This is a genomic window from Streptomyces sp. NPDC053069, from assembly GCF_044546895.1.
Lineage (GTDB): Bacteria > Actinomycetota > Actinomycetes > Streptomycetales > Streptomycetaceae > Streptomyces.
Genome location: NZ_JBITZN010000008.1, coordinates 400,503 through 455,298, shown reverse-complemented (window position 1 = coordinate 455,298; position 54,796 = coordinate 400,503). Strand labels below are relative to the sequence as shown.

At 72.2% G+C, this 54,796-nt stretch carries 57 protein-coding genes and 1 riboswitch (1 of these 58 running past the window's edge); of the genes, 27 read left to right on the top strand and 30 right to left on the bottom strand.

Annotation, left to right across the window (positions count from 1 at the left end; all coding sequences use genetic code 11):
- Nucleotides 1-89 precede the first annotated feature (89 nt).
- The 3 genes from ACIGXP_RS21620 to ACIGXP_RS21610 all read left to right on the top strand — a co-directional run bounded on the left by ACIGXP_RS21620 (nt 90) and on the right by ACIGXP_RS21610 (nt 2,924).
- A complete protein-coding gene (locus ACIGXP_RS21620; protein ID WP_399770479.1) occupies nt 90-785 on the top strand; it encodes an SDR family NAD(P)-dependent oxidoreductase in 696 nt (231 codons plus the stop codon).
- Nucleotides 782-1,858: an S-adenosylmethionine:tRNA ribosyltransferase-isomerase gene (locus ACIGXP_RS21615; protein ID WP_399770476.1), complete on the top strand. Its 1,077-nt coding sequence runs from the start codon at nt 782-784 to the stop codon at nt 1,856-1,858. Before ACIGXP_RS21620 ends, ACIGXP_RS21615 begins: the two co-directional genes overlap by 4 nt.
- Before the next feature lie 304 nt (nt 1,859-2,162).
- A complete protein-coding gene (locus tag ACIGXP_RS21610; RefSeq protein ID WP_399770473.1) occupies nt 2,163-2,924 on the top strand; it encodes a transglycosylase SLT domain-containing protein in 762 nt (253 codons plus the stop codon).
- 82 nt (nt 2,925-3,006) lie between these two features.
- On the opposite strand, the gene ACIGXP_RS21605 is transcribed toward ACIGXP_RS21610, so the two are convergent.
- Complete coding sequence (locus ACIGXP_RS21605) at nt 3,007-5,622, bottom strand: FHA domain-containing protein (RefSeq protein ID WP_399770471.1); 2,616 nt, start codon at nt 5,620-5,622, stop codon at nt 3,007-3,009.
- A 343-nt stretch (nt 5,623-5,965) separates the two neighbouring features.
- On the opposite strand from ACIGXP_RS21605, the gene ACIGXP_RS21600 reads away from it, so the two are divergent.
- Nucleotides 5,966-6,202: a hypothetical protein gene (locus ACIGXP_RS21600; protein ID WP_363220441.1), complete on the top strand. Its 237-nt coding sequence runs from the start codon at nt 5,966-5,968 to the stop codon at nt 6,200-6,202.
- A 194-nt stretch (nt 6,203-6,396) separates the two neighbouring features.
- Nucleotides 6,397-7,620: a phosphoserine phosphatase SerB gene (gene serB, locus ACIGXP_RS21595; RefSeq protein WP_363220440.1), complete on the top strand. Its 1,224-nt coding sequence runs from the start codon at nt 6,397-6,399 to the stop codon at nt 7,618-7,620.
- Nucleotides 7,621-7,692: 72 nt separating this feature from the next.
- Here serB and ACIGXP_RS21590 read toward each other — a convergent pair whose 3' ends face one another.
- The 4 genes from ACIGXP_RS21590 to ACIGXP_RS21575 form a co-directional block, all read right to left on the bottom strand.
- Nucleotides 7,693-8,211, bottom strand: coding sequence for a histidine phosphatase family protein (locus ACIGXP_RS21590; RefSeq protein ID WP_363220439.1), 519 nt, complete (start codon nt 8,209-8,211; stop codon nt 7,693-7,695).
- Nucleotides 8,212-8,289: 78 nt separating this feature from the next.
- Nucleotides 8,290-8,496: a hypothetical protein gene (locus ACIGXP_RS21585; protein WP_399770467.1), complete on the bottom strand. Its 207-nt coding sequence runs from the start codon at nt 8,494-8,496 to the stop codon at nt 8,290-8,292.
- A gap of 193 nt (nt 8,497-8,689) precedes the next feature.
- Nucleotides 8,690-8,809, bottom strand: coding sequence for an SGM_5486 family transporter-associated protein (locus ACIGXP_RS21580; RefSeq protein ID WP_363220437.1), 120 nt, complete (start codon nt 8,807-8,809; stop codon nt 8,690-8,692).
- Nucleotides 8,810-9,093: 284 nt separating this feature from the next.
- Nucleotides 9,094-10,410 carry a CynX/NimT family MFS transporter gene (locus ACIGXP_RS21575; RefSeq protein ID WP_399770464.1) on the bottom strand — a complete coding sequence of 439 codons (1,317 nt, stop codon included), beginning with the start codon at nt 10,408-10,410 and terminating at the stop codon, nt 9,094-9,096.
- 82 nt (nt 10,411-10,492) lie between these two features.
- Between ACIGXP_RS21575 and ACIGXP_RS21570 the strand changes: the two genes are divergently transcribed.
- Nucleotides 10,493-11,185: a FadR/GntR family transcriptional regulator gene (locus ACIGXP_RS21570; protein ID WP_399770462.1), complete on the top strand. Its 693-nt coding sequence runs from the start codon at nt 10,493-10,495 to the stop codon at nt 11,183-11,185.
- Here ACIGXP_RS21570 and ACIGXP_RS21565 read toward each other — a convergent pair.
- The 3 genes from ACIGXP_RS21565 to fabG form a co-directional block, all read right to left on the bottom strand.
- On the bottom strand, nt 11,163-11,513 hold the full coding sequence (locus tag ACIGXP_RS21565; RefSeq protein ID WP_363220434.1) for a hypothetical protein: 351 nt from the start codon (nt 11,511-11,513) through the stop codon (nt 11,163-11,165). The two genes, ACIGXP_RS21570 and ACIGXP_RS21565, sit on opposite strands and share 23 nt — an antisense overlap.
- A 195-nt stretch (nt 11,514-11,708) precedes the next feature.
- Nucleotides 11,709-12,476: an enoyl-ACP reductase FabI gene (fabI, locus tag ACIGXP_RS21560; protein ID WP_363218805.1), complete on the bottom strand. Its 768-nt coding sequence runs from the start codon at nt 12,474-12,476 to the stop codon at nt 11,709-11,711.
- 5 nt (nt 12,477-12,481) lie between these two features.
- On the bottom strand, nt 12,482-13,186 hold the full coding sequence (gene fabG, locus ACIGXP_RS21555) for a 3-oxoacyl-[acyl-carrier-protein] reductase (protein ID WP_360093361.1): 705 nt from the start codon (nt 13,184-13,186) through the stop codon (nt 12,482-12,484).
- Nucleotides 13,187-13,434: 248 nt separating this feature from the next.
- On the opposite strand from fabG, the gene ACIGXP_RS21550 reads away from it, so the two are divergent.
- The 3 genes from ACIGXP_RS21550 (at nt 13,435) to tyrS (ending at nt 17,683) form a co-directional block, all read left to right on the top strand.
- Nucleotides 13,435-14,958: a TldD/PmbA family protein gene (locus ACIGXP_RS21550; RefSeq protein ID WP_399770459.1), complete on the top strand. Its 1,524-nt coding sequence runs from the start codon at nt 13,435-13,437 to the stop codon at nt 14,956-14,958.
- Entirely contained in the window at nt 14,955-16,349 is a 1,395-nt protein-coding gene (locus ACIGXP_RS21545; RefSeq protein ID WP_399770457.1) for a metallopeptidase TldD-related protein, read from the top strand. The genes ACIGXP_RS21550 and ACIGXP_RS21545 overlap by 4 nt, the downstream gene beginning before the upstream one ends.
- 65 nt (nt 16,350-16,414) lie before the next feature.
- Nucleotides 16,415-17,683, top strand: a complete 1,269-nt coding sequence (tyrS, locus tag ACIGXP_RS21540) for a tyrosine--tRNA ligase (protein ID WP_363218802.1) — start codon at nt 16,415-16,417, stop codon at nt 17,681-17,683.
- 124 nt (nt 17,684-17,807) lie between these two features.
- Here the strand turns inward: tyrS and ACIGXP_RS21535 are convergent, their stop codons facing one another.
- Nucleotides 17,808-18,092: a GlsB/YeaQ/YmgE family stress response membrane protein gene (locus ACIGXP_RS21535; protein ID WP_399770454.1), complete on the bottom strand. Its 285-nt coding sequence runs from the start codon at nt 18,090-18,092 to the stop codon at nt 17,808-17,810.
- A gap of 200 nt (nt 18,093-18,292) precedes the next feature.
- Between ACIGXP_RS21535 and ACIGXP_RS21530 the strand changes: the two genes are divergently transcribed.
- Together ACIGXP_RS21530 and ACIGXP_RS21525 are read left to right on the top strand one after the other, a co-directional pair.
- The gene (locus ACIGXP_RS21530; RefSeq protein ID WP_399770451.1) at nt 18,293-18,688 is read left to right on the top strand and encodes a DUF3099 domain-containing protein; all 396 of its coding nucleotides are present in this window, start codon (nt 18,293-18,295) and stop codon (nt 18,686-18,688) included.
- 236 nt (nt 18,689-18,924) lie between these two features.
- Complete coding sequence (locus ACIGXP_RS21525) at nt 18,925-19,143, top strand: hypothetical protein (RefSeq protein WP_363218799.1); 219 nt, start codon at nt 18,925-18,927, stop codon at nt 19,141-19,143.
- A 47-nt stretch (nt 19,144-19,190) separates the two neighbouring features.
- Here the strand turns inward: ACIGXP_RS21525 and moaA are convergent, their stop codons facing one another.
- From moaA to ACIGXP_RS21510, 3 genes are all read right to left on the bottom strand, one after another.
- Nucleotides 19,191-20,180: a GTP 3',8-cyclase MoaA gene (gene moaA, locus ACIGXP_RS21520; RefSeq protein ID WP_399770448.1), complete on the bottom strand. Its 990-nt coding sequence runs from the start codon at nt 20,178-20,180 to the stop codon at nt 19,191-19,193.
- Between the two features lie 171 nt (nt 20,181-20,351).
- Nucleotides 20,352-21,977, bottom strand: coding sequence for a cation acetate symporter (locus ACIGXP_RS21515; protein ID WP_363218797.1), 1,626 nt, complete (start codon nt 21,975-21,977; stop codon nt 20,352-20,354).
- Nucleotides 21,974-22,330: a DUF485 domain-containing protein gene (locus ACIGXP_RS21510; RefSeq protein WP_399770446.1), complete on the bottom strand. Its 357-nt coding sequence runs from the start codon at nt 22,328-22,330 to the stop codon at nt 21,974-21,976. The genes ACIGXP_RS21515 and ACIGXP_RS21510 overlap by 4 nt, the downstream gene beginning before the upstream one ends.
- Before the next feature lie 261 nt (nt 22,331-22,591).
- Here ACIGXP_RS21510 and ACIGXP_RS21505 point away from each other — a divergent pair, with 261 nt between their 5' ends.
- The 4 genes from ACIGXP_RS21505 to ACIGXP_RS21490 all read left to right on the top strand — a co-directional run bounded on the left by ACIGXP_RS21505 (nt 22,592) and on the right by ACIGXP_RS21490 (nt 28,319).
- Nucleotides 22,592-24,121 (top strand): S8 family peptidase, encoded by a 1,530-nt coding sequence (locus ACIGXP_RS21505; protein WP_399770444.1) that lies wholly within the window; start codon nt 22,592-22,594, stop codon nt 24,119-24,121.
- A 78-nt stretch (nt 24,122-24,199) separates the two neighbouring features.
- Entirely contained in the window at nt 24,200-25,717 is a 1,518-nt protein-coding gene (locus ACIGXP_RS21500; protein WP_399770441.1) for a S8 family peptidase, read from the top strand.
- A 48-nt stretch (nt 25,718-25,765) separates the two neighbouring features.
- Nucleotides 25,766-27,142: a CoA transferase gene (locus ACIGXP_RS21495; RefSeq protein ID WP_399770438.1), complete on the top strand. Its 1,377-nt coding sequence runs from the start codon at nt 25,766-25,768 to the stop codon at nt 27,140-27,142.
- A 100-nt stretch (nt 27,143-27,242) separates the two neighbouring features.
- A complete protein-coding gene (locus ACIGXP_RS21490) occupies nt 27,243-28,319 on the top strand; it encodes a CopD family protein (RefSeq protein WP_399770436.1) in 1,077 nt (358 codons plus the stop codon).
- Here ACIGXP_RS21490 and ACIGXP_RS21485 read toward each other — a convergent pair.
- The 6 genes from ACIGXP_RS21485 to ACIGXP_RS21460 all read right to left on the bottom strand — a co-directional run bounded on the left by ACIGXP_RS21485 (nt 28,262) and on the right by ACIGXP_RS21460 (nt 34,386).
- Nucleotides 28,262-29,311 (bottom strand): zinc-dependent alcohol dehydrogenase family protein, encoded by a 1,050-nt coding sequence (locus ACIGXP_RS21485; protein WP_399770433.1) that lies wholly within the window; start codon nt 29,309-29,311, stop codon nt 28,262-28,264. The genes ACIGXP_RS21490 and ACIGXP_RS21485 overlap by 58 nt on opposite strands.
- A gap of 111 nt (nt 29,312-29,422) precedes the next feature.
- Complete coding sequence (locus ACIGXP_RS21480) at nt 29,423-30,133, bottom strand: VIT family protein (RefSeq protein ID WP_363218790.1); 711 nt, start codon at nt 30,131-30,133, stop codon at nt 29,423-29,425.
- A gap of 25 nt (nt 30,134-30,158) precedes the next feature.
- The gene (locus tag ACIGXP_RS21475; RefSeq protein ID WP_399770431.1) at nt 30,159-31,388 is read right to left on the bottom strand and encodes an amidohydrolase family protein; all 1,230 of its coding nucleotides are present in this window, start codon (nt 31,386-31,388) and stop codon (nt 30,159-30,161) included.
- The gene (locus tag ACIGXP_RS21470; protein WP_363218788.1) at nt 31,385-32,671 is read right to left on the bottom strand and encodes an amidohydrolase family protein; all 1,287 of its coding nucleotides are present in this window, start codon (nt 32,669-32,671) and stop codon (nt 31,385-31,387) included. Before ACIGXP_RS21470 ends, ACIGXP_RS21475 begins: the two co-directional genes overlap by 4 nt.
- Before the next feature lie 12 nt (nt 32,672-32,683).
- Entirely contained in the window at nt 32,684-33,568 is an 885-nt protein-coding gene (locus ACIGXP_RS21465; RefSeq protein ID WP_399770428.1) for an SDR family NAD(P)-dependent oxidoreductase, read from the bottom strand.
- Nucleotides 33,569-33,573: 5 nt separating this feature from the next.
- Nucleotides 33,574-34,386 (bottom strand): acetoacetate decarboxylase family protein, encoded by an 813-nt coding sequence (locus ACIGXP_RS21460; RefSeq protein ID WP_399770426.1) that lies wholly within the window; start codon nt 34,384-34,386, stop codon nt 33,574-33,576.
- Between the two features lie 149 nt (nt 34,387-34,535).
- On the opposite strand from ACIGXP_RS21460, the gene ACIGXP_RS21455 reads away from it, so the two are divergent.
- The 6 genes from ACIGXP_RS21455 to ACIGXP_RS21430 all read left to right on the top strand — a co-directional run bounded on the left by ACIGXP_RS21455 (nt 34,536) and on the right by ACIGXP_RS21430 (nt 40,227).
- Nucleotides 34,536-35,195, top strand: a complete 660-nt coding sequence (locus tag ACIGXP_RS21455) for a TetR/AcrR family transcriptional regulator (protein ID WP_399770424.1) — start codon at nt 34,536-34,538, stop codon at nt 35,193-35,195.
- A 254-nt stretch (nt 35,196-35,449) separates the two neighbouring features.
- Nucleotides 35,450-36,442 carry a DEDDh family exonuclease gene (locus ACIGXP_RS21450; RefSeq protein ID WP_363214887.1) on the top strand — a complete coding sequence of 331 codons (993 nt, stop codon included), beginning with the start codon at nt 35,450-35,452 and terminating at the stop codon, nt 36,440-36,442.
- 79 nt (nt 36,443-36,521) lie between these two features.
- Complete coding sequence (locus ACIGXP_RS21445; protein WP_363214888.1) at nt 36,522-36,755, top strand: hypothetical protein; 234 nt, start codon at nt 36,522-36,524, stop codon at nt 36,753-36,755.
- Between the two features lie 16 nt (nt 36,756-36,771).
- A complete protein-coding gene (locus ACIGXP_RS21440; protein WP_363214889.1) occupies nt 36,772-37,602 on the top strand; it encodes an SURF1 family protein in 831 nt (276 codons plus the stop codon).
- Nucleotides 37,603-37,681: 79 nt separating this feature from the next.
- The gene (locus tag ACIGXP_RS21435) at nt 37,682-39,466 is read left to right on the top strand and encodes a glycoside hydrolase family 15 protein (RefSeq protein ID WP_399770421.1); all 1,785 of its coding nucleotides are present in this window, start codon (nt 37,682-37,684) and stop codon (nt 39,464-39,466) included.
- A 5-nt stretch (nt 39,467-39,471) separates the two neighbouring features.
- A complete protein-coding gene (locus ACIGXP_RS21430) occupies nt 39,472-40,227 on the top strand; it encodes an SDR family oxidoreductase (RefSeq protein WP_399770419.1) in 756 nt (251 codons plus the stop codon).
- 69 nt (nt 40,228-40,296) lie between these two features.
- On the opposite strand, the gene amaP is transcribed toward ACIGXP_RS21430, so the two are convergent.
- From amaP to ACIGXP_RS21405, 5 genes are read right to left on the bottom strand one after another with little or no spacing between them, the layout of a single operon-like run.
- Nucleotides 40,297-40,878 (bottom strand): alkaline shock response membrane anchor protein AmaP, encoded by a 582-nt coding sequence (gene amaP, locus ACIGXP_RS21425; RefSeq protein WP_399770418.1) that lies wholly within the window; start codon nt 40,876-40,878, stop codon nt 40,297-40,299.
- Between the two features lie 5 nt (nt 40,879-40,883).
- Entirely contained in the window at nt 40,884-41,498 is a 615-nt protein-coding gene (locus ACIGXP_RS21420; protein ID WP_399770416.1) for a DUF6286 domain-containing protein, read from the bottom strand.
- A complete protein-coding gene (locus tag ACIGXP_RS21415; RefSeq protein ID WP_399770414.1) occupies nt 41,498-41,854 on the bottom strand; it encodes a hypothetical protein in 357 nt (118 codons plus the stop codon). Before ACIGXP_RS21415 ends, ACIGXP_RS21420 begins: the two co-directional genes overlap by 1 nt.
- 6 nt (nt 41,855-41,860) lie before the next feature.
- The gene (locus ACIGXP_RS21410; protein ID WP_399770412.1) at nt 41,861-42,055 is read right to left on the bottom strand and encodes a hypothetical protein; all 195 of its coding nucleotides are present in this window, start codon (nt 42,053-42,055) and stop codon (nt 41,861-41,863) included.
- Nucleotides 42,056-42,103: 48 nt separating this feature from the next.
- Nucleotides 42,104-42,577: an Asp23/Gls24 family envelope stress response protein gene (locus ACIGXP_RS21405; RefSeq protein ID WP_363214896.1), complete on the bottom strand. Its 474-nt coding sequence runs from the start codon at nt 42,575-42,577 to the stop codon at nt 42,104-42,106.
- A 99-nt stretch (nt 42,578-42,676) separates the two neighbouring features.
- Between ACIGXP_RS21405 and ACIGXP_RS21400 the strand changes: the two genes are divergently transcribed.
- Nucleotides 42,677-43,408, top strand: a complete 732-nt coding sequence (locus tag ACIGXP_RS21400; RefSeq protein ID WP_399770410.1) for a nucleopolyhedrovirus P10 family protein — start codon at nt 42,677-42,679, stop codon at nt 43,406-43,408.
- Between the two features lie 55 nt (nt 43,409-43,463).
- Here ACIGXP_RS21400 and ACIGXP_RS21395 read toward each other — a convergent pair whose 3' ends face one another.
- From ACIGXP_RS21395 to ACIGXP_RS21380, 4 genes are all read right to left on the bottom strand, one after another.
- Complete coding sequence (locus ACIGXP_RS21395; RefSeq protein ID WP_363214898.1) at nt 43,464-44,267, bottom strand: enoyl-CoA hydratase/isomerase family protein; 804 nt, start codon at nt 44,265-44,267, stop codon at nt 43,464-43,466.
- Between the two features lie 128 nt (nt 44,268-44,395).
- Nucleotides 44,396-44,617 (bottom strand): helix-turn-helix domain-containing protein, encoded by a 222-nt coding sequence (locus ACIGXP_RS21390; protein WP_004002281.1) that lies wholly within the window; start codon nt 44,615-44,617, stop codon nt 44,396-44,398.
- A gap of 323 nt (nt 44,618-44,940) precedes the next feature.
- On the bottom strand, nt 44,941-46,539 hold the full coding sequence (gene abc-f / locus ACIGXP_RS21385; protein ID WP_363214899.1) for a ribosomal protection-like ABC-F family protein: 1,599 nt from the start codon (nt 46,537-46,539) through the stop codon (nt 44,941-44,943).
- A 118-nt stretch (nt 46,540-46,657) separates the two neighbouring features.
- Nucleotides 46,658-47,224 carry a hypothetical protein gene (locus tag ACIGXP_RS21380; RefSeq protein ID WP_399770406.1) on the bottom strand — a complete coding sequence of 189 codons (567 nt, stop codon included), beginning with the start codon at nt 47,222-47,224 and terminating at the stop codon, nt 46,658-46,660.
- A 398-nt stretch (nt 47,225-47,622) separates the two neighbouring features.
- On the opposite strand from ACIGXP_RS21380, the gene ACIGXP_RS21375 reads away from it, so the two are divergent.
- Nucleotides 47,623-48,036 carry a VOC family protein gene (locus tag ACIGXP_RS21375; protein ID WP_363214901.1) on the top strand — a complete coding sequence of 138 codons (414 nt, stop codon included), beginning with the start codon at nt 47,623-47,625 and terminating at the stop codon, nt 48,034-48,036.
- Nucleotides 48,037-48,049: 13 nt separating this feature from the next.
- Here ACIGXP_RS21375 and ACIGXP_RS21370 read toward each other — a convergent pair whose 3' ends face one another.
- From ACIGXP_RS21370 to ACIGXP_RS21360, 3 genes are all read right to left on the bottom strand, one after another.
- Nucleotides 48,050-49,426: a hypothetical protein gene (locus ACIGXP_RS21370; protein ID WP_399770404.1), complete on the bottom strand. Its 1,377-nt coding sequence runs from the start codon at nt 49,424-49,426 to the stop codon at nt 48,050-48,052.
- Between the two features lie 353 nt (nt 49,427-49,779).
- Nucleotides 49,780-50,907 (bottom strand): alpha/beta fold hydrolase, encoded by a 1,128-nt coding sequence (locus ACIGXP_RS21365; RefSeq protein WP_363214903.1) that lies wholly within the window; start codon nt 50,905-50,907, stop codon nt 49,780-49,782.
- Nucleotides 50,908-51,088: 181 nt separating this feature from the next.
- Nucleotides 51,089-51,751, bottom strand: a complete 663-nt coding sequence (locus tag ACIGXP_RS21360) for a class II aldolase/adducin family protein (protein ID WP_399770402.1) — start codon at nt 51,749-51,751, stop codon at nt 51,089-51,091.
- A gap of 191 nt (nt 51,752-51,942) precedes the next feature.
- On the opposite strand from ACIGXP_RS21360, the gene ACIGXP_RS21355 reads away from it, so the two are divergent.
- From ACIGXP_RS21355 to ACIGXP_RS21340, 4 genes are all read left to right on the top strand, one after another.
- The gene (locus ACIGXP_RS21355) at nt 51,943-52,695 is read left to right on the top strand and encodes a lysozyme (protein WP_399770400.1); all 753 of its coding nucleotides are present in this window, start codon (nt 51,943-51,945) and stop codon (nt 52,693-52,695) included.
- A gap of 143 nt (nt 52,696-52,838) precedes the next feature.
- The gene (locus tag ACIGXP_RS21350) at nt 52,839-54,086 is read left to right on the top strand and encodes an inorganic phosphate transporter (protein WP_363214906.1); all 1,248 of its coding nucleotides are present in this window, start codon (nt 52,839-52,841) and stop codon (nt 54,084-54,086) included.
- Nucleotides 54,087-54,117: 31 nt separating this feature from the next.
- Nucleotides 54,118-54,345 (top strand): hypothetical protein, encoded by a 228-nt coding sequence (locus ACIGXP_RS21345; protein WP_363214907.1) that lies wholly within the window; start codon nt 54,118-54,120, stop codon nt 54,343-54,345.
- Nucleotides 54,346-54,465: 120 nt separating this feature from the next.
- Nucleotides 54,466-54,606, top strand: a riboswitch (cobalamin riboswitch).
- A 105-nt stretch (nt 54,607-54,711) separates the two neighbouring features.
- Nucleotides 54,712-54,796: the beginning of a cobalamin biosynthesis protein gene (locus tag ACIGXP_RS21340; RefSeq protein WP_399770398.1), read on the top strand. The gene runs 881 nt beyond the window's last position; only the first 85 of its 966 coding nucleotides appear in the window; its start codon is at nt 54,712-54,714; its stop codon lies beyond the right edge, outside the window.

The window sequence follows — 54,796 nt, the reverse complement described above, 5'->3', positions numbered from 1 at the left end:
GGCCCGCGTCCGAGGCGGCCGGGGCGGTGCCGTTCCTACGGTGTCGGCACCGCCCGATGAGGGCGGCCAGCGACGAGGGGACGGTAGTCATGCCGGTAGCGATCATCACGGGGGCCTCGAAGGGGCTGGGGCGGGCGCTCGCCGAGGCGCTGGCCGCGCGGGGCTGGGACCTGGTGCTGGACGCCCGGGGCGCCGAGGCGCTCAAGGAGGCCACGGAGAGCGTCTCCGGGCACGGCACGCGCGTGGAGGCACTGGCCGGGGATGTGACGGACGCCGGGCACCGGGCGGAGCTGGTGGCGGCGGCCCGCGCGCTCGGCGGTGTCGATCTGCTCGTGAGCAATGCCAGTGCGCTGGGCGCGGAGCCGCTGGTGCGGCTGGCCGAGCTGCCCCTGGAGGGGTTGCGGCGGGCGCTGGAGGTGAACGTGGTGGCCGCGCTGGGCCTGGTCCGTGAGGCGCTGCCGCTGCTGCGCCGGTCGCCGGCCGGGACGGTGGTCGCGGTCAGCTCGGACGCGGCGGCCGAGGCGTACGGGACGTGGGGCGGCTACGGCGCCTCGAAGGCGGCCCTGGACCAGCTCGTGGCGGTGCTGGGGGTGGAGGAGCCCGGCCTGCGGGTGTGGGCGGTGGATCCCGGGGACATGGCGACGGAACTGTATGCGGCGGCCGTACCCGACGACGACGATCCGCGTCCGGCGCCCGCCGCGGTCGTACCGGCGTTCCTGCGGTTGCTGGACGAGCGGCCGGCCAGCGGGCGGTACGCGGCGCCCGCGCTGCTGGAGGAGCGGTGAGGACGGCAGTGCGCGTGCCGCAGGGACGGTCCGCGCGCGTGCCCGCCGAGCAGCGCGGTCCGGGGCTGGACCGGGACGCCGTACGGCTGCTGGTGTCGCGCGGTACGGAGGTGACGCATCACGCGTTCCCCGAGCTGCCGCTGCTGCTGCGGGCCGGGGACGTGCTGGTGGTGAACACCTCCCCCACGCTCGCCGCGGCGGTGGACGGGCGGATCGGGCACGCGCGCGTGGTGGTGCATTTCTCCACGCGCGGGGACGACGGCCGATGGGCGGTGGAGGTGCGCGAGCCGGACGGGCAGGGCACTACACGCGCGCGTGCGGGCACGCATGCGGGTACGGAGGTGGTGGTCCCGGGGGCGGGGCGGCTGGTGCTGGAGGAGCCGCTGACCCCGCGCGGGGAGCGGCTGTGGTGGGCCCGGTCGGGCGGGGACGTCCTGGAGATGCTGCGCGCCTGCGGGCGGCCCATTCGCTACTCCTATACGGAGCGCGACCAGCCGCTGTCGGTGTACCAGACGGTGTTCGCGCTGCCGTCGCCGGACGGGTCGGGCAGTGCGGAGATGCCGAGTGCGGCGCGGCCTTTCACCGCGCGCCTGGTGGCGGAGCTGGTGAGCCGGGGTGTGCAGTTCGCGCCGGTCACGCTGCACACGGGGGTGGCGTCGGCGGAGGCACACGAGCCGCCGTATCCGGAGCGGTTCGCGGTGCCGGAGGCGTCGGCGCGGCTGATCAACGCCGTGCGGGCGGCTGCGGGCAGGGTGATCGCGGTCGGTACGACGGCCGTGCGGGCCGTGGAGTCGGCGGCCGGGCCGGACGCGGTGGTGCGGGCGGCCGAGGGCTGGACGGACCTGGTCGTGACGCCGGAGCGCGGGGTGCGGGTGGTGGACGGGCTGCTGACCGGGCTGCACGAGCCGGAGGCCTCGCATCTGCTGATGCTGGAGGCGGTGGCGGGCAGGACGGCGGTCGACCGCGCTTACGACGAGGCGCTGCGGGGGCTCTACCTGTGGCACGAGTTCGGCGACGTCCATCTCATCCTCCCGGACGAGGGCCCTCACGGAGCGCATTGCGACGGCAACTGATGGTGAGACTGTTACGTCGCCGATGTGAGCCCGCACATAGGGCCCACATCACGTACGAACGGACATAGGAGATAAACATCCCGGAGTGAACGGGACAGACGGTCCAATCTGTCCCGTTTTGCCCCTCCCTGATCCACTACCGAGGATCGTACGTCACACCTTTGCCTGGGCATTTTGCGCCCGCTAAGAATTGCTTCCGTCGCTCAGCGCCGCGGCTACCAGCCCGCGGCGTTCGTGCGGGAGGAGCCGATTCCCCCGGCGGACGCAGGAGCGACCTCCGCGCCAACGAAGAGGTCCATCAGCCATGCCCAAGAACATCCTCAACCGTGCTCATAGTCGTGCCCTGACCAAGCAGCACAAGATCGCCGTCGCCGGTGTCGCCGCTCTCGGCACCGCCGCCATCGCCCTGTCGGCCGTCCCCGGCCACGCGGACACCGTCACCACCGGCGCCCCGGCCGCCACCGCCCAGGTAGCCACCGCCCAGGTCGCCTCCGCCACCGCGCTGAAGAACGTCAAGGGCACGGTCACCGACCAGCTCGCCACCGAGACGGTCAAGCTCGACACGTTCGCCGCGCAGAAGAAGGCCGCCGACGAGGCCGCCGCCAAGCAGCGCGCCGAGGCCGCGGCGAAGAAGGCCGCCGCCGACGCCGCCGCGAAGAAGGCCGCGCAGGACCGCGCCGCCAAGGCGGTCGTGAGCCGCTCCGCGCAGCGCGTCGCGATGCAGCCGGTCGCCGCGAAGACCTACGCGAACAACCTCGACGGCTGGATCCGCCAGGCGCTGGACATCATGAAGCAGCACAACATCCCGGGCTCCTACAGCGGCCTGCACCGCAACATCATGCGTGAGTCCTCGGGCAACCCGATGGCCATCAACGACTGGGACATCAACGCCGTCAACGGCATCCCGTCCAAGGGCCTGCTGCAGGTGATCCAGCCCACCTTCAACACCTACCACGTGCCGGGCACGTCCTCGAACATCTACGACCCGGTCGCCAACATCACCGCCGCCGCCAACTACGCGGCCCACCGGTACGGCTCGATCGACAACGTCAACAGCGCGTACTGAGGTCGGCGCGGACCTCTCAGAGACGCGAAAGGGCGGCACCCCGTACGGGGTGCCGCCCTTCGGCGTCTGTGCCCGGGCGCGGCTACTTCCGCATGACCTCCGGCTCGTGCCGGCGCAGGAAGCGGGCCACGAAGAAGCCGCAGATCACGCCGAGCACGATCAGTGCGATCATGTCCCCGGTCCAGGCGCCCGCCGTGTGGTTCCACAGCGGGTCGTTGTCGCCGGCGGTCTCCGGCGGGCTGAGCCGGTTGAAGTCCAGCGTGGCGCCGGCCGCGGCGACCGCCCAGCGGGACGGCATCAGGTATGAGAACTCGTTGACGCCGACCGTGCCGTGCAGCGCGAACAGGCAGCCGGTGAAGACGACCTGGATGATCGCGAACATGACCAGCAGCGGCATGGTCTTCTCGGCGGTCTTCACCAGCGAGGAGATGATCAGGCCGAACATCATCGCGGCGAAACCGAGCCCCATGATCGGCAGGCACAGCTCCAGCAGAGTGGCGTTGCCGAGGATGAGGCCCTGGTCCGGGACCTCTCGCCTGCCGAAGCCGATGACGCCGACCAGCAGCCCCTGGAGCCCGGTGATCACGCCGAGCACGAACACCTTCGACATCAGGTACGCCGACCGGGACAGGCCGGTCGCGCGCTCCCGCTCGTAGATCACCCGTTCCTTGATCAGCTCACGGACCGAGTTGGCGGCACCGGCGAAGCAGGCGCCGACGGCGAGGATCAGCAGCACGGTGGTGGCCGTGCCGTTGGGCACGATCTGCCCGGTCTGCGGATTGGCGCCGTTGGGCAGCAGGCCGCGGTCGGGGTGGATCAGCAGGCTGACCGAGCCGATGACGGCCGGCAGGAGCACCATCAGGGCCAGGAAACCGCGGTCGGAGGCAATGACCGACACATAGCGCCGCACCAGGGTGACGAACTGGGAGAACCAGCCCTGCGGCTTGGGCGGCCTGATCGCCTGCATCGGCGGCATCTGTACCGCCTGCGGTACGGCCGAGTCGACGTCCGCGGCGTACAGCTGGTAGTGCTGCGAGCCCTTCCAGCGGCCCGCCCAGTCGTAGTCGCGGTAGCTCTCGAAGGCGGAGAAGACATCGGCCCAGCTGTCGTAGCCGAAGAAGTTCAGCGCCTCCTCGGGCGGGCCGAAGTAGGCAACCGCGCCGCCCGGCGCCATCACCAGCAGCTTGTCGCACAGCGCCAGCTCGGCCACCGAGTGGGTGACGACGAGGACCGTACGGCCGTCGTCGGCGAGGCCGCGCAGCAGCTGCATGACATCGCGGTCCATGCCCGGGTCGAGACCGGAGGTCGGCTCGTCCAGGAAGATCAGCGAGGGCTTGGTGAGGAGCTCCAGGGCCACCGAGACGCGCTTGCGCTGTCCGCCGGACAGGGAGGTGACCTTCTTGTCCTTGTGGATGTCGAGCTTGAGCTCACGCAGCACCTCGTCGATGCGGGCGTCGCGTTCGGCCGCGGTGGTGTCGGCCGGGAAGCGCAGCTTGGCCGCGTACTTCAGGGCCTTCTTGACACTCAGTTCCTTGTGCAGGATGTCGTCCTGCGGGACCAGACCGATGCGCTGGCGCAGCTCGGCGAACTGCTTGTACAGGTTCCGGTTGTCGTACAGCACCTCGCCCTGGTTGGCGGGCCGGTAGCCGGTGAGCGCCTTGAGCAGGGTCGACTTGCCGGATCCGGACGGGCCGATGACCGCGACCAGGGACTTCTCCGGGACGCCGAAGGAGACGTCCCGCAGGATCTGCTTGCCCCCGTCGACCGTCACGGTCAGATGGCGCGCGGAGAAGGAGACCTCACCGGTGTCGACGAACTCCTCGAGCCGGTCGCCGACGATCCGGAAGGTGGAGTGGCCGACGCCGACGATGTCGGCGGGGCCCAGCTGCACCGAGCCGCCCTTGGGGATCGGCTGGCCGTTGACGTAGGTGCCGTTGTGCGAGCCGAGGTCGCGGATCTCCAGCCGGCCGTCGGGCGTGGCGTGGAACTCGGCGTGGTGCCGGGAGACCTGCAGGTCGGAGACGACCAGCTCGTTCTCCAGGGCACGGCCGATGCGCATCACGCGGTCGAGCGCGAACTGGTGGAAGGTCGTCGGGCTGCGGTCGCCGTGGACCGGCGGCGCCCCCGCGCCACCACCGGGCGTGTTCTGCGCGTACTGGTCGGCGGGCCCCGCCTGCTGCGGAAACGCGGGCGCCTGCTGCTGCCAGCCGGGCTGCGGAGCCTGCTGCTGCGCGGGCGCCTGGTGCGGCACGGCCGGCTGGGGAGCCGGTGCCTGCGGCTGTGCGGCGGCCGGCTGCTGCGCGGCGGCCGGCGGCTGTGCGGCGGCCTGCTGCGGGGCCGGCTGGGCCCAGCCCGGCGCGCCGGCGCCCTGCGCGGCGTACGGCGCCGACTGCTGCTGGCCGGCCGCGGCCCCGGACAGGTTCAGCCGCGGTCCGTCGGTCGCGTTGCCGAGGTGCAGCGACACACCCGGCCCGATCTCCGTCTGCTGGATCCGCCGGCCCTGCACGAACGTGCCGTTGGTGCTGCCATGGTCCTCGATGACCCAACTACGGCCGTCGAAGCTGACCGTGGCGTGCCGCCAGGACACCCTGGCGTCGTCGAAGACGATGTCACCCTGCGGATCACGGCCGAGGGTGTAGGGCCTGGACGGGTCCAACGTCCAGGTCCGTCCATTTGATTCCAGTACGAGTTCCGGCACTCCATGCCCCACTGAGTTGTCCCCCGAGTTACCCCCATCGCAGGGAGTCTAGGGATGTCGAACATCGTGGGGAACTATTTCAGGCTCAGCCCCGTGACCGAAACCCGGGCCTTGCCAGGAGCGCCTGCACGCGCTCCGACTCACCGCGCTGTCCCGTTCGACCGGGTTGAAACCGGGCCGGACAGTGGCAATACCGGCGAGGAGGGCGAATAACGGTGACGGCTGCGGCAGCAGTTGCCGTCGCCCCGGCCGAACTCCTCGCCTGCGCGGGCATGGTGACCTTCGGGTCGGTGTGCGAGGCGGGGAAGCGGGAAGTGATGACGCCAGGCGATGGGAGGCAGTGATGGCGAACTTTCTCGACCGGGCCAGGGAACAGGCGCAGAGCGCCCTGAACCAGGGCAAGCAGAAGGTGGACGAGCTCCAGCAGCAGCGGGCCGGGAACGATCTGCTGAAGCAGCTGGGGGCGGCGTACTACGCCGAGCGGCGCGGTTCCGGGTCGGCGGAGGCCACTCAGCAGGCCCTGTCCGCTCTGGAGGCCCACATCTCCGCTCACGGGGACGGCTTCCTGCGCGGAAGCTGAGCCGGCGGCCCCCGGCGCTGCCGGACACGGCATCTCGTGGCAGAGTCGAGGGGGAGCCGGGGGCTGCCGTGTGCGGGGGCAGGGCGTCTCCCGGTGGCAAGATCCCTGACACCGGCGCGTCATCCATTGTTCCGTGTCCGTCAGGCGGACCTCGGCGGCGCACGGCACTGGGTGCCGGATACGGTGGTGACACCATGAGCGCTTCGCAGACCTCCGTTTCACAGACCCCCGAGGTCCCGACTCTCCTTGTCAAGATCTTCGGCAGGGACAGGCCGGGCATCACGGCCGGCCTCTTCGACACCCTGGCCACCTACCTCGTCGACGTGGTCGACATCGAGCAGGTCGTCACCCGGGGCCGCCTGGTGCTGTGCGCGCTGGTCACCCAGCCGCCGGCCGGACTGGAGGGCGACCTCAGGGCCACCGTGCACAGCTGGGCCGAGTCGATGAAGATGCAGGCAGAGATCATCTCGGGGCGCGGCGACAACCAGCCGCGTGGCCTCGGGCGCTCTCTGGTGACCGTCCTCGGCCATCCGCTGACCGCCGAGTCGACTGCCGCCATCGCCGCCCGGATCGCGAAGGCCGGCGGCAACATCGACCGTATCTTCCGGCTCGCCAAGTACCCGGTGACGGCAGTGGAGTTCGCCGTTTCCGGAGTGGAGACCGAGCCGCTGCGCACGGCCCTCGCCACCGACGCGGCGGCACTGGGTGTCGACGTCGCGGTCGTCTCGGCGGGCCTGCACCGGCGCGCTCAGCGTCTGGTGGTCATGGACGTGGACTCCACACTGATCCAGGACGAGGTCATCGAGCTGTTCGCGGCGCACGCCGGCTGCGAGGACAAGGTCGCCGAGGTGACGGCGGCGGCGATGCGCGGGGAGCTGGACTTCGAGCAGTCGCTGCACGCGCGCGTGGCGCTGCTGGAGGGGCTGGACGCCTCCGTGGTGGAGAAGGTGCGCAACGAGGTCCGGCTGACGCCGGGCGCCCGCACCCTGATCCGCACGCTGAAGCGGCTCGGTTACCAGGTCGGTGTCGTCTCCGGTGGCTTCACGCAGGTCACGGACGATCTGAGAGAACGGTTGGGTCTGGACTTCGCGCAGGCCAACACGCTGGAGATCGTCGACGGCAAGCTCACCGGCCGGGTCACGGGCGAGATCGTGGACCGCGCCGGCAAGGCGCGGCTGCTGCGCCGGTTCGCTGCGGAGGCCGGGGTGCCGCTGTCACAGACGGTGGCGATCGGTGACGGCGCCAACGACCTGGACATGCTGAACGCTGCCGGTCTGGGCGTCGCCTTCAACGCCAAGCCGGTGGTCCGCGAGGCGGCACACACAGCGGTGAACTTCCCCTTCCTCGACACGGTGCTGTACCTGCTGGGCGTCACCCGGGAAGAGGTCGAGGCAGCCGACACGCACGACGAGGGCTGAGCCCGGTCCGGCCGGCCGGATGCGCCAGGGCCCGGCACCGCGCAGGTGCCGGGCCCCCGCGTCTGTGCGAGGTCACTCGGCGGGCGCCCAGTAGTCCATGAGCGTGGCCACGCCCGGCTCCAGGGTCTTCCAGGGGCCGTCGAAGGACAGCACCGCGAAGCCGGCCGCCGGGAAGCCGCGGCGGTTCATCCGCTCCCGGGCGTCCTGCTCGGCCGTGCCGGACAGGATGTCGGCCAGGCCGTGGACGCCCGGGTTGTGGCCGATCAGGATCAGGTTCCGCACGTCGTCCGGAGTCTCGTTGAGCACGGCGATCAGTTCGCCGGGCGAGGCTTCGTAGATCCGCTCCTCGTAGACGGTCTTCGGCCGGTGTGCCAGCTCGTGGACGGCGAGCTTCCAGGTCTCGCGGGTCCGGGTCGCGGTGGAGCACAGGGCGAGGTCGAAGGTGATACCGGTGTCGGCCAGCTTGCGTCCGGCGACCGCGGCGTCCTTGCGGCCCCGCTCGGCGAGCGGGCGCTCATGGTCGGACACCTGTGGCCAGTCGGCTTTCGCATGCCGGAGGAGGACGATCCTGCGAGGTTCTGCGGCGCTCATGGGACCCAGCTTCGCATGAAACACGCCAGGCGGCGCAGGGAGTTGACATGCGGATTCACCGCGTGCGGAGACTTCGGGTCAGCGCGTGAGGAGCTGCTGGGCGCGCTCGAAGAGGTGCGTGATCGCCGGGTCGCTGCTCGCCGCGTGTGCGTCCGACGGGTTGAGTATCAGGACCAGGAGCGCGATGAAAGCGAGCGCGGGCAGGGCCAGGGCCCACCAGGGCAGCCGGATGTCGACGCCGCCCGTGGTCGCCGGGTGGGGCCGGGAAGGGATGCGGGCCGGCATGATCGCCTCCGGGGGTCTTCGAGCGGGTCCGTGACCGTGTCGTGCGGCCACGTCTCGAAGCTACGGAATCCGGGGCCGTCAACCCATCCGGGCATCCACCCAGTTGACCCTGAGCCTTGCCCCCTAGGGGATGGGGGGCTGTCCCCACCGTCCGCCGCCGGAAGCGGGCCGGGACACCGCCCGGCCGCGCCCGTCACGGGGAGGCGATGATCGCGATGACGGCGATGACGGCGAAGATGGCGAAGAACGCGCCGAAGACGAGCAGCATCTTCTTCTGGCCGTTCTGCGGGTTCGGGTCGAGCACAGGCTGCATGCGCCCAGTCTCGCACCCTCCGCTCCGCTGGGTTCGGCCGGGGCGGGAGACCCGCACCTGCCCGGCGAGGGGGCCGGTGGTCACGCACGCCGCCCCCGGAGCCGACCGCCCGGCCGAACGAGAGCCGCCCGGAGTGGACCGCCCGGCCGAACGGGAGCCGGGCGGGGCGGGCGCGCCCGCGCCACCGCCCCACCGGAGCCGGCCGACCCGCCCGACATGGGAGTACGCAGCTGGGGCCGCCCAGCCCGCCCTCCGGGCGAACGGCAGGAGTGCGACGACAGGACCTAGCGGCCGGCCTCGTCCTCCACCGTGCGGTCGCGGCCCGCCAGGAAGCCCACCGCCATCTGCGGCACCATCAGGCCCGTCATGAGGGCGATCGGCATTCCCCAGCCGCCGCTGTGCTGGTAGAGCACGCCGACCAGCAGCGGGCCGGGAATGGAGATCAGATAGCCGGTGCTCTGCGCGAACGCGGACAGCTGGGCCACGCCCTGGCCGCTCCTGGCCCGCATGCCGACCATGGTCAGGGCCAGCGGGAAGGCGCAGTTGGAGACGCCGAGCAGCAGCGCCCAGGCCCAGGCTCCGGCCGCCGGCGCGATGTACAGGCCGGCGTATCCGGCGAGGCCGCACACGCCCAGGACCAGCGCGATCGGGCCCTGCTGGGGCAGCCGGGTGGCGACCCGCGGGATGACGAAGGCCAGCGGCACGCCCATCACCATGGTGACGGCGAGCAGCAGGCCCGCGGTGCCGGCCGGCACGCCGGCGTCCCGGAAGATCTGCGGCATCCAGCCCATGGTGATGTAGGCGGCGGTGGCTTGCAGGCCGAAGAAGACGGCGAGCGCCCAGGCGGTGCGGCTGCGGGTGATGCGCAGTGGTGCGTGCCGTTCCGCCGCCGCCCGCCCCTGCTCCTGCGGCCGTGGGGGCGCGGTGCCGCGCTCGCGTACGAGCGGCAGCCAGGGCAGGACGGCGGCGCCGGCGAGGGCGGCCCACACGGCGAGGCCGGACTGCCAGCTGCCGCCCATGGCGTCCGTCAGGGGCACGGTCACCGCTGCGGCCAGGGAGGTGCCGAGGGCGAGGGCCATCGAGTACAGACCGGTCATGGAGCCGACCCGGTCGGGGAACCAGCGCTTGACGATGACCGGCATGAGCACGTTGCTGACGGCGATGCCCATCAGGGCGAGCGCGCTGGCGGCCAGGAAGCCGGCCGTGCTGCCGAGATACGGCCGTATCAGCAGACCCGCGGTGATGGCGGCCATCCCGGCGCACACCACGGCGGCCGGCCCGAAGCGGCGGGCCAGGCGGGGCGCGGTGACCCCGAAGACCGCGAAGCACAGCGGGGGCACGGAGGTGAGCAGGCCCGCCACGCTGCCGCTCATGCCGAGCCCGTCGCGGACCTCCTCCAGGAGCGCGCCGAGGCTCGTGATGGCCGGGCGGAGGTTCAGCGCGGACAGCACGATGCCGGCCACGACCAGGCGGGGCGCCCACGCGCGCGTGCGGCCCGCGCCGGGGGGCGTCTCGGGGGTGCTCGTCGCGGCGGCCGTACCGCGTTCGGTCGGTGACATCGCCGTACGGGTCTCCACTGTCCGGGTTTCCTCACTCGCCATGCCAGCCATCATAGAATCATGGGATGATTGGTTGTCCACTCCCGGGGAGTCCGAGCCCGGGACCGTCGTGCGAAGGTGGGCCATGCCCCTGAGCCACCCGCGCCGTTCGGCGCTGTCCGAGCAGGTCATCGCAGAACTGCGCAACCAGATCACCTCCGGCGAGTGGCCGGTCGGCTCGCGCATCCCCACGGAACCGGAACTGGTCGAACAGCTCGGAGTCGCCCGCAACACGGTCCGCGAGGCCGTCCGCGCGCTCGCCCACAACGGCCTGCTGGACATCCGGCAGGGCTCGGGCACCTATGTGGTGGCGACGAGCGAGCTGGCCGGCGTCATGCACCGCCGGTTCGCCGACGCCGACCCCCGGCACATCGCGGAGCTGCGCGCCGCATTGGAGTCGGCGGCGGCGAGGCTGGCCGCCGAGCGGCGCACCGAGAAGGACCTCAAGCAGCTGGACACACTGCTGGAGCGGCGCGAGGCGGCCTGGGAGGCGGGCGAGGCGGAGGCCTTCGTGACCGCCGACGCCACCTTCCACCTGGCCGTGGTGGCCGCCTCGCACAACGACGCGATGACGGCGATGTACGCCGATCTGGGCGAGGTGCTGCGCGACTGGCTGCGCGCGGACGTGGGTGCGGAGCTGACACCGGAGACGCACATGGAGCACACACGCCTGGTGGACGCGATCCGCGCCGGGGACGCGGAGGCAGCGGCGGCCGAGGCCGCGAGCTATCCGTTCCTGTGCCGCCCGGGCCGGTTCAGCGCTCCCTCTGGTGGCTGATCCACACCGACCGGACTTCCTTCCAGCACCGGCCGGCGAGCCGTACGGTCATGGCGGGCTCGGTGTCCACCGGTGCGCTGTCCGTGTCGATGTCCCACCAGCGGGCGCACTCGATGTGCAGCCGCACGCGATCGGTGTCGACATAGGGGTTGTGGCAGTGGGCCACCACGTGGGAGCCGCGCACGGTCGTCCGGCAGGCGGCCCCGAAGAGGTTCGGCGCGGGTGGCTTTCCGTCGCCCACGCGCGCGTAGGGCATCGCCTCGTACGGCACGGAGAGCACGAGGGCCACGGCCACGGTCACCGGGGCGAGGCTGCGGGACAGGCGCACAAGGGGGACCTCCTCGGCCGGGCTGCGGAGGGACGCGTGAGGGAACCCGTAATTCAGGGTGCGCCGCCCCGGCCGGTGGGCGCCCGGCCGGTGGGCCGAACGGGTGACGCCCACGCCTTGGTCACACCACGGCCGGGGCCCGCGCCTCCGAAGAGGTGCGGGCCCCGGCCGTGGGTCAGCTGTGAGCGGCAGCGGTCACGCGCCGATCGCGTGCAGACCGCCGTCCACGTGGATGATCTCGCCGGTGGTCTTCGGGAACCAGTCGCTCAGCAGGGCGACGATGCCCTTGCCGGCCGGCTCCGGGTCCTTGAGGTCCCACTCCAGCGGGGCGCGGGAGTCCCAGACGGAGGCCAGCTCGGCGAAGCCCGGGATGGACTTGGCGGCCATGGAGCCGATCGGGCCGGCCGAGATGAGGTTGCAGCGGATGTTCTGCTTGCCCAGGTCGCGGGCGATGTAGCGGCTGGTCGCCTCCAGGGCGGCCTTGGCCGGGCCCATCCAGTCGTACTGCGGCCAGGCGTACTGGGCGTCGAAGGTGAGGCCGACGACCGAGCCGCCGTTCTGCATCAGCGGCAGGCAGGCCATGGTCAGCGACTTCAGGGAGTACGCCGAGACGTGCATGGCGGTGGCCACGGACTCGAACGGCGTGTTGAGGAAGTTGCCGCCGAGCGCGTCCTGCGGCGCGAAGCCGATGGAGTGCACGACGCCGTCGAGGCCGCCCAGCTCCTCGCCGACGATGTCGGCCAGCCGCCCGAGGTGCTCGTCGTTGGTGACGTCCAGCTCGATGACCTTGGTGGGCTTCGGCAGCTTCTTGGCGATGCGCTCGGTCAGGGTGGGCCGCGGGAACGCGGTCAGGATGATCTCCGCGCCCTGTTCCTGGGCCAGCTTGGCCGCGTGGAAGGCGATGGAGGACTCCATCAGCACGCCGGTGATCAGGACGCGCTTGCCCTGGAGGATTCCGCTCATGGTGATCAGTGACCCATTCCCAGTCCGCCGTCAACGGGGATGACGGCTCCAGTGATGTACGAGGCGTCGTCCGAAGCGAGGAACCGCACCGTCGCGGCGATCTCCTCGGGCTGCGCGTAACGGCCGAGCGGCACCTGCGACACGATGTTCTGGCGCTGCTCGTCGGTGAGCGCCTTGGTCATGTCGGTGTCGACGAAACCGGGCGCGACGACGTTGAAGGTGAGGTTGCGCGAGCCCAGCTCACGGGCCAGGGAGCGCGCGAAGCCGACCAGGGCGGCCTTGGAGGCGGCGTAGTTCGCCTGGCCCGCCGAGCCGAGCAGGCCCACCACGGACGAGATCAGGATGACGCGGCCCTTCTTGGCGCGCAGCATGCCGCGGTTGGCCCGCTTGACGACGCGGAAGGTGCCGGTGAGGTTGGTGTCGATGACCGAGGTGAAGTCCTCCTCGGACATGCGCATCAGGAGCTGGTCCCTGGTCACGCCGGCGTTGGCGATCAGGACCTCGACCGGACCGTGCTGGTCCTCGATCTCCTTGTAGGCCTGCTCCACCTGCTCCGGGTCGGTGATGTCGCACTTGACGGCCAGGAAGCCGGCCGGCGGCTCACCCGAGCGGTACGTGATGGCGACCTTGTCGCCGGCGTCGGCGAATGCGCGGGCGATGGCGAGGCCGATGCCCCGGTTGCCTCCGGTGACGAGAACCGAGCGGCTCAACGGATCACCCTTTCGATAGCGGTCTGCAGATGTCCGACAACCCGCCCGAACACCTGGATGACAGGCGGCTTCATCGAAAACCTATCGGTCGCGCCGCGCGGGTGGGCAATCGGGCACCGACAGTGGCGAGGGGGTGTCGCTGTCGGATCCCTACAGAACGCCCCGGGTCCGGGCCTGAAACATGTGGTCCGCCGGGCCGCTGCCAGGACATGATCGGACCGACAGGCCACGACAGCAGGGAGACCTCCGTGCCCCATTCCATCGACGAAGCCTTCACCGCGCTTCCCCTACGGGCCCTCGCCGACGCCGCGCTGGCACGCGCGCGTGCGCTCGGGGCCGAGCACGCGGACTTCCGTCTCGAGCGGGTGCGCAGCGCGTCCTGGCGGCTGCGCGACGCCAAGCCCGCCGGTTCGTCGGACACCACCGATCTCGGGTACGCGGTGCGGGTCGTGCACGGCGGCACATGGGGCTTCGCGTCCGGGGTGGACCTGACCCTCGACGCGGCCGCGAAGGTCGCCTCGCAGGCCGTGGCCATGGCCAAGCTGTCCGCGCAGGTGATCAAGGCGGCCGGTTCGGACGAGCGCGTGGAGCTGGCCGACGAGCCGGTGCACGCCGACAGGACGTGGATCTCGTCGTACGAGATCGACCCCTTCTCCGTGCCCGCCGAGGAGAAGGCGGCACTGCTCGCGGAGTGGAGCACGCGGCTGCTGGCCGCGGACGGCGTCAATCACGTGGACGCCTCGCTGCTCACCGTGCACGAGAACAAGTTCTACGCCGACACCGCCGGGACCGTGACGACCCAGCAGCGGGTGCGGCTGCATCCGGAGCTGACCGCCGTGTCGGTCGACGAGTCGAGCGGGGAGTTCGACTCCATGCGGACCATCGCGCCGCCCGTGGGGCGCGGCTGGGAGTATCTGACCGGCACCGGCTGGGACTGGGACGCCGAGCTGGAGCGGATCCCGGAGCTGCTCGCCGAGAAGATGCGGGCGCCGAGCGTGGAGCCGGGCCTGTACGACCTGGTGGTCGACCCGTCCAACCTGTGGCTGACCATCCACGAGTCCATCGGGCATGCCACGGAGCTGGACCGGGCACTCGGCTACGAGGCCGCGTACGCCGGCACCTCCTTCGCCACCTTCGACCAGCTGGGCAAGCTGAGGTACGGCTCCGAGCTGATGAACGTCACCGGGGACCGCACCGCCGAGCACGGGCTCGCGACCATCGGGTACGACGACGAGGGCGTCGCGGCGCAGTCCTGGGACCTGGTGAAGGACGGCACGCTGGTCGGCTACCAGCTGGACCGGCGGATCGCGCGCCTGACCGGGTTCGACCGGTCCAACGGGTGCGCGTACGCCGACTCCCCCGCCCATGTGCCGGTGCAGCGCATGGCCAACGTGTCCCTGCAGCCGGATCCGGCCGGGCTGTCCACGGAGGACCTGATCGGGGGCGTCGACCGGGGCATCTACGTGGTCGGTGACCGGTCCTGGTCGATCGACATGCAGCGGTACAACTTCCAGTTCACCGGGCAGCGCTTCTTCAGGATCGAGAACGGGCGGATCACCGGGCAGCTGAAGGACGTGGCCTACCAGGCGACCACCACCGACTTCTGGGGCTCGATGGCGGCTGTGGGCGGTCCGCAGACCTACGTCCTCGGCGGCGCCTTCAACTGCGGAAAGGCCCAGCCCGGACAGGTGGCCGCCGTGTCGCACGGGTGCCCCTCCGCCCTCTTCAAGGGCGTCAACATTCTGAACACCACGCAGGAGGCCGGTCGATGAGCGCCCGTACCCACAAGCCGCACGAGATCGTCGAGCAGGCGCTCGCGCTGTCCCGGGCCGACGGCTGCGTCGTCATCGCCGACGAGCACTCCACCGCCAACCTGCGCTGGGCGGGCAACGCGCTCACCACGAACGGCGTGACGCGCGGTCGTACGCTCACCGTGATCGCGACCGTGGACGGCAAGGAGGGCACCGCCTCCGGTGTCGTGTCGCGCTCGGCGGTCACCGCTCAGGAGCTGGAGCCGCTGGTGCGGGCCGCCGAGGCCGCCGCGCGGGGGGCGGGGCCCGCCGAGGACGCGCAGCCGCTGGTCGCTGATGTGCCGCAGTCGCCCGACTTCACGGACGCGCCGGCCGAGACCTCCTCCGCGGTGTTCGCCGACTTCGCGCCGGCGCTCGGCGAGGCGTTCGCACGCGCGCGTGCGGGCGGCCGTGAGCTGTACGGCTTCGCCAACCACGAGCTGGTGTCGACGTACCTGGGCACGTCCACCGGGCTGCGTCTGCGGCACGACCAGCCCACCGGCACGCTGGAGCTGAACGCCAAGTCGCCCGACCGTACGCGCTCGGCCTGGGCGGGCCGCGCCACGCGGGACTTCAAGGACATCGACCCCGGGGCGCTCGACGCCGAACTGGCCGTACGGCTCGGCTGGGCGGAGCGGCGCGTGGAGCTGCCCGCCGGCCGGTACGAGACGCTGCTGCCGCCGAGTGCGGTCGCGGACCTGCTGATCTACCAGCTGTGGTCGGCATCGGGCCGGGACGCCGCCGAGGGCCGGACGGTGTTCTCCAAGCCGGGCGGCGGCACGCGCGTGGGCGAGAGGCTCAGCGAGCTGCCGCTGACCCTGCGCAGCGACCCGAACGAGCCGGGTCTGGAGTGCCCGCCCTTCGTGGTCGCCCACTCCTCCGGCGGCGACCAGTCCGTGTTCGACAACGGTCTGCCGACCCACAGCACGGAGTGGCTCAGCGAGGGCGTGCTCAAGCACCTGACCACCACCCGGCACAGCGCGGGCCTGACCGGGCTGCCGGTCGCCCCGGTGCTGGGGAACCTGATCCTGGACGGCGGGGGCGACCGTTCGCTGGAGGAGATGGTCGCGGGCACCGAGCGCGGCCTGCTGCTGACCTGTCTGTGGTACATCCGCGAGGTCGACCCGGCGACGCTGCTGCTCACCGGCCTGACCCGGGACGGCGTCTACCTCGTCGAGAACGGCGAGGTGACCGGGCAGGTGAACAACTTCCGGTTCAACGAGTCGCCGGTGCACCTGCTGCGGCGGGCCACGGAGGCGGGCCGTACGGAGAAGACGCTGCCGCGCGAGTGGAGCGACTGGTTCACGCGGGCCGCGATGCCCGCGCTGCGGATCCCGGATTTCAACATGAGCTCTGTCAGTCAGGGCGTATAACCTCGTAGGCGTTCGTGGTCGGGGTCACCCGGCCGCCCGAAGATCACCGAGGAGACACGAGAACCGTGACGGACATCGTCGACGAGCTGAAGTGGCGCGGGCTGTTCGCCCTGTCCACTGACGAGGACGCTTTGCGCAAGGCGCTCGCGGACGGTCCCGTCACGTTCTATTGCGGTTTCGACCCGACAGCGCCGTCACTGCACGTGGGGCACCTGGTGCAGGTGCTCACCGTGCGCCGGCTGCAGCAGGCCGGGCACCGGCCGCTGGCGCTGGTGGGCGGCGCGACGGGCCTGATCGGCGACCCGCGCCCGACGGCGGAGCGCACGCTGAACGACCCGGAGACGGTGGCCGGTTGGGTCGGCAAGCTGCGCGCCCAGATCGAGCCGTTCCTGTCCTTCGAGGGCGAGAACGCGGCCGTCATGGTCAACAACCTCGACTGGACCGCGAACCTCTCCGCGATCGAGTTCCTGCGGGACATCGGCAAGCACTTCCGGGTCAACAAGATGCTGACGAAGGACTCCGTGGCCCGCCGTCTGGAGTCGGACCAGGGCATCAGCTACACGGAGTTCAGCTACCAGATCCTGCAGGGCATGGACTTCCTGCAGCTGTACCGGCGGTACGGCTGCACGCTCCAGCAGGGCGGCAGCGACCAGTGGGGCAACCTCACGGCGGGTCTCGACCTGATCCACCGGCTGGAGCCGGGCGCCGAGGCGCACGCCCTGGCCACCCCGCTGATGACCAAGGCGGACGGCACCAAGTTCGGCAAGACCGAGAGCGGCGCCGTCTGGCTCGACCCGGAGATGACCACGCCGTACGCGTTCTACCAGTTCTGGCTGAACGTGGACGACCGGGACATCTCGAAGTACATGCGGATCCTGTCCTTCAAGTCCCGCGAGGAGCTGGAGGAGCTCGAACGGCAGACCGAGGAGCGTCCGCAGGCCCGAGCGGCGCAGCGTGCGCTCGCCGAGGAGCTGACGACGCTGGTGCACGGGGCCGACCAGACGGCCGCGGTGGTCGCCGCGTCCCGTGCCCTGTTCGGGCAGGGAGAGCTGGCGGAGCTGGACAGCCGGACGCTGGCGGCGGCGCTGTCGGAGGTGCCGCACGTCCAGGTCGCCGAGCTGGGTCCGGTGGTCGACCTGTTCGCCGAGGTCGGTCTCGTGGCCAGCAAGTCCGCTGCGCGGCGGACGGTGAAGGAGGGCGGGGCCTACGTGAACAACGTCAAGGTCGCCTCGGAGGACGCCGTTCCGGGCAAGGAGGACCTGCTGGACGGGCGGTGGCTGGTGCTGCGGCGCGGCAAGAAGAACCTGGCGGCTGTGGAGGTCGTTGCCGGGTAGCGCCACAGGGGCGTGGGTGCTCCGCGAGGTGCGGCTTTCGTCGGGGTTCTCGCGCCCCCCGCGGCGGAGCCGCATGTCGATTCAGCCCCGCGCCCCTTTCGGGGCGCTTGCCCTCAGCGTGTCGTCACGCTCCGACCCGCTCGTGCTTCTTTCCCACAGTCGCCATGTAGAGGGCGTCCACCGCCGCGACGATGATGATCGCGGCGACCAGCTGGAAGATGTGCCGGCTCCAGTCGATGCCGGGGGTCGCCGCTACGCCGACGGCGCGGGCGACCGCGTTGCCCACGATGGCGCCCAGCATGCCGCAGATGGTGGTCAGCCACAGCGGACTGTGCTGCTTTCCCGGGATGACCGCCTTGGCGATGATGCCCAGCACGAATCCCACGATGATCGCCCACAACCAGCCCATGGCTGCCTCCTCGTACGGCTCGACGTGAGCATTACGGCCAGTGTGGGCCGGTGGACCGTGCGGCGCATGTCGGACTCCCCCGGGCGCGCCCGGCCGGGACGTCATCGCAGGCAGTGGGCCACCCGGTCTCGTAGGCGGCGTGACCACGGCGTAACGTGGGAGATCGGGCAGGGTCCGATGCGTGCGGATGGTGGATTGTGATGCGGAAACAGCACGGCGGCGGCAGCGTCCAGGTGTTCCGGATCACCGGGGCCCGGACGGGACTCGCCGAGGACGTACGGAGCCGGCAGCGGCGGTACGTGATCTCGATGACGATCCGCACGGCGTCGGTGATTCTCGCTGTCTCGCTGTGGAACGTCGAGCGGTACGTCGCGTTCGTGGCGCTCGTGCTCGGTGCGCTTCTCCCCTATGTCGCCGTGGTGATCGCGAACGCGGGCCGGGAGCGGCCGCCGTCCCTCCCGTCGACGTTCATCACCACGCCGATGCGGCCGATGATCACGCCGCCGCAGGCGGAGGAGACGCAGGAGCAGTCCGTTCCGCAGGATTCGGCGGCTCGTCCGGCGGGGGCGCGCGGTGAGCATCCCGACCCCGTGTGACCATGGCGGACACGGCCGGAAGCTGCGGAAGCGGAACGGCGCCGCCCGTCAAGCTCAAGAAAAGCTCAGATCAATCGTGCAGTTCCAGTGCCGGTCGGCGGGGTAGCCGTGACATACTGCGTACGCGCTCCGCATCCCCCGTCGGAGCGACGGACCGACGCCGGGCAGCTCCCCCCGTGGCTGCTCGGCGTCGCCTTGTTTGCGCCCCTTCTGCGAGACGAACCCGAGACGAACCTGTGAGTGACGAGACCCCGGTCTGCTCCGCCAAGGGCTGCCGCGCCGATGCGGTGTGGGTGCTGGCGTGGAACAACCCGAAGATCCATACGCCGGAGCGGCGCAAGACGTGGCTCGCCTGCGAGGAGCACCGCGAGCATCTGTCGCAGTTCCTCGGGGTGCGGGGCTTCTTGAAGGACGTGGTCAGGTTCGCGGACTGGCAGGAGCCCGAGGGGGCCTGAAGCCCGAGGGGGCCTGAAGCCGGAAAGGCTCCTGGAACCGAAGGCGCCTAGCCGCCGATCGCCGACATCGGTCGGTCCGGCTGGACGAACGACGGGTCGTCCAGGCCCGCTCCCGCCTTCTTGCCCCACATCGCCAGTTTCCAGATGCGGGCGATCTCCTCGTCCGGGGCGCCGGAGCGCAGGGCCGCGCGGAGGTCGGTCTCCTCGGTCGCGAACAGGCAGGTGCGTATCTGGCCGTCGGCCGTGAGGCGGGTGCGGTCGCAGGCCGCGCAGAACGGGCGGGTGACCGAGGCGATGACGCCGACCCGGTGCGGGCCGCCGTTCACGAGCCAGCGCTCCGCCGGGGCCGAGCCGCGTGTGCCGGCGCCCTCGGGGGTGAGGTCGAAGCGGGTGCGCAGGGAGGCGAGGATGTCCCCGGCGGTGACCATGCTGTCCCGCTTCCAGCCGTGCTGGGCGTCCAGGGGCATCTGCTCGATGAACCGGAGTTCGTAGTCCTGCTCCACGGCCCAGGCCAGCAGGTCGGGGGCCTCGTCCTCGTTCAGGCCCGGCATCAGGACCGTGTTGACCTTGACCGGGGTGAGGCCGGCCTCGCGGGCGGCCTGGAGCCCTTCGAGGACGTCCTTGTGGCGGTCGCGGCGGGTCAGGGTCTTGAAGACGTCCGGGCGGAGGGTGTCCAGGGAGACGTTGACCCGGTCGAGGCCGGCGGCCTTCAGGGCGGTGGCGGTGCGCCTGAGGCCGATGCCGTTGGTGGTGAGGGACATCTGGGGGCGCGGGGCGAGGGCCGCGACCCGCTCGACGATGCCGACGAGGCCCGGGCGCAGCAGCGGCTCGCCGCCGGTGAAGCGGACCTCCTCGATGCCGAGGAGCCGCACGGCGATGTCGATGAGGCGGACGATCTCGTCGTCCGTGAGCAGGTCGGGCTTGGCCAGCCACTGCAGGCCCTCCTCGGGCATGCAGTACGTGCAGCGCAGATTGCAGCGGTCGGTCAGCGAGACCCTCAGGTCGGTGGCCACTCGGCCGTAGGTGTCGATGAGCACGTGGGCCCCCTCCCTCGAATCCCGGAGTCATTGTCTTCCGTCACTTGCGAGCCTACGTGACACCGCTGACAACGACAGCGACCCGATCCGACGAGGTACGACGGGGCCGCGTCGTAGGACCCTACAGCCCCTTCACGACGCGGCCGTCGTACGAACCTCAGTGCACCGGCGTCAGTGCGCTCCGGTGCCGGTCAGGGACCGCACCTCCAGTTCGGCGTACTTGCCGGCGTCCGGGGTCTCCTTCGACAGCAGGGTGCCCACGGCGCCGAGCAGGAATCCGACGGGGATGGAGATGATGCCGGGGTTCTCCAGCGGGAACCAGTGGAAGTCGACGCCGGGGAACATCGAGGCCGGCTTGCCGGAGACCACCGGCGAGAACAGCACCAGGCCGACCGCGGTGAACAGGCCGCCGTAGATCGACCACAGGGCTCCGGAGGTGGTGAACCGCTTCCAGAACAGGCTGTAGAGGATGGTCGGCAGGTTGGCGGAGGCGGCGACCGCGAAGGCAAGGGCGACCAGGCCGGCCACGTTCAGGTCGCGGGCGAGGGCGCCGAGGACGATGGAGACCGCGCCGATGCCGACGGTCGCCCAGCGGGCCGCGCCGAGCTCCTGCTTCTCGGTGGCCTGCCCCTTCCTGATGACGTTGGCGTAGATGTCGTGCGCGAAGGAGGACGACGAGGCCAGGGTCAGGCCCGCGACGACCGCGAGGATCGTGGCGAAGGCGACGGCGGAGATGGTGGCGAGCAGGATCGCGCCCCAGTTGGAGTCGGTGCCGCCCAGGTGCAGCGCCAGCAGGGGAGCGGCCGTGTTGCCCGCCTTGTTGGAGGCGATGATCTCGTCCGGCTTGATCAGAGCCGCCGCGCCGAAGCCGAGGGCGAGGGTCATCAGGTAGAAGGCGCCGATCAGGCCGATCGCCCAGATGACGGACTTACGGGCGGCCTTCGCCGTCGGCACGGTGTAGAAGCGGATCAGGATGTGCGGCAGGCCCGCGGTGCCGAGTACCAGGGCGAGGCCGAGCGAGATGAAGTCCAGTTTGGTCGTGCCGGTGGCGCCGTACTTCAGGCCCGGCTCCAGGAAGGCCGCGCCCTTGCCGCTGTTGTCGGCGGCCCTGCCGAGCAGATCGGAGATGTTGAAGTGGAACTTCAGCAGGACCAGGAAGGTCAGCAGCAGGGCGCCGGCGATCAGGAGCACCGCCTTGACCATCTGGACCCAGGTGGTGCCCTTCATGCCGCCGATGGTGACGTACACGATCATCAGGACGCCGACCAGGGCGACGATGCCGATCTTGCCGCCATCGCTGGTGATGCCCAGCAGCAGCGAGACGAGGACGCCTGCGCCCGCCATCTGGGCGAGCAGATAGAAGATCGACACAACGATGGTGGAGGTGCCGGCGGCCGTGCGGACGGGGCGCTGGCGCATGCGGTAGGCCAGTACGTCGCCCATGGTGTAGCGGCCGGAGTTGCGCAGTGGCTCGGCGACCAGCAGCAGGGCGACGAGCCAGGCGACGAGGAAGCCGATGGAGTACAGGAAGCCGTCGTAGCCGAACAGGGCGATGGCGCCCGCGATGCCGAGGAAGGACGCGGCGGACATGTAGTCGCCGGAGACGGCGAGGCCGTTCTGGAAGCCGGTGAACTGGCGTCCGCCCGCGTAGAAGTCGGCGGCGTCCTTGGTCTGGCGGCCGGCCCAGACGGTGATGACGAGGGTCGCGGCGACGAACACCGCGAACAGGGTGATGATCAGCGTCCGGTGCTCGCTCGCCTCACCGGCGGCCAGCAGGGTGTGCTGCGCGGGGCTCATGCGCCGCCCTCCATCCGGGACTTGATGGCCTCCGCCTTGGGATCGAGCTCGGCGGCGGCGTGCCGGGCGTACCACCAGGCGATGAGGAAGGTGGTGAGGAACTGGGCCAGGCCCAGGACGAGGGCAACGTTGATGTTGCCGGCCACCTTGGTGCCCATGAAGCCGCCCGCGTAGTTGGACAGCAGGACGTACAGCAGGTACCAGGCGGTGAAGGCGATGGTCAGCGGGAAGGCGAAGGAGCGGTGGGCGCGGCGCAGTTCCCCGAACTCCGCGCTCTGCTGCACATCGACGAACTCCTCGGTGGAGGGAAGCGGCGCCCCCGGTGTCGCGGGGGGCGGTGTCTCGGTGGCCACGGAGTCTCCTCGCGTTGCGGATGCTGTGAGTGGACGGGGGCTCGATGGTGCTCGCGCTCCCTGCCCGAGGTCCACGGCGCCACGCGAGGACCGGTTCAAGTCCTATGAGTTCTTTCGCAAGCGCTCTTGGTGAGTCATTGCCAAGTCATTGCTGAGGGGTGAGGCGGGGGGATAGCTTCTGCCTGCAACACCCGTCATGTACCTGCCCGAGCACCGATCTGTGTCTCGGGCGGTTCTGTATCCGGATGATGTGGAGATCCCATGGCTCATCTGCGCTCCAGACGCCGTCTCGCACTCGCCGTGCCGGTCGTGCTGTCGCTGACCGCCTCGCTCGGTTTCCTGCCGTCGACGGCCTCGGCGGCACCGGTCGCGGCCCCGGCGGCGCGGGCGGCGGACGACGGACCGAATCTCGCGTACGTGGTCAACACCCGTACGGATCACCGCACGATCGAGTCGGTGCAGCGCGAGATCACCCGCAACGGCGGCACCGTCGTGGCCCGTTACGACGGGATCGGCGTGATCGTCGTGCACTCGGCGAAACCCGACTTCGGGGCACGGATGCGCGCGGTGCGCGGGGTCGACTCGGCGGGCGCCACGCGTACGGCGCCGCTGAGCGCCGCGGGGACGACCGACGAGGGCGCGGTGCAGGTCCTGTCGAAGGCGCAGGCTGCGAAGCTCGCCGCGCGTGCGACGGCGGGTGAGGAGCCGCTGGAGGCGGACCAGTGGGATCTGCGGGCGATCGGCGCCGACGAGGCCGCGCGGATCAACCCTGGCAGCAGGAACGTGACCGTCGGTGTCATCGACACCGGCGTGGACGACACCCACCCGGACATAGCCCCGAACTTCTCCGCCTCGCAGTCGGCGAACTGTGTGAGCGGCAAGGCGGACACGACCTACGGCGCCTGGCGTCCGGCGGACGCCGATCACTATCACGGCACCCATGTGGCCGGCGAGATAGCCGCGGCCCGCAACGGCATCGGCGTGGCGGGCGTGGCGCCGGGCGTGAAGGTCGCGAGCATCACGGTGTCCCAGCCGGACGCGACCTCGCTGTTCTATCCGGAGAGCGTGGTCTGCGCCTTCGTGTTCGCCGCGGACCACGGCATCCAGATCACCAACAACAGCTACTACGTTGATCCATGGCTGTACAACTGCATGGATGATCCCGATCAACGTGCCATCGTTGACGCGGTCAACAGGGCGCAGTCGTATGCACAGCGCAAGGGCACGCTCAACGTGGCGGCCGCGGGCAACTCCAACGACGACCTGGACGCAAACGCCCTCACGGACGAGTCCAGCCCCGACGACTCGACCGCCACGACCCGCACGGTCGACCCGCACGAGTGCTTCGACGTGCCGACCCAGCTGCCCGGCGTGGTGACCGTGAGCGCGGTGGGTGTGAAGGGCGCCAAGTCGTACTACTCCAGCTACGGCCAGGGCGTGATCGACGTGGCGGGGCCGGGCGGCGACAAGTACCAGATCCCGGACACGCCGTCGAAGAACGGACGCATCCTGTCCACGCTGCCGAACGACAAGTACGGCTTCCTCCAGGGCACCTCGATGGCGTCGCCGCACGTGGCCGCGGTCGCCGCGCTGCTGAAGTCGGCGCATCCGTACGCCACTCCGGCCCAGCTGCAGGCCCTGCTGAAGGCGGAGGCGGACAACCCGGGCTGCCCGAGCGGGCCCTACGACGGGGACGGGGACGGGGTCGTGGACGCGACCTGCGTCGGCGGCAAGCGGGTCAACGGCTTCTACGGCTTCGGCGTCGTCGACGCGCTGCGCGCGGTCAAGTAGCAAAGCGAAGCAGCCGCTTCCTCCCGGACTTCCCGCACGGCACGCTCGTACCGCGAACGAACTGGAGAGAACTGACCCATGACAGCGCCCAAGCAGCGCTACCGCCGCGCCCTCGCGATCCCGGCCGGGATGGCCCTCGCCACGGCCCTGGCGTTCCTGCCCGACGTCACCGCGTCCGCGGCGGACCACAGCCCGGCGGCCACCGCCGACGGGCCCCTGCTCAGCTATGTCGTCAACGTCCGGCCGGGACACGGCGTCCCGGCGCATGTGCAGAAGGCGATCGCCGAGGCCGGCGGCTCGGTGGTGATCGCGTACGACCGGATCGGTGTGATCGTCGTCCACTCCGCCAACCCCGGCTTCGCCCGGCAGATCCGTACGGTGCGCGGGGTTGACTCGGCCGGTGCCACGCGCAACGCGCCGCTGCCCGCACAGTCCACGACCGACATGGGCACGCCGAAGGTGCTGAGCGCAGGGCAGGTGGCCGGCGCCAGGGCCGCCGACGGCCAGGACCCGCTGGAGCCGCTGCAGTGGGACCTGCCGGCCATCAGGGCGGACAAGGCGCACGAGAAGACCCTGGGCAGCCCGGACGTGACGGTCGCGGTCATCGACACCGGCGTGGACGACACCCACCCGGACATCGCGCCCAACTTCGACCGTTCGGCCTCCGTCAACTGTGTGTCCGGCAAGCCCGACACGACGGACGGGGCCTGGCGGCCGAGCGCGTCGGAGAGCCCGCACGGCACGCACGTGGCGGGTGAGATCGCGGGCGCGAAGAACGGCGTCGGCATCACGGGTGTGGCACCCGGGGTCGAGGTGGCCGGGATCAAGGTCGGCAACCCGAAGGGGTACTTCTACACCGAGGCCGTGGTGTGCGGTTTCGTGTGGGCGGCCGAGCACCACGTCGACGTGACCAACAACAGCTATTACACCGACCCGTGGTACTTCAACTGCACCGGCGACCCGGACCAGAAGGCGCTGGTCGACGCGATCACCCGGGCCACGCGGTATGCGGAGCGGAAGGGCACGGTCAATGTGGCGGCGGCCGGCAACGAGAACTACGACCTCGCGTCCGACTCGATCACCGACCCGTCCTCCCCGAACGACGGCACCCCGTCGGACCGGGTGGTCGACCCGCACACGTGCTACGACATACCGACCCAGCTGCCGGGCGTCGTGACGGTCGCGGCGACGGGCGCGAAGGGACTGAAGTCCTCCTTCTCCAACTACGGCCTCGGCGTGATCGACATCGCTGCGCCGGGCGGCGACTCGACCGCCTACCAGAAGCCGGCGCCCCCGGCGACCAGCGGGCAGATCCTCGGCCCGCTGCCGGGCGGCAAGTGGGGATACATGGCCGGGACGTCGATGGCGGCGCCGCATGTCGCGGGCGTTGCCGCATTGATCAAGTCAACCCATCCGCACGCTCCGGCCTCCCTGGTCAAGGCGCTGCTGTACGCGGAGGCCGACGCCACGCCGTGCACGGACCCGTACGACATCAACGGCGACGGCAAGGTCGACGCCGTGTGCGAGGGCCCGAGGAACTACAACGGCTTCTACGGCTTCGGTACGGCGGACGCACTGGCCGCAGTGACCGGGTAGACCGGCCTACCGTGCATATTGATTCAGTCAATACTGCATAGTGCAGTCATGACTGGAATCAACTTCGCGTGGTCCGCTCTGGGCGGCGATCCCGCCCATCTCGCACGGCTCACCACCGTGCCGCGGGAGGGCGCGCTCCGGGCGCGCCTTCCCGTACGGGAACTCGCCCGCGGCAGCGTAGGCGCCTGTGCGCTGGCCGCCGCGGAGCTGGCGGCCCGCCGGGCCGGCCTCAGCGAGCTGCCCGGCGTCCGGGTCGACGACGGCGCCGTCGCGGCCGCCTTCCACAGCGAACGGCATCTGCTGGTCGACGGGCGGGCGCCGGTCGTCTTCGCGCCGCTGTCCCGGTTCTGGCGGACGGCCGACGGCTGGGTGCGCACCCACGCCAACTACCCCCACCACCGGGCCCGGTTGCTCGACGCGCTCGGCCTGTCCGCGGACGCCTCGGTGGAGGCGGTGGCCGCCCGGCTCGCCGAACGCTCCGCGCCGGAGGTCGAGAAGGCGGTGTACGGCGCCGGCGGCCTCGCCGTGGCCCTGCGCACCCCGGAGGAGTGGCAGGCGCACGAGCAGGCCGCCGAGGTGGCCGCACGGCCGCTGGTCGAGCGCGAGCGGCCCACCACGGCGCCCGCGCGCGTGCTCACTCCCCTGGACCCGGCCGCCGCCCCCCTGCTGCCCGCCGCCGGCCTGCGCGTACTGGACCTCACCCGGGTCCTCGCCGGTCCGGTCGCCACCCGCACCCTCGCCCTGCTGGGTGCGGACGTGCTCCGCCTGGACGCCCCCTGGCTGCCCGAACTCCCCGACCAGCACGCCGACACGGGTTTCGGGAAGCGGTCCGCCACGCTCGACCTGGGCGCCGACCGGGACACCTTCGAGGAGCTGCTGGCCTCGGCCGACGTCGTCGTCACCGGCTACCGGCCGGGCGCACTCGACCGGTTCGGGCTCTCCCCGGAGGCGCTGTTCGCGCGCCGGCCCGGGCTGGTCGTCGCGCAGGTCTCGGCGTGGGGAGCGTACGGCCCCTGGGGCGGGCGACGCGGCTTCGACAGCCTGGTACAGGTGGCGACCGGTATCGCGGCGACCGAGGGTTCGGCCGCGGAGCCCGGTGCGCTGCCCGCACAGGCGCTGGACCACGGCACCGGCTACCTGCTGGCGGCGGCCGTTCTTCGGGCGCTGACCGAGCAGTCGTACGACGGCGGCGGCCGATGGGTGCGGGTGGCCCTGGCCCGGACCGCGCTCTGGCTGACGGACGGGATCCGGCCGACCACGGCCACGGGTGCGCCGTACGAGGGGCCGAAGGCCTGGCTGACGGAGACCGGCAGCCCGCTCGGCCGGCTGCGGCACACGTTGCCGCCGGTGTCCTTCAGGGGCGGCCCCGCCGACTGGGCACGGCCCCCGGTGCCCTGGGGCTCGGACACCGTCCGCTGGCGGTGAGTACGCGGGCGGCCGGAAACGTACGGATGCGCGGAATGCCGTACTGCCAGTTGTTTTCCGGGACTTGCCCGGTTCTGCGGCGACTGGCGAAGCTCACCGAGTGCGCTTGATACGACCGTCCGCCGAGGTGGGCGACGAAGCCGGCCGCGCCCGCCGGTCCGGCACCGGCCGGGCCGCCGCCCTGCTGGTCCTGGTGGCACTGGGCACCCTGATCCCGCTGCTCGGGCCGTCGGCGGCGCTGCACGGCACCGGGGAGGCCGCCGCGCCGGGGACCGGCGGCATCGGGCTAATGCGCGCGGTGCTGTGCGCCGCGCTCGGCGTCCCCCTGGGTGAGCTGTTCGTGCACCGGCTTGCCCGGGGCCTGCCCGGCGTCCCGCCCGAACGGCCGCTCAGCTGGGCGCCGTTCGCCACGGCCGCCGGTTTCGTCGCCGCGCTGGCGCTCGCCTCGGTGGTGGCCGCCGGCAATCTGATCCCGCACCGCCTCGGCCAGATCGACGTCGGCGGCCTGTACGGCTCCCGCGACGGCGAACTGGCGCTGCTGGAGGTCAACGCCTTCCTCCTGGCAGCGGCGGTCTCTCGGCGCCCGGCGGCCCAGGTGTGGCCACTGGCCGCCGTGGTGGTCGCGGAGGCGCTGCGTGCCCATCCCGAGACCGAGCAGAGCCGGCTGGCCGGCTCGGGTCTGACGCTGGTGCATCTGACGTGCGCGGCGCTGTGGGCCGGGGGTCTGCTGCATGTCCTGCGGCTGCTCAGGCTGTGGCGCGGCGACCCGGCCGGGGCCGCGCTGCTCGGCCGCTACGCGCGCGTGGCGGCCGTGCTGCTCGCGGCCGTCACGGCGACGGGCGTGTGCAGCTCGCTGCGCCGGATGCCGTCGGCCACGATTCCGGACCAGCTGACGACGACGGCGTACGGACGCACCCTGCTGGCCAAGGCCGTCCTGGTCGCCGCCGTCGCGCTGCTCGCCCTGTGGGCGCGGATCCGGCTGCGCCGCGCCGGAGACCCGCTGACCGCGTACGCGCCCGCGCGGGCCGAGGTGATCGCGCTGGGCGCGGTCGTCGCGGTCTCGGGCCTGCTCACGGCGCTGCCGCTGCCGATCCGCTGGAGCCAGCCGGCCGTGGCCGGTTACTGGTCGTTGGTGACGAGCACCTTGAGGGCGGTGCGCTCGTCCATGGCCTTGTAGCCGTCGGGGACGCCCTCGATACCGACGGTCATGTCGAACACCGGGGAGGGGTCGATCGTGCCGTCGAGGACGTCGGGGAGCAGGTCCGGGATGTAGGCGCGCACCGGCGCGACCCCGCCGCGCAGGGCGATGTTCCGGTCGAACATGACGCCGAGGTCGAGGCCGGTGCCGCTGCCGTGCGGCACGCCCACGAAGCCGATCGCGCCGCCGTCGCGGGTGATGTTGACGGCCGTGCGCATGGACTGCTCGGTGCCGACCGCCTCCACGACGGCGTGCGCACCCTGACCGCGGGTGAGTTCCCGGACGGCCTCGACGGCCGCGTCCCCGCGCTCGGCGACGACGTCGGTGGCGCCGAAACGGCGCGCGATGTCGGTACGGACCTCGTGCCGGCCCAGCGCGATGATCCGCTCGGCGCCGAGCCGCTTGGCGGCCAGCACGGCGCACAGGCCGACCGCGCCGTCACCGACGACGGCGACCGTGGCGCCGGGACGGGCGCCCGCGCCGAGGGCCGCGTGGTGGCCGGTGCCGAGGACGTCGGAGAGGGTCAGCAGGGCGGACAGCAGGTGGTCGTCGGAGGCCGCGTCCTTGGGCAGCTGGACGAGGGTGCCGTCGGCGAAGGGCACGCGCACCGCCTCGCCCTGACCGCCGTCGTGGCCGACGGAGCCCCAGAAGCCGCCGTGCTCGCAGGACGTCGTCAGGCCCTCGCGGCAGTAGTCGCAGACGCCGTCGGACCACATGAACGGCGCGACCACCAGGTCACCGCGCTTGACCGTACCCACCTCGGAGCCGGTCTCCTCGACGATCCCGAGGAACTCGTGCCCGATGCGCTGGCCCGGCTGCCGGGCCGCCTCACCGCGGTACGCCCACAGGTCGCTGCCGCAGATACAGGCGCGCAGCACCCGCACCACGGCGTCGGTGGGCAGCTGCACCACGGGCTCGGGGACGTCCTCCACACGCATGTCGTACGGGGCGTGGATGGTGGTGGCGCGCATGGCGAGGGTCCTTCTCGTGCGGGATCGTGCGGTGCGCTCAGGGGGTGGTCGAGCGCACTTCACGGTACGCCGTCGCCGCCGCGTGCTGCGCGGCCAGGGTGCCGGAGTCCGCTATACCCCCGCCGCCCCCAGCAGGCTCCCCGCCGCGTACGTCACCCCCATCGCGAGCGCCCCGCCCAGCACGTTCCGCAGCACTGCGCGCCCGGGGTCGGCCGCTCCCAGCCGGGCGCTGCTCCACCCGGTGAGGACGAGCGCGGCCAGTACGGACGCCACAGTGACCTGGAGCCGCCAGGCGGCCGGGGGCAGCACGATGGCCAGCAGGGGCAGCAGCGCGCCGACGGTGAACGCCAGGAAACTCGCCCAGGCCGCGTGCCACGGGTTGGTCAGCTCGTCCGGGTCGATACCGAGCTCCACGCGCGCGTGGGCCTTCAGCGCGTCCCGCGCGGTGAGCTGCTCGGCGGCTTCCCGGGCGACCTCGTGGGACAGCCCGCGCTGCCGAAGCAGCTCGGTCAGCTCCTCCAGCTCCAGCTCCGGCTGCTCGCGCAGCTCCCGCCGCTCCAGGGCCAGCGCGGCCATCTCCGAGTCCCGCTGCGTCGACACGGACACGTACTCCCCGGCCGCCATCGACATGGACCCGGCGAGCAGGCCGGCCAGACCGGCCGTGAGCAGGGCGGCACGGGAGTCCGTCGCACCGGCCACGCCGACGACGAGTCCGGCGGTGGACACGATGCCGTCGTTCGCCCCGAGGACGGCCGCCCGCAGCCAGTTCAGGCGGGAGCCCAGCGCACCGCCGTGCGCCTCGTCATGGGTTGGTTCCGTCACAGCAGGGAGGATCGCACCCCTGCCGTCACCACACCCGCACCGACGCCCCCCGCGCGAACACCGGGCTGGTCGCGTCCGCCGGGGGTTCCGGCAGGGGTTCGGCGATCTCCGCCACCGTGGGGCCGACCTTGGCCGCGACCGAGTCCAGCAGGTCGAGGTCGAAGCCGTAGACGCGGGCGGCGTTGCCGCCGAGCATGGCCGCGAGCTCGTCGTGGGGGACGCCCGCGCAGGCGAAGCGCAGGGCCTCGCGGGTGTAGGGGTGGGTGCCCTCGTCGTGCGGGTAGTCGCTGCCCCACATGATCTTGTCGACGCCGATGCGGTCGCGCAGCGGCACCTCGTGCGGGCGCATGAAGCTGGCGCCGACGAAGCAGTGGTCCCGCCAGACCCGGGAGGGCGGCTCGCCCATGCCGTCGGCGAGTCCGGCACCGAACTTGGCCTCCGCCGTGTCGGCCTGCGCGGACGCGGCGACCAGACGGCCGTGGTAGTAGTCCAGCATGCCGAGCACCCCGGGGATCCAGCCGGAGCCCTGTTCGGTCAGGACCAGTCTCAGCTCCGGGTGACGGCGGAAGGCGCCGCCGAACACCAGGTGCCACAGGGCGCGGTGGGAGAACCAGGTCGTCTCCACCATGAACACCGCGCGGGCGGCCGGTTCCTCGCCGAGCGGCGGGGAGGCCGAGCCGGCGTGGTGGTTGACGGGGACGCCGAGTTCCGCGCAGGTGGCCCAGATCGGGTCGTAGATGCGCGAGTACAGCTCGGGCAGTCCGGAGCCGGGCGGAGTGCCGGGCAGCATCAGGCCGCCCTTGAGGCCCGCCGACGCGGCCCAGCGGATCTCCCTGACGGCCTCCTCGACGTCCCCGAGCAGGATCTGGAAGACACCGGCCCGGCGGCCCGGCGCGGCCGCGCAGAAGTCCGCGAGCCAGCGGTTGTGGGCGCGCAGCCCGGCCCAGCGCCGCTCGAAGTCCTCGGCGCCCGGCGGCGGGGCCATGAGCGAGCCGGACGGGAAGAACGGCGGGATGGTGTTCGGGAAGATCACCTCCGCCACGATCCCGTCCGCCTCCAGCTCCGCGAGGCGCCGCTCGGAGTTCCAGTTGCGGTCGGCGGAGTCGGCGAGCAGGTCCTCGTAGGGGTTGACGTAGGTGGCGGCCCAGACGTCGAAGTCGTCGTGGTACCGCTTCTCCAGGTACGGCCTGTAGTCCAGCAGATCGGCTCCCGCGTGGCAGTCGGCGGAGATCACCGTGTAGCGGTCGTCGTTCATCGGGTCACCCCCAGAACCGGGAAGTCCTCGTCGGTCAGCCAGTGCCGGCCCGTCCCGCGCGAGCGCGCCCAGGACGCCTCCACGGCCGCCTGGTCGGCCGGCTGACCGAGCTCGGCGGGGGTCGGGCCGATACGGCGGGCGAGCGGCGTCAGCCTTGCGACGTCGAAGCCGAAGACCTCCGCCGCCGCGAGGCCCAGCATCCGGCGGGTCTCGTCCACCGGGATGTCGTGGAAGGTACGGCGCAGCCACGCGCGCGTGTCGGGCCAGGTGCCCTCGGGGTGCGGGAAGTCGCTGCCCCAGAGGATGTTGTCGACGCCGATCTCGTACCGCTGGGCCAGCTCACGCCGCTTGGTGTTGGTGGCGCAGACGAACACCTGCCGGTCCAGGTACTCGTGCGGCGGACGCTTCAGCCCCTCGAACGGGGAGAGTTTCTTGCCGCCGTGAGCGCCGAGGTAGAGGCGGTCCATGAACCACAGCAGGTTCGGCAGCCACCAGCAGCCGGACTCGGCGACGCCGAACCGCAGCCCCGGGTGGCGTTCGAAGACTCCGGACCAGAGCAGGAACCACAGCGGCCGGGCCGGCCACCAGGTCACCTCGCTCACGAAGATGCCGAGGTGGTCGCCGTACTCCTCGCGCGGGGCGGCACCGGAGTGGGTGAGCACGGGCATCCGGCACTCGGCGGCGGCCGCCCACACCGGGTCGTAACGCCGGTCGTGGTACGGCTCCTTGCCGGCCCACATCGCCGGGATCATCAGGGCGCCGAGGCCGGACTCCCTGGCCCGGCGGATCTCGGCGACGACCTCGGACACCTCGCCGGTGACCGGCAGCAGGGCGACGCCGCAGTGCCGTTCGGGGTGCTCGGAGACGAAGTCCGCGAGCCAGCGGTTGTGCGCCCGCGCGCCCGCCATGCCCAGCTGCGGGTCCTGGTCGCCGGTGAGGCCGAGGCCCACGCCGAAGGGCGCGGCGGTGCGGCTGTCGACGGCGTCGGCGTCCGGGAAGACCACCTCGGCGGCCACGCCGTCCCCGTCCAGCTCCTTCAGGCGCTGTGCGGTGTCCCAGCCGCCGCGCAGGCCCTCCTCGTTGTCGCGGAACCACTGGTCGGCGAAGGCCTCGTTGCGGATGCCGAGCCGGGTCATCTCCGCGCGGCGCCGGCCCTGGCCGGCGAGGAACTCGTCGAAGTCCCGGTGGAAACGGCTCTCCAGGTAGGGCCGGTACTCCTCGGTGGGCAGTCCGGCGTGGCAGTCGGAGGAGATGATCAGATAGGGGTCGTCGTATGCGCTCACCAGGGCCTCCGCTCAGTCCAGGACGAAGCTTTCGAGGTACGACGGGTTCGCCCGGTCCAGCATCGACCGGGCCCGGGCGCGGATCTGGGCGTCGCTGTGCTCGCTCGCCGGGAGCAGCCAGAAGCGGTCCGCCCGGATACCGGTCACGACGAGGTCGGCGACCTCCTCGACGGGCGTGAAGCGGACCTCCTGGCCGGCCGCGCGCATCGCCTCCTCCCACTGGTCGAGGCTGCGGTACGGGGTCCTGCGCGGGCGCTGCTTGGCGTAGCGGGCGGGGCGGTTGCGGTGCGACTCCCACAGGCCGGTGCGCAGCATGTGCGGACCCGGGAAGAGCACCGAGGCGCCCACGCGCGCGTGCTCGGCCTTCAGGTGGGCGTACAGGGACTCGGTCAGGGTGACGACGGCCGCCTTGGTGACCGCGTACACGGAGGCCGTCGGCAGCGGTGCTATGCCGCCGTCACTGGAGGATGTATTGACCACATGACCGGGTTGACCCGACTTGATCATCCTGGGCACGAACGCCTGGACGCCGTGGAAGACTCCCCACACATTGACGGCGAAGGCCCACCGCCAGTCGTTCGGGTCGTGCTCCCACATCCGGCCCTCGGCGCCCGAGCCGACGCCCGCGTTGTTGCACAGGACGTGCACGGCGCCGTAGGTCTCGTACGCGGCCTCGGCCAGCTCCATGACCTGGGTGCGTTCGCCGACGTCGGCCACGCGCGCGTGCACGTCGGCGCCCTCGGCGCGCAGGCCGGCCGCGGCCTTGTCGAGTGCGGCCTCCTCCACGTCGGCGAGGACCACCTTCAGGCCCTCGGCGGCGAACCGGCGGGCCATCGCGAGCCCGACCCCGCTCGCCGCTCCGGTGACGACGGCGACCTGTCCGGCGTGCAGATCCATGCGGCTCAGCTCCCTTCGGGCGGTGCGTCGAGGATCTGCAGCGGATCGTCGTAGCGCTGATGGACGTACGGCAGCAGCGCCTGGGCGTCGACCCGTTCGACGACCCGGCCGCTCTGGTCGCTGGTCTTCTCGCCGAGGGTGATCTCGCGCAGGCGCAGCACCGGAAGGTCGGCCACCGGGTCGTACGCCGACTCCCGCAGGACGACCTCCCCGGTGACCCGCTCCAGTCGGCGCACCTTCTCGTGGCGCACGCAGTGCACCAGCACCGGGTCGGCGTCGAAACCCGAACCGTCCACGGCGGGCAGGAACTTGAAGTAGAAGTCGGTCCTGCGGCTCGGCTCCGGCAGGGGCAGCTCGCCGCCGACCGTGCCGCGCACCTCCACGAACGCGATGCCGTGCCGGGCCAGCACCGCGCGTACACCGCCGTCGTCGCGCTCGACCGTCACCTCGCCGAGCTTCTTGGGCTCGCCGAAGACCTCGCGCCCGCCGGTGAGGGCACGCTCCTGGGTCATCGGCATGACCAGCGGGTACCAGCCCTCGGCCGTGCCGTGCGCGGCGGCGACCGCGAACGAGCCCGCGCCGAGGGGGTACCCCGGCAGGTCGACCTTGCTGATGGTCACCCGCACGAGCGGGCTGCCGGTGGGTTTCAGGGGCGGTGGCAGGACCGCGGCGACCGCGTCCGGGTCGGTCTCCCAGACGGCCACCACGCCGGTGGACCAGATGTCCGCAAGCCGCGCGCCCGCGGTGCGGGTCGCGGCGATCTCCCGCTCGGTCCGTGCGCCGTAGCGTACGCGTGCGTGTTCGCGTGCGCGTGCCATACGCCGTACCGCCCTTCTGCTGGCCGGTGATCCTGACGGGGTTCTGACGGTGTTCCTGACGGGATTTCTGACGACCCGTCACCTGTAACACAGTTACAGCAGACCTCGGGCGGGGTAAAGACACGCGGACGGACGGGAGTTGGGAGATCATGGCGAGCGGTCCGAGAAGTGCGCTGAGCCGGGAGGCGGTGCTGGACGCCGCCGCAGGGCTGGTGCGACAGCACGGCCCGGACGCCCTGACCATGCGCAAGCTGGCCGCCGAGCTGGGCACCGCCGTGACGTCGATCTACTGGCACGTCGGGGGCCGCGAGGCGCTGCTCGACGCACTCGTGGAGCGGACCGTGGCCGACCTCGGCGAGATCCGCCCGGCGGGGCGCACGCCGGAGCAGCGTGTGGTCTCCGTCGCCTGTGCGCTGCGCCGCCGGCTGCGCGACCACCCGCATCTGGTGGCCCTGGTGCACGAACGGGGCCTGACCGAGCGGATGTTCCTGCCCGCGCAGCAGGTCCTGGTCCGCGAGGCGCACGCGGCCGGGTTGCGCGGGGCGCGGGCCGCCGAGTTCGTCCGCGCGGTGCAGTTCCAGGTCGTCGGACATGTGCTGGTGGAGCGCAACCGCGAGCGGGCGCCGGCCCAGCACCCCGGAGAGGAGGAGCTGTGGCGTGCGGTCGCCGCGGGGGACGACCCGGCGCTGGCGCGTGCGCTGGCCCGCCCGGTGGACACCGAGCGGCTGTTCGTGACAGCCGTGAGTGCGCTGGTACGGTCCCTGCTGGCACCGAGTGCGCTCACCCGCCCAGCCGACTCGGCGGGCTGAGAGGCACGGGACGAGCACGCACGCGTGGGCCGCCCGGCCGGCGGGTCCCGCCCCTGCGGACCCCGGCCCGGTCGGCCGAGAGGCGCGCAACGGCGCCCCTCGACCCGAGCTTTCCGGGAGGCCGGGACGAGGCGGGCGAGTGGGCGAGATGCACGCACGCGCGTGCGACGGTCGAGCGGCTGGGCGGGGAACCGGCGGCGCCACCGGGACCTGCGGGACCCCGCTGTCAGTCGTGGCCCGTATCCTCAGTGACCATGCTCGAAGACCGTGCGACCGCAGTGTCCTCCCCCACCCAGTGGCCGGCCGCGTATCCGAAGGGATACGCGGTCGTTGACGTGGAGACCACCGGCCTGGCCCGGGACGACCGGATCATCTCGGCGGCCGTCTACCGGCTGGACGAGCGCGGCGAGGTCGAGGACCACTGGTACACGCTGGTCAACCCGGAGCGCGATCCGGGACCCGTGTGGATACACGGTCTGACGAGCGAGGTGCTCGAAGGGGCCCCGCTCTTCGCGGACATCGCCGAGGACTTCGCGGCCCGGCTCGACGGCCGGGTGCTGGTCGCGCACAACGCCGTCTTCGACTGGCAGATGATCGCGCGGGAGTACGCGCGCGCGAAGCGCGAGGCACCGGTGCGTCAGCGGCTGTGCACCATCGCCCTGTCGAAGGAGCTGGGGCTGCCGCTGCCCAACTTCAAGCTGGAGTCGCTGGCGGCGCACTACGGCGTCGTACAGCAGCGGGCGCACCACGCGCTGGACGACGCGCGCGTGCTGGCGGAGGCCTTCCGGCCCAGTCTGCGGGCCGCGGCGGCGGGCGGCGTACGGCTGCCGCTGCTGGAGTGCCGCCCGCTGACGGAGTGGTCGGACCGGCCGGTGCCCCGGCAGTCGTCCGGCGCATTCGGGGGCTACGGCGGCTATCGGTCCAGCAGTTGGCGCCCCTCCCGCAAAAGGCCCGCATGCCCCTATCCCAACCCAGGGCGCTACGAAGACGGCAAACGCCTCAAACAGGGCATGCGGGTGGCGTTTTCCGGAGACACGTCCGTCGAGCGCGAGCTGCTGGAGGACCGGGCCACCGAGGCCGGCCTGCATGTGGCGTCCAGCATCTCCCGGCTGACCAGCCTGCTGGTGACCAACGACCCCGACTCGGGCACGTCCAAGGTCGTCAAGGCGCGCCAGTTCGGCACACCGATCGTCGACGAGGCCGCGTTCGGGCAGTTGCTGCGGGACGTCGAGCCCGCCGACGAGTGATCGTACGGATGAGTGATTGGCACACGACTCACCCGGAACCCGCTCGCCCCGGCCGCCACGACGACTCACTCTGTGGCGCATGGCGAAATGTGAAGTTTGCGGCAATGACTACGGCATGACCTTCGAGGTCCACGCACAGGGCGCGGTGCATGTCTTCGACTGCTTCTCCTGCGCGATCCACCGCATGGCCCCCATCTGCGAGCACTGCCGGGTACAGATCATCGGCCAGGGCGTGGAGGCCGACGGCCAGTTCTACTGCGGCGCCCACTGCGCCCGCGCCGACGGGAAGGTGGGCATCGTCGACCGGGTGTGACCCGGTACCCGCCTGAATGCACCCCACGGCTCGGAGGTACCGTCGTGGGGTGCACCGCTACCGCTTCCTGTTGTCCCGCCAGTGGGTGATCCTCACGCTCGTCGCGATCGCGCTGATCCCGACGATGATCAGGCTGGGCTTCTGGCAGAAGCACCGATACGAGGAGCGCACCGCCCGCAACGACCTGGTGTCCTCGGCACTGCACGCGAAACCGGTCCCGGTCGAGCGGCTGACCTCCCCCGGGCACGCCGTGACCCGCACCGAGAAGTACCGCACGGTCACCGCGACCGGCGCCTTCGACACCGCCAGGGAGGTCGTGGTCCGCCGCCGGACCAGCTCCGACGGCGAGGTCGGTTTCCATGTACTCACTCCGTTCGTCCTGACCGACGGCAAGGTGCTGCTCGTCAACCGCGGCTGGATCCCCGCCAACGGAGTCCAGACCGCCTTCCCGAAGATCCCCGCCCCGCCGTCCGGCCGCACCACCGTCACCGGACGGCTGATGGCCGACGAGACGACCGCGGCCAGCGGCATCAAGAACGTCAAGGGCCTGCCCGACCGGCAGATCATGCTGATCAACAGCGCCCAGGAGGCGCACCGGCTCGGCGCGCAGGTGCTCGGCGGCTATGTGGAGCAGACGGCGCCCACGCCCAAGGACGGCTCGCCGGAGCAGATCTCCGACCCCGGCAGCGAGGACGCCCCGCTGAACTACGCGTACATGATCCAGTGGTGGCTGTTCGCCGCGGCCGTCCCGTTCGGCTGGTGGACCCTGGTGCGGCGGGAGATCCGCGACCGGGAGGAGGCCGCGGCGGAGCCGAAGCCGGAGGAGCCGGAACCGGCCACGGTGTGACTCCGGCTTCCCCAGGACGGCTTCACTCCCCCGGCGCACCCCCTGATTGGCCCCCCGGCCCGCCGGGAAGCCGCATCCCGTGGACGCGCGCATCGAGGACTACGCCCTCATCGGGGACGAGCAGACCGCCGCGCTGGTCGGCCGGAACGGCTCGATCGACTGGCTGTGCCTGCCCCGCTTCGACTCCGGCGCCTGCTTCGCGAAACTGCTGGGCGACGAGGACCACGGCTACTGGCGGATCGCCCCCGAGGGAGCGGACACCTGCACGCGCCGCGCCTACCGCTCCGACACCCTGGTCCTCGACACCGAGTGGGAGACCGCCGACGGCACGGTCCGGGTCACCGACCTGATGCCGCAGCGCGACCGCGCCCCGGACGTCGTACGCATCGTCGAGGGGGTCAGCGGCCGGGTCACCGTCCGCAGCACCCTCCGCCTCCGCTTCGACTACGGCTCGATCACGCCGTGGGTGCGCCGCTCGGACGGGCACCGGGTGGCCGTCGCGGGGCCCGACTCGGCCTGGCTGCGCTCCGAGCCGGCCGTGCACACCTGGGGCGAGGACTACGGCACCCACTCCGAGTGCGCCGTCGGCGAGGGCGAGCGGGTCGCCTTCGTGCTCACCTGGCACCCCTCGCACGAGCGCCGACCGCCGCTCGTCGACCCCTACGAGGCCCTGGACAGCAGCGTCTCCGACTGGCGGCGCTGGGCCCGGCAGTGCCGTTACGACGGCCCCTGCCGGGACATGGTCGTACGATCCCTGATCACTCTGAAAGCCCTCACCTACGCCCCGACCGGCGGAATCGTCGCCGCGGCCACCACCTCGCTGCCCGAACAGCCCGGCGGCGTGCGCAACTGGGACTACCGGTACTGCTGGCTGCGCGACTCCACCCTCACCCTCGGCGCGCTGCTCACCGCCGGCTACCACAACGAGGCCGAGGCGTGGCGCAACTGGCTGCTGCGCGCGGTCGCGGGCGACCCGGCCGACCTGCAGATCATGTACGGCGTCGCGGGCGAGCGGCGGCTGCCGGAGACGGAACTGCCCTGGCTGCCCGGCTTCGCCGGCTCCTCCCCCGTACGCATCGGCAACGGCGCCGTCGACCAGCTCCAGCTCGACGTGTACGGCGAGGTGATGGACTCGCTGTCCCTGGCCCGCGCGTCGGGCCTGCCGACCCGGCCGCACATGTGGGCCATACAGCGTTCGCTGATGCAGTTCCTGGAGTCGGCGTGGCGGCAACCGGACGAGGGCCTGTGGGAGGTGCGCGGCGGCCGGCGCCAGTTCGTGCACTCCAAGGTGATGGTGTGGGTGGCCGCCGACCGGGCCGTGAAGACGCTGGAGCAGCACCCGGAGCTGGACGGCGACCTGGACGGCTGGCGCAGACTCCGTGCCGAGGTCCACCAGGAGGTGTGCGAGAAGGGCTTCGACGCCGAGCGCGGCACGTTCACGCAGTACTACGGCTCCCGCGAGCTCGACGCGGCACTGCTGCTCATCCCGCGCGTCGGCTTCCTGCCGGCCGACGACCCACGGGTGGTCGGCACGGTCGACGCGATCCGCGACGACCTCGGACACGGCGGCTTCCTGCGCCGCTACGACACCGAGGACTCGGTGGTCGACGGGCTGCCGAGCGGCGAGGGCGCCTTCCTGGCCTGCTCGTTCTGGCTGGCCGACGCGCTGCACGTGACCGGCCGGACGAAGGAGGCGCGGGAACTGTTCGACCGGCTGGCGGGCCTGGTCAACGACGTGGGGCTGCTGGCCGAGGAGTACGACCCCGTCCACGGCCGCCAGCTGGGCAACTTCCCGCAGGCCTTCAGCCACATCGGGCTGGTGAACACCGCGCTCACGCTGTTCGGGGACGACCAGGCAGGATAGGGGCCATGGATCTTGGACTGAAGGACCGGGTGTACGTCGTCACCGGGGCGACCCGCGGGCTGGGCAACGCCGCCGCGCGGGAACTCGTCGCCGACGGGGCGAAGGTCGTGCTCAGCGGCCGGGACGAGAAGCGGGTGGCCGACGCCGCCGCCGAACTGGGCCCGAACGCGGTCGGCGTCGCCGTCGACAACGCCGACGCGCAGGCTCCGGAGCGGCTGATCGCGGCCGCCCGTGAGCACTTCGGCGGGTTCCACGGCGTGCTGGTGAGCGTGGGCGGGCCGGCGCCGGGGTTCGTCGCGGACAACACCGACGAGCAGTGGCGGGACGCGTTCGAGTCGGTGTTCCTCGGTGCGGTGCGGCTCGCGCGCGCGGCGTCAGCCGAACTGGAGCCGGGCGGGGTCATCGGGTTCGTGCTGTCCGCGTCGGTGCACGAGCCCATTCCGGGGCTGACCATCTCCAACGGGCTGCGGCCGGGGCTCGCCGGGTTCGCCAAGTCGCTCGCCGACGAGTTGGGGCCGCGGGGGATTCGCGTGCTGGGGCTGCTGCCGTCGCGTATCGACACGGATCGCGTGCGGGAGCTCGACGCACTGTCCGCCGACCCTGAGGCCACTCGGGCCGCGAACGAGTCCCGGATTCCGTTGCGGAGGTATGGGGCGCCGGAGGAGTTCGGGCGGGTTGCGGCGTTCCTGCTGTCTCCGGCGGCGTCCTATGTGTCCGGCATCATGGTGCCTGTCGACGGGGGCATGCGGCACGGGTTCTAGCCTGCGGGTCGCGGTGGGGTGCTCGCACAGTTGCCCGCGCCCCTTGAGCCGGTCGGCAGCACCGCGCTGTCAAGTGACCCTTTCCGCACGGTGTTTCACGGCCCGTAGGTGCACCTCCGCCGGAAGCGATGCCAGCCTCGCCGACTCGCGTGCGTGGGTCAGTGCCCGGGTCGTGCACTCGGTCAGGACCGCCGCCGGATCCGCCCCCGGCTCCAGCCGGAGCCAGACCCTCGCCGTGGGCCTCGTACGGCGGCCCCGCAGCAGGATCCCGGCGTGGGCCACGCCCTGCTGCTGGACGGCGTCCTCGGCCAGCGCCGATTCCAGGGCCCCGGCCCGGAGGAGGGCGGAGTCGCCGTCGCCGGTGTCGATCAGGATCTCGGTCGGCCGACGGCGGCGCAGGGCCGTCGTGAGCCACCACAGGGCGAGCACGACCACGATGGTCAGACCGCCGATGACCGTGGCCCACCACCAGCCGGTGCCCCGCCAGCGGGTGCGTTCGGACCGGGTGAGCAGGACGTCGTGCGGGCCGGTGTGGATCCACCAGGAAGGCGGCGGCGCGCCCAGGCCGACCGCCAGCACGGCGGCGCCGAGCGCGAGCAGCAGCAGCCCGACGAGGGCCAGGAGGACGCGGTGCAGGCCGATCCTGCGCATCGGCGTCACCCCTTCCGTGCGGGCCGGGTCACCCGGACGGACAGTGTGGGCGGCCGGCTCAGGCCGAGGCCCCGGATGGCGTCCGTGAGGACGGTGACCAGGTCGGCGCGTACGTCGTCCAGGTCGCGGAAGTGCGAGACGGCGCGGACGTCGGCCCTCTTGCGGCGCACCCGCACCCGGACGGCGCGGACCCCGGAGACGTCCATGGCCCGGTCGCGCAGCAGGAGCGCCGCCGCGTCGCGCCCGAGTGCGGCCCGGACGTCGGGGTGCGGACGCCGCATGGGCAGCAGACCGCGCAGGCCGGGGGTGACCGCGAGGACGATCAGCCACAGGCCGGCAACGGCGGCGACGGCCGCACCGGTCAGCACCCAGGTGTCGTCCAGGGGCCGTTCGGCCAGTTGCCGGGCCAGGACGCGCCGCCAGTGCATCGCGGGGTGGTGGGCCCGTACGGCGGCGATGTCGTACAGCAGGAGACCGGCGCCGGCCAGCAGCAGGACCGCCACGACGGCGGCCGGGACGCGGCGCGGTGACCAGAAGCGGCCGCTGCCTTCGCCGGGGCCGGGCGGGGCGGTACCGGGGTCCTTGTCGAGGATCGGGGTGGTCGTCCGGGGCTCGCTCATCACGCCCTCCCGCGCGCTGCCGGGTGCAACCGTTCGACCTGGACGGCGACCTCGGGCACCGCCATGTCCACCAATGCACCCACCCGCTCGGCGACTTGGCGACGCACGGCGGCGCACTGGGCGCCGATGTCGCAGGGATAGCCGAGTTCGAGACGGACGCGTACCCGGGCCGCCGCACGGTGGACGACGACCGTGGCGTGCGGTGCCGCCGCGTCGGCGGGCAGCGGCGGCAGCGCCTCCCGGGCCGCCTGCGCGGCGATCTTCGCCACGACCCGGTCGGCGATCCGGGTGGCGCCGCGCTCGCCCGGCGGCACCCGGACCGGCGCCGGGCGCGCCGCGCCGGTCCCGGCGGTCACCGCCGCTCACCGCCGCCGGTCGCGCCGGTCGGCACGGGTGCGGAACAACTCACCCAGCTCCAGGTCGCCGTCCACGAACCGGCCGAGGACGAACCCGATCGCACCCAGCGCCGCCACCAGCAGGAAGGCGGCGAAGCCGCCGAAGTACCCGGCGAAGCCCAGCGCCATTCCGGCGATCATGCCGATCACTGCCATGCTCATGCGGCGCTCCTCAGCTCGTCGGTTGTGCGGGGCCGGGTCGCCGGCGCGTCACTGGATGCGCGGCAGCTCGGGCTCCTCGTCCTCTTCTTCGGGCAGTTTGACGTCGCTGACCGCGATGTTGACCTCGACCACCTCAAGTCCCGTCATGCGTTCCACGGCGGCGATCACGTTCTCCCGTACGGCACGGGCGACATCGGCGATCGAGACGCCGTAGTCCACGACGATCTCCAGGTCCAGGGCGGTCTGCACCTCGCCGACCTCGGCCTTCACGCCCCGGCTCACCGACTTGGAGCCACCCGGCACCCGATCGCGCACGGCGCCGAAGGTGCGGGCCAGGCCGCTGCCCATGGTGTGGACGCCGACCACGTCCCGGGCGGCGAGACCCGCGATCTTCTCCACGACGCCGTCGGCGATGGTCGTCCGTCCGCGCGCCGCCGGATCGCCGCCGCCGCGCCGGGTGGCCTTACGGGTCGTCACCTGCGGCTCGTGGTCGTCCTCGGGGGCCGTCGTCATATCGGTCATCGCCGTACGTCCCTTTCGGTCGTCGTCCCCGTTCGTCCCCTGCGACCACCGTATGCAAGGTTCCCCGGCCACGCGCCGGGGATACGGCAGGCTGGTGGAATGACGGCGGAACGATGGACACAGGTGGTACGGCACCAGGTCGCGCTGGGCCGGCTGCTGCCGCTCGGGGAACCCGGCGACGGCGCGTGGATCACGGAGGAGGCGGCCGGGGCGGTGCTGGCACGCGCGCTGGCGGCCGGGGTGCCCGGGGTGCGGCTGGGCGCGCTGCGGATCACCCTCGCCGACCCGGAGGACGTGCGCGAACCCGTCGTACCGGCTCCGCCGAGCGCGCTGCCGCCGGGCGCACTGCGGCTGACCGCGGACTTCGCCGCGGGGGCGGGCGAACCGCTGCCGGTGGTGGCGTCCCGTGTGCGGCTGGCCCTGGCGACGGCCGCGACGCAGCGGCTCGGGCTCGCGGTGAGGGAGGTGGACCTGCGGGTGACCGACCTGCTGGAGGCGGAGGAGGCGGTCCCGAAGACGCGTGCGGCACGGCCGGCGCCCGCGCGGCGGCCCACGGACCCGGACGAGGCCCGGGCGGCCGAGGCCGCACTGACCGTCCCCGGGGTGACCGGCCTGACCGGCTCGCTGGGCGGTCTCGGGCGGGCGGTACATCTGGAGGAGCGCACGGCCGGTACGGCGCTACCGCACCGGCATGTGCGCGTGGAGGTGACGACCGGCGCGGACCGCCGAGCCGTGGAGGTGGCCCGGCGGGTCCGCGAGGTCGTCCGGGACGCACTGGAGGACCGCCCGACGGTGGCGGTGCTGATCACAGCGGTGGAAAGCGCCTTTTAGGGGCGCGGGGAACCGCGCGCCCAGCCCTCACCGGCCCGCACGACCGCTCGTACTGCTACTCGCCGACGCCGGCCAGATCCCGCAGCCGCCGAGCCTGGGCGGCACGCTCGGCCGCACGCTGCTCGTCGTAGGTACGGTCCACGGCACCGCGCAGCAACGCCTTGGTCTCCACGACGGCATCCCGCGGCGCAGCCAGCAATGCGGCGGTCAGATCCCGCACAGCTCCGTCCAGTTGGTCACCGGGCACGGAAACATTGGCCAGCCCGGAGGCCACGGCCTCCTCCGCCCCGACGAACCGCCCGGTCGCGCAGATCTCCAGCGCACGGGCATACCCGACGAGACCGACCAGCGGGTGCGTGCCGGTCAGGTCGGGTACGAGGCCGAGGCTGGTCTCGCGCATGGCGAACTGCACGTCGTCCGCGACGACCCGCAGGTCGCAGGCGAGCGCGAGCTGGAAGCCGGCCCCGATGGCGTGCCCCTGGACGGCGGCGATGGACACGATGTCGTTCCGCCGCCACCAGGTGAACGCCTCCTGGAACTCGGCGATGCTCGCGTCGAGCCCGGCGTCGTCACGGCGCGCGAGTTCGATGAAGGTCGGCTCGCCCGGGATCCCTTCCGGGGTGAACATCTGCCGGTCGAGCCCGGCTGAGAAGGACCTGCCCTCGCCGCGCAGCACGACGACACGGACGGAGCCCGGCAGCAGACGCCCGGCCTCGGTGAGCGCCCGCCACAGGGCGGGGCTCTGCGCGTTGCGCTTGTCCGGGTTGGTCAGCGTCACCGTGGCGAGCGCGTCGTCGACGGTGAGCCGTACGCCGTCCTTGTCGAGTACAGGAGCGAGGTCCTGGTCGGGCGAAGCCATGGGGCGCCTCCGATGAGTGCGGTCATCCGGGCATGCCGAGGGCATGCTTAAGTGACTGCACAGTAACCACCCGGCCGATCAGATCGCCGACCGGGTGGCCACCATCGAAGCCGGTGGGCCGCCCGGAGTCAGGACGAAGCGGCCTTCTTGCCCCGGGTCGCTCCGCCACGCCCACGGAGCGTGACGCCCGACTCGCTGAGCATCCGGTGGACGAAGCCATACGAGCGGCCGGTCTCCTCGGCCAGCGCCCGGATGCTCGCACCGGAGTCGTACTTCTTCTTCAGGTCTGCCGCGAGCTTGTCGCGCGCGGCGCCGGTCACCCGGCTGCCCTTCTTCAGAGTCTCGGCCACCCGTGCCTCCTCATGGGAAGTGCGCTCTGGTCTCCTCATGATCACCCCTCTTGGGCGTGATGGCCACCCATTCGGCAAGGTCCGTAAGACATCGTTGTGACGACAGGAGCCGATCCCCACAAGCGGAACACGCGATTCCATCGAGTGGTGTGCGCACGGCCGAACGGGTGGATTCGCGAAGTACCAGGTCAGCGAAGTGAAGCGGCCGATCCCTTGGCATGCAGGGGATCGGCCGCAAAATCCGTGTACGACACACCCCGATACGAGGAGATCTCACACAGATGATGGATCACGGATCGGCCGAATGATCCATACGCAGTGGATCACGCCAGGGCGACGAGGTCCGCGTAGTCGGAGCCCCACAGGTCCTCGACGCCGTCCGGCAGCAGGATGATCCGCTCGGGCTGGAGTGCCTCGACGGCGCCCTCGTCGTGGGTGACGAGGACGACCGCGCCCTTGTAGGTGCGCAGGGCGCCGAGGATCTCCTCGCGGCTGGCGGGGTCGAGGTTGTTGGTGGGCTCGTCGAGGAGGAGCACGTTCGCCGAGGAGACGACGAGGGTCGCCAGGGCGAGACGGGTCTTCTCACCGCCCGAGAGGACACCGGCCGGCTTGTCGACGTCGTCCCCGGAGAACAGGAACGAGCCGAGCACCTTGCGGACCTCGACCAGGTCCATGTCGGGGGCGGCCGAGCGCATGTTCTCCAGGACCGTGCGGTCGGCGTCGAGGGTCTCGTGCTCCTGTGCGTAGTAACCGAGCTTGAGCCCGTGGCCGGGGACGACCTGGCCGGTGTCCGGCTTCTCGACGCCGGCGAGGAGGCGCAGGAGGGTGGTCTTGCCGGCGCCGTTGAGGCCGAGGATGACGACCCGCGAGCCCTTGTCGATGGCGAGGTCGACGTCGGTGAAGATCTCCAGTGAGCCGTACGACTTCGACAGGCCCTCCGCCGTCAGCGGGGTCTTGCCGCAGGGCGCGGGTTCCGGGAAGCGCAGCTTGGCGACCTTGTCGGACATCCGGACCTCTTCGAGACCGGAGAGCAGCTTCTCGGCCCGGCGGGCCATGTTCTGCGCGGCGACCGTCTTGGTGGCCTTGGCGCGCATCTTGTCGGCCTGGGCGTTGAGGGCGGCGGCCTTCTTCTCGGCGTTGGCCCGCTCCCGCTTGCGGCGCTTCTCGTCGGCCTCGCGCTGCTGCTGGTAGAGCTTCCAGCCCATGTTGTAGATGTCGATCACGGACCGGTTGGCGTCCAGGTAGAACACCTTGTTGACGACCGTCTCGACCAGGTCGACGTCGTGGGAGATCACGATGAAGCCGCCGCGGTACGTCTTCAGGTAGTCCCGCAGCCAGATGATCGAGTCGGCGTCGAGGTGGTTGGTCGGCTCGTCCAGGAGCAGCGTGTCCGCGTCGGAGAACAGGATGCGGGCCAGCTCGATACGGCGGCGCTGACCGCCGGAGAGGGTGTGCAGCGGCTGGCCGAGGACGCGGTCGGGCAGGTTCAGCGCGGCGGCGATGGTGGCGGCCTCGGCCTCGGCGGCGTACCCGCCCTTGGTGAGGAACTCCGTCTCCTGGCGCTCGTACTGCTTGAGGGCCTTCTCGCGGGTGGCGCCCTTGCCGTTCGCGATGCGCTCCTCGTTCTCGCGCATCTTGCGGATGAGCACGTCGAGCCCGCGCGCCGACAGCACCCGGTCCCGGGCCAGGACGTCCAGGTCGCCGGTACGGGGGTCCTGCGGGAGGTAGCCGACCTCGCCGGAGCGGGTGATCTGGCCGGCGGCGGGGATGCCCTCGCCCGCGAGGCACTTGGTGAGGGTGGTCTTGCCTGCGCCGTTGCGGCCGACGAGGCCGATGCGGTCGCCCTTGGCGACACGGAAGGTGGCGTTCTCGATGAGGACGCGCGCACCGGCGCGCAGCTCGATACCGGAGGCGGAGATCAAGGACAGACTCCAGGGCGTACAGGGGTTGGCGGGTGGGCGGCTGAGGACGTTCCCGCCGTCTAATGCGCGAGGAGAATGGCCATGGGAGAAGTCTAACGGGGCCGTGCAAGCGGTTTTTCTACGTCCGCGCGTTCGGGCCGGGCCGCGGGAGATCGTTGCCGAGGGGCGTGCGGTCCGGGGTGATCCGTCCGAGGTCGTCCAGGGCCACGAGCTGCCCGGTCCAGGCGCCCCGCGCACAGGGCTGGGCGATCAGCAGGGCCGCGCCGTGCCGTACGGCGCCCTCGGGCCGGAACGCGCAGCCGGTGCGGGCGGGCAGCACCCAGCGCAGATCGCCGTCGGCGAGGCGGTACGCGGAGACGCGGTGCGGGGTGACGACCGCGAGGATGCCGTGACCGACGGGACGCAGGACACCGGTGCCGCCCTGGGCGGGGAGCCACTCGGCCGCGTCGGGCAGCGCGCGGTGCCAGCGCACCGAGCGGTCGTCGGCGCCGGTGAGCAGCCCGTCCTCCCACAGCGCGATCACCTCCTCGCCCGCGGTCAGCACGGCGACCGGCCGATGCCCCACGCGCGCGTACCGCCAGCGCGGCAGGCCCGTGCGGGTGTCGTAGGCGACGACGACGGCACCCCGCGCACGAGACGTCCACGCTCCCGCCTCCGGCCGGCGCTGCCCGTGCGCGGCCGGCACGAAACGGTCTCCGTACGGGGCGGGCGGCCGCAGGTGATGCGCGACACCGAACAGAACCGCGGCGAGGAGGACCCCGCAGAGGGCAGGGAGTGCACGGCGTACGCGGTGCACACGCGCGGGACGGCTGTGGGGGGTTGCGGGGCCCGGGGGACGCGGGTGGCTGGTGGGTGGTGGGGTGGCCACCTGTCCCCCTTCGGTGTCCTCGGCCGCGGATCAGGCGCAGAGCGTAGTCGCGGGCGGCGGGTGGGGGCCGGTGCCGGGGCGGGCGGGGGCGGGAAGTCGCCCGTTCGGGTGCGCGCCGGTCCGAGCCCGGGCTCGGCAGCGGCAGGGTGCGTTGTCAGTGCCGGCTGCAAGACTGAACGAGGCGCCCCAGAACCGACGCACAAGGAGTGATCGGCATGGCAGGTACGGGCGGCGGACGGCCGAGCCTCTACCCCACGGTGTTGTACGCGGACGCCAAGGCGGCGATACGGCAGCTCACGGAGGGCCTCGGTTTCACCGAACTGTCGGTGTACGAGACGCAGGACGGCAAGGTGATGCACGCCGAGCTGGTCCAGGGCAACGGCGCGGTGATGATCGGCTCCAAGGGCCGGGGCGGCCTGTTCGACACGGTGATGAAGGACGCGGGCCCCGCCGGGGTGTACGTCGTCGTGGACGACGTGGACGCCCACCACCAGCGGGCCCTGGAGCACGGCGTGGAGATCCTGATGCCCCCGACCGACCAGGACTACGGCTCGCGTGACTACATGGCCCGCGACACCGAGGGCAACATCTGGAGCTTCGGGACGTACGCCCCGGAGATCGGCGCCTGACCTCCGGGCCGGCTCATCCTCCGGTGTGCACCTGGAAGGCGGCTCGGCGCACGGCCTTGGCGAGGGCCGGGTCGGGGTGTGCGGCGGCGAGCGCGACCAGGACCTGCACGGTGCGGGGGTGACCGACGGCGCGGACCTCGTCGAGCAGCTGGGGGACCGTCGGCTGCACCGCGGACTCCAGATGCCGGACCAGCATCGGCGCCTCGCCGTGGTCGGCGACGGCCGCGGCGGTGTCCACCCACAGCCAGGTCGCCTCCTCACGGGTCAGGACCTCGTGGGCGTCCTCCGGATCGGCCCCGTCGTGCTCGGCGAGCCACAGCAGGGCGTACGGCCGGACGGCGGGCTCGTCCACGACGGCGCGCACGTCGGGCTCGGCGGGGGCGCCGACGACGCGCAGCGCCTCGAAGGCCAGGCCGCGCAGCAGGGCGTCCTCGCCGCGGGCGGCCTGGATCAGCTCGGTGACGGCGCTGCCGACGGGACGGGCGGCGAGCCAGGCGCGGTATTCGGCGCGGGCGGCGTTGGGGCGCAGCTGGGCGCAGCCGCGGAGCATGTCCTCGGCGGACTGCTCGATGTTGCCGGCCGGGCTCTGCGCGGCCACGCAGATCTGCTCCAGCTTGACCCAGACCGCCCAGCTGCCCAGCGGGGTGAGAGTGGCCTGGCCGTCGCCGTAGGTCAGCGCACCCACGGCGGCGAGGGCCCGCAGCGCCCAGTCGAGGAGCGGGGCGAGCGGGGTGTCGACGGCGGATGCGGGTGCGGCCGGACCGGCGGCCGCACCCGGCTCCCCGGTCCCGGCGGGCTGCCCGGCGCCGGGCTCGGCCGGGCGCTCCGGCCCCTGCGCGGTCGGCTGTCGCGGCACGGCCGGCCGCACGGATCCGGAGCCGGCGGGGTGGTCGGTGCCGGGCTCGTAGGGGACCTCGCAGCGTTCGGTGCGCAGTTCGGTGACCCGTTGCTGGAGCAGGTCGAGCAGCTGCTCGACCGGGACGGGACCGGCGGACAGCTGGAGGAAGGAGAGCACCTGCGGCATGGCCGAGACGACCTCCGCGACGGCGGCCGGCTCGTACTCCTCGGGTTCCGGGGAGGCGAGCGACCAGGCGTCGAAGAGGGCGACCCAGCCGCGCAGTACGGCGCTGTCGTCACGGTCCCAGGCGCGCAGCCGCCAGCCGGGGCGCGCGCTGTCGCCGTGCACCTCGACGAGTCCGGCCAGGCGGGCGGTGTCCCAGTCGGCGCGGACCTGAGCGGCGCTCAGGCCCAGGTCGGCGGCGGCGCGTTCGGCGGTGACGGCGGAGAGGGTGGCCTTGCCGTCGGCGGTGGCGCCGTCGCTGCCGGGACCGAGTGCGGCGTCGGCCCAGCGGGCCACGCGGACCGGGCCGGCCAGCCCGATGCGTGCCATTCTCGCCAGTTCGGCGGGGGCGGGTGTGCCCTCCGGCGGCCGGGGTGCGGGGCGGCGCGGGCGCCGCTGGTTCACAGCTCTGGGGGCGGCGGCCAGGGGTCGCGGTCGGACGAGTCGGAGCCTGGAGTCGCGCGGGATACGGGACGTCACGGGTGCAGTCTTCCGGTTGACGGTCCGAAAACCCAAACGGAATGTCACGGGGGGCGACGGGGCTGGCCAAGGCACGGGGTTCGGTGCGGGGCGAGGAGGGGTGATCAAGCCAGTCGTACGGCCTTAAACGGAATGCCCCGCACCGGGCGGGCAGGCGGTCCGGGGCCGCACATCGGGCCCCACATCAGGTCTCCGGTCAAACCTCACATCAAGGGTGTCAGGAAGCGGCGCAGCCGCTCCTCGTACTCCTTCGGGTCGGCGTTCCACATCGCCGCGTGCGGTGCGTTGGCCACGGTGTGCAGGGCGACCAGATCGGCGCGGCGGTGGGCGAGCCGGCGGGAGAGCTCCCAGGGGGCCACCTGGTCGTCGGGGCCGTGGAAGATCAGGGTCGGGACGGCGAGCCGCTCGGGGTCGGTGATCTCGGCGACCCGGTCGGCGTGCAGGCCGGCCCGGCCCTGCGCGGCCCGCACGGCGAGCGGCAGCAGCGGCTGGGGGGTGTGGCGGGCGTGGGCGAGGGCGCGCAGCGTGGCCTCCCAGCTGAGCACCGGCGAGTCCAGGACCAGTCCGGCGATGCGCTCGCGCACCGCGGAGTGCTCGGCGGCGCGCAGGGCCATGGTGGCGCCGGTGGACCAGCCGAGCAGGACGACCCGGCGTGCGCCGTGGCGGACGGCGTGGCGGACGGCCGCGTCCAGGTCCCGCCACTCGGTCTCGCCGAGGTGGTTCAGGCCGTCCGGCGGGCGCGGCGCGCCGAGGTCGCCCCGGTAGGCGAGGGCGAGGACCGGCAGCCGGCGGGCGTGCAGGAAGCCCATGATGTTCATGGCCTGTTCCCGGGTGGCGCCCAGGCCGTGCACGGCGATCACCCAGGTGTCCCGCTGGCCGGGTACGAACCAGGCGGGCAGCCGGCCGAGTTCGCCGGGCACGTCGATGTCCGCGTGGTCGAGGCCGAGGGCGGCGGACGGATTGCCGATGTACAGGTTCGGGGTGAGCCACACCGCGTCGCCGGGGGCGAACGTGCCGTGCGTGACGCCTTCCAGACGGCGTACGACGGTGTCGGCCGTGTGCCGGGCCGCCTCCAGGACGGGGCCGACGACCGCGTGGGAGCCGTCGCCGGACAGGCCGTAGGTGCCGGGGCGCAGCGCGGCCAGGTCGCGGGTGAGCGTGATCTGGCCGGCGGCCGTGCCGTGCACGGTGAGGCGGGGCTCGGTGGGCAGCGGACGGCCCGCGGGCGCCTTCAGCGCGGCGTCACTGGCGAGCCGGCCGACGGCCACGGAGGCCATGCCGGCGGCCAGTGCGACGGTGAGTGCGGTGGCGGTCGCTTTGACGGGGCGCACGCGTCCAGTGTCGTGGGGGTTGCCGTCACCGGCCAGCGGAAGGGCGGGGCCGAGTGGGGAGCGTCGGGGTGCGCATGGGTTCGGCACCGCCGGATCCCGGCGTCGTGGCCGAGCGCCGGTGCGGCGGATCGAGGGGAGCGGGGTCAGCAGGGCGCGGAGCAAAGGGCTGCGCGGCAAGGGGTCACCTCCGTTGGCCATACCCCTTCAAGCGTTCCCCGGCCTCGGCCAGTTGTGCCTCCGTCAGCAGAGACGGGGTCAGGCTCGGCACCGAGGACGCCGTCAGCCACAGGCGGCACATCCACTCCAGCTGGGCGGTGCGGTCGTAGGCCTGGTCGAGGCCGGCGCCGTAGGTGATCGTGCCGTGGTTCTGCAGCAGGCAGCCGGAGCGGCCCGCCAGGGCGCGGAGCATGTTCTGGGCCAGCTCGTCGGTGCCGTAGGTGGCGTACGGGGCGACGCGGACCGGGCCGCCCAGGGCGGCGGCCATGTAGTGGACCAGCGGCAGCTCGGGCACGAGCGTGGAGACCGCCGTCGCGTGCACGGCGTGGGTGTGGACGACCGCGCGGGCGTCGGTGGTGCGGTAGACGGCGAGGTGCAGGGGCAGCTCGCTGGTCGGCACCAGTGTGCCGAGCACCTGGCGTCCGGTGAGGTCGACGCCGGTGATGTCGTTGGGGGTGAGCCGGTCGTAGGGCACGCCCGACGGGGTGACGAGCACGAGGTCGCCGATGCGCGCCGAGACGTTCCCGGAGGTGCCGACCACCAGCCCGTCGGTTACGGTCCGCCGCGCCGTCGCGACCAGTTCCGCCCAGATGCGTTCCCGTTCCGCGTCCCGCCGCTGTTCAGCCATGCCGCGATCCTGCCAGCCGCGCCCGGGGACAAGAGGGGCGGCGGTCACTTCCGGCCGTCGGCACGCACCCCCGAACGGGTGGAAATCGGGAGGAATCGCCGCTCACGAGGCGCTGATTCGATGATCGCCGGGCCTTCAATGGTCTGCCTTGCCCGCCGGACGATCCCTCGTCCGCCGACCCGGGGAGACACATGGCCCGTGAACGCACTCGCCTCGGTCGCCGCGCCGGGGTCCTCGTGGCGGCCACGGCGGCGCTCGCCCTCCTGGGCACCGCGCCCGCGGCGGCCGGAGCCGGGGCGCCGACCGCGGCCAAGCCCCACGGACACGACGTCTCGTCGCACCAGGAGCGCGTCGACTGGCCGGCCGCCCGGTCCAAGGGCGCGCGGTTCGTCTACATCAAGGCGACGGAGTCCACGGACTACCGCAACCCCTACTTCTCGCAGCAGTACAACGGCGCACGCGAGGCGGGCCTGGTCCGGGGCGCCTACCACTTCGCCCGGCCGGACAAGTCCTCCGGCGCCAAGCAGGCCGCCTACTTCGTACGGCACGGCGGCGGCTGGCGGGCGGACGGCTGGACGCTGCCGCCCGCGCTCGACCTCGAGTACAACCCGTACGACAAGAAGCACAAGTGCTACGGGATGGGCAGGAAGCGGATGGTCCGCTGGATCCGGTCCTTCAGCAACGAGGTCAGGCGGAGGACCGGGCGCCGCCCCGTGATCTACACGTCGACCCCGTGGTGGGAGCTCTGCACCGGCAACAGCCGCGCGTTCACCGGCAACCCCCTGTGGATCGCCCGTCACGGCACCTCGCGGCCGGGGAAGCTGCCGGGCGGATGGCCGTACTGGACGATCTGGCAGTACGGCACGGAGGGCCGGCTGCCGGGTGACCAGAATCTCTTCAACGGGTCCACCAGCCGGCTGCGGACCCTCGCGCGGGGCCGGTAGCCATGGGGCGCCTGGGCCGAGAGGGCCGTACGGAACCCCACTCCCCCCATACGGACACCGCCGCGCCCGTCTCAGTTCATCTTCCGTTCACCCAGGTTGCCTACGGTCGTCCAGCCAATGACCTCGAACGATTGCCTGGGTAAATGGAAAGCTTCTCGCTGATTCTCGCGATTGTGGTGGTAACCGCACTCGCGTTCGATTTCACGAACGGTTTCCACGACACCGCGAACGCGATGGCCACCACCATCTCCACAGGCGCCCTGAAGCCGAAGATCGCGGTAACCATGTCCGCCGCCCTCAACCTGGTCGGCGCCTTCCTCTCCGTGGAGGTCGCGAACACGATCTCCAAGGGTCTCGTCGACGAGACCGGCATCCGTCCCGAGGTCATCTTCGCCGCCCTGGTCGGCGCGATCCTCTGGAACCTGCTGACCTGGCTGGTGGGCCTGCCGTCCAGTTCCTCGCACGCCCTGATGGGCGGTCTGATCGGCGCCACCGTCGCCTCCGCCGGCTTCGGTGCCGTGCACGGCGACGTGCTGGTCACCAAGGTGCTGCTGCCGGCGGTCGCCGCACCGGTCGTGGCGGGCGTCGCCTCGATGCTGGCCACCCGCTTCTCCTACGGCATCGGCGGCAAGGCCGAGGGCGAGGCCACCCGCAAGGGCTACCGCGCCGGCCAGATCGCCTCCGCCGGCCTGGTCTCCCTCGCCCACGGCACCAACGACGCCCAGAAGACGATGGGCATCATCACCCTCGCGCTGATCGCGGGCGGCGCCATCGCCCCGGGCTCCAACCCTCCCACCTGGGTCATCCTCTCCGCCGGCCTGGCCATCGCGCTGGGCACCTGGATCGGCGGCTGGCGCATCATCCGCACCATGGGCACCGGCCTGACCGACCTGGAGCCGCGCCAGGGCTTCGCCGCCCAGACCAGCGCCGCGACCGCCATCCTGGCCTCCTCCCACCTGGGCTTCTCCCTGTCCACCACGCACGTCGTCTCCGGTTCGGTGATGGGCGCGGGCCTCGGCCGCAAGGGCGGGGTGGTCCGCTGGTCCACCGCGACCCGCATGGCCGTCGCCTGGGTGCTCACCCTCCCGGCCGCCGCGCTGGTCGGCGCGGGCGCCGAGTCCGTCACGGACCTCGGTGACTGGGGCACCGCCGCGGTCGCCGTCTTCCTGGTCGCCGCGAGCGCCGCGATCTGGAAGATCTCCCGCCGTGAGGTCGTCGACCACACCAATGTCGTCGCCGACGCCGAGGAGCCGGCCGGCGTGGTGACCACCGCCATCGCCGCGGTGGCCCCGCCCCCGGCGGGCACGCTCACCGAGGACCTGACGGCGACGATCCCCTCCCCGGCCGCCGAACCCGCTGCCCCGGCCGCCCCGCCGGCCGCCACCGTCTGACCCCGGCCACCCCGGTTACGAAGGAAGCATCATGAAGATCGACTGGGCGGCCCTCGGCTCCGTCTTCGGCGTCAGCCTCGCCTTCACAGTGGGCCTGGTGGCCCTGTTCACCCTCGGCGTGGGCGGTCTGGCCCGGCGCGAGAAGGCCGCGGCCCAGGGCGGCTCCGCCGGCCTCGCCGTCACCGGCGCCTACGTCTGCTTCGCCGCGTGCGCGGCGGCGGTGGCGTACGGCATCTACCTGATCGTGGCCAAGCCCTGACCACACCCTCTGAAGGCTCCCCTCCCCCGGAAGGCGGAAGGGGGGCCTTTCTCATGCCCGCACACCCCGCGATGTGGGGATCCGCACACTCTCCCCCTGCAGGTCAACGGCAAGTTGACGGCCGTTCGGGGCGCGTGGTGGACTGCCCAGGCCATGTAGGGCGGCAGAAGAGGAAGCCGGTGCGAATCCGGCGCGGTCCCGCCACTGTCACCGGGGAAGAACCCCGGGAGCCAGGAACTCTCACCGCCGAATCTCGTCGAACCAGGGCGCGGACACCCTGAGTGAGGACACGGATCGCCATGCTCGGCTGCCGAAGGACCAGGACCCGAACCAGGCCCGCTCCTGTACCCACGGCCGGCTGAGCCGATGGGTGCCGATCGCACATACGCGTACGGCGCCGCCGCCGGCCTTCTCGGTGACCTGCTGCTCGGCGATCCGCGCCACGGGCATC

Excerpts from the sequence above, each read along its gene's own strand:
- ACIGXP_RS21620 (WP_399770479.1), top strand. The coding sequence starts at position 90 with ATGCCGGTAGCGATCATCACGGGGGCCTCGAAGGGGCTGGGGCGGGCG.
- ACIGXP_RS21610 (WP_399770473.1), top strand. The coding sequence starts at position 2,163 with ATGCCCAAGAACATCCTCAACCGTGCTCATAGTCGTGCCCTGACCAAG.
- ACIGXP_RS21600 (WP_363220441.1), top strand. The coding sequence starts at position 5,966 with ATGGCGAACTTTCTCGACCGGGCCAGGGAACAGGCGCAGAGCGCCCTG.
- serB (WP_363220440.1), top strand. The coding sequence starts at position 6,397 with ATGAGCGCTTCGCAGACCTCCGTTTCACAGACCCCCGAGGTCCCGACT.
- ACIGXP_RS21590 (WP_363220439.1), bottom strand. The coding sequence starts at position 8,211 with ATGAGCGCCGCAGAACCTCGCAGGATCGTCCTCCTCCGGCATGCGAAA.
- ACIGXP_RS21585 (WP_399770467.1), bottom strand. The coding sequence starts at position 8,496 with ATGCCGGCCCGCATCCCTTCCCGGCCCCACCCGGCGACCACGGGCGGC.
- ACIGXP_RS21580 (WP_363220437.1), bottom strand. The coding sequence starts at position 8,809 with ATGCAGCCTGTGCTCGACCCGAACCCGCAGAACGGCCAGAAGAAGATG.
- ACIGXP_RS21575 (WP_399770464.1), bottom strand. The coding sequence starts at position 10,410 with ATGGCGAGTGAGGAAACCCGGACAGTGGAGACCCGTACGGCGATGTCA.
- ACIGXP_RS21570 (WP_399770462.1), top strand. The coding sequence starts at position 10,493 with ATGCCCCTGAGCCACCCGCGCCGTTCGGCGCTGTCCGAGCAGGTCATC.
- fabI (WP_363218805.1), bottom strand. The coding sequence starts at position 12,476 with ATGAGCGGAATCCTCCAGGGCAAGCGCGTCCTGATCACCGGCGTGCTG.
- ACIGXP_RS21545 (WP_399770457.1), top strand. The coding sequence starts at position 14,955 with ATGAGCGCCCGTACCCACAAGCCGCACGAGATCGTCGAGCAGGCGCTC.
- ACIGXP_RS21535 (WP_399770454.1), bottom strand. The coding sequence starts at position 18,092 with ATGGGCTGGTTGTGGGCGATCATCGTGGGATTCGTGCTGGGCATCATC.
- ACIGXP_RS21530 (WP_399770451.1), top strand. The coding sequence starts at position 18,293 with ATGCGGAAACAGCACGGCGGCGGCAGCGTCCAGGTGTTCCGGATCACC.
- ACIGXP_RS21515 (WP_363218797.1), bottom strand. The coding sequence starts at position 21,977 with ATGAGCCCCGCGCAGCACACCCTGCTGGCCGCCGGTGAGGCGAGCGAG.
- ACIGXP_RS21505 (WP_399770444.1), top strand. The coding sequence starts at position 22,592 with ATGGCTCATCTGCGCTCCAGACGCCGTCTCGCACTCGCCGTGCCGGTC.
- ACIGXP_RS21500 (WP_399770441.1), top strand. The coding sequence starts at position 24,200 with ATGACAGCGCCCAAGCAGCGCTACCGCCGCGCCCTCGCGATCCCGGCC.
- ACIGXP_RS21495 (WP_399770438.1), top strand. The coding sequence starts at position 25,766 with ATGACTGGAATCAACTTCGCGTGGTCCGCTCTGGGCGGCGATCCCGCC.
- ACIGXP_RS21485 (WP_399770433.1), bottom strand. The coding sequence starts at position 29,311 with ATGCGCGCCACCACCATCCACGCCCCGTACGACATGCGTGTGGAGGAC.
- ACIGXP_RS21475 (WP_399770431.1), bottom strand. The coding sequence starts at position 31,388 with ATGAACGACGACCGCTACACGGTGATCTCCGCCGACTGCCACGCGGGA.
- ACIGXP_RS21465 (WP_399770428.1), bottom strand. The coding sequence starts at position 33,568 with ATGGATCTGCACGCCGGACAGGTCGCCGTCGTCACCGGAGCGGCGAGC.
- ACIGXP_RS21460 (WP_399770426.1), bottom strand. The coding sequence starts at position 34,386 with ATGGCACGCGCACGCGAACACGCACGCGTACGCTACGGCGCACGGACC.
- ACIGXP_RS21455 (WP_399770424.1), top strand. The coding sequence starts at position 34,536 with ATGGCGAGCGGTCCGAGAAGTGCGCTGAGCCGGGAGGCGGTGCTGGAC.
- ACIGXP_RS21450 (WP_363214887.1), top strand. The coding sequence starts at position 35,450 with ATGCTCGAAGACCGTGCGACCGCAGTGTCCTCCCCCACCCAGTGGCCG.
- ACIGXP_RS21445 (WP_363214888.1), top strand. The coding sequence starts at position 36,522 with ATGGCGAAATGTGAAGTTTGCGGCAATGACTACGGCATGACCTTCGAG.
- ACIGXP_RS21440 (WP_363214889.1), top strand. The coding sequence starts at position 36,772 with ATGCACCCCACGGCTCGGAGGTACCGTCGTGGGGTGCACCGCTACCGC.
- ACIGXP_RS21430 (WP_399770419.1), top strand. The coding sequence starts at position 39,472 with ATGGATCTTGGACTGAAGGACCGGGTGTACGTCGTCACCGGGGCGACC.
- amaP (WP_399770418.1), bottom strand. The coding sequence starts at position 40,878 with ATGCGCAGGATCGGCCTGCACCGCGTCCTCCTGGCCCTCGTCGGGCTG.
- ACIGXP_RS21420 (WP_399770416.1), bottom strand. The coding sequence starts at position 41,498 with ATGAGCGAGCCCCGGACGACCACCCCGATCCTCGACAAGGACCCCGGT.
- ACIGXP_RS21410 (WP_399770412.1), bottom strand. The coding sequence starts at position 42,055 with ATGAGCATGGCAGTGATCGGCATGATCGCCGGAATGGCGCTGGGCTTC.
- ACIGXP_RS21405 (WP_363214896.1), bottom strand. The coding sequence starts at position 42,577 with ATGACCGATATGACGACGGCCCCCGAGGACGACCACGAGCCGCAGGTG.
- ACIGXP_RS21400 (WP_399770410.1), top strand. The coding sequence starts at position 42,677 with ATGACGGCGGAACGATGGACACAGGTGGTACGGCACCAGGTCGCGCTG.
- ACIGXP_RS21395 (WP_363214898.1), bottom strand. The coding sequence starts at position 44,267 with ATGGCTTCGCCCGACCAGGACCTCGCTCCTGTACTCGACAAGGACGGC.
- ACIGXP_RS21375 (WP_363214901.1), top strand. The coding sequence starts at position 47,623 with ATGGCAGGTACGGGCGGCGGACGGCCGAGCCTCTACCCCACGGTGTTG.
- ACIGXP_RS21370 (WP_399770404.1), bottom strand. The coding sequence starts at position 49,426 with ATGGCACGCATCGGGCTGGCCGGCCCGGTCCGCGTGGCCCGCTGGGCC.
- ACIGXP_RS21360 (WP_399770402.1), bottom strand. The coding sequence starts at position 51,751 with ATGGCTGAACAGCGGCGGGACGCGGAACGGGAACGCATCTGGGCGGAA.
- ACIGXP_RS21355 (WP_399770400.1), top strand. The coding sequence starts at position 51,943 with ATGGCCCGTGAACGCACTCGCCTCGGTCGCCGCGCCGGGGTCCTCGTG.
- ACIGXP_RS21350 (WP_363214906.1), top strand. The coding sequence starts at position 52,839 with ATGGAAAGCTTCTCGCTGATTCTCGCGATTGTGGTGGTAACCGCACTC.
- ACIGXP_RS21345 (WP_363214907.1), top strand. The coding sequence starts at position 54,118 with ATGAAGATCGACTGGGCGGCCCTCGGCTCCGTCTTCGGCGTCAGCCTC.